The sequence below is a fragment of the Acidaminobacter hydrogenoformans DSM 2784 genome (genome assembly GCF_900103005.1).
Lineage (GTDB): Bacteria > Bacillota > Clostridia > Peptostreptococcales > Acidaminobacteraceae > Acidaminobacter > Acidaminobacter hydrogenoformans.
Genome location: NZ_FMWL01000002.1, coordinates 346,030 through 403,384, shown reverse-complemented (window position 1 = coordinate 403,384; position 57,355 = coordinate 346,030). Strand labels below are relative to the sequence as shown.

General features: G+C 52.7%; 53 protein-coding genes, 2 riboswitches and 1 other annotated feature (1 of these 56 cut by a window edge). Of the genes, 31 read left to right on the top strand and 22 right to left on the bottom strand.

Going from position 1 to position 57,355, the window contains the following annotated elements; translation table 11 throughout:
• Positions 1-90 precede the first annotated feature (90 nt).
• Positions 91-182: riboswitch (cyclic di-GMP riboswitch) on the top strand.
• 74 nt (positions 183-256) lie between these two features.
• Positions 257-1,129 carry a copper amine oxidase N-terminal domain-containing protein gene (locus BLP63_RS03760; RefSeq protein ID WP_170829272.1) on the top strand — a complete coding sequence of 291 codons (873 nt, stop codon included), beginning with the start codon at positions 257-259 and terminating at the stop codon, positions 1,127-1,129.
• Positions 1,130-1,259: 130 nt separating this feature from the next.
• Here BLP63_RS03760 and aroD read toward each other — a convergent pair whose 3' ends face one another.
• From aroD to aroF, 6 genes are all read right to left on the bottom strand, one after another.
• Positions 1,260-2,030: a type I 3-dehydroquinate dehydratase gene (gene aroD / locus BLP63_RS03755; RefSeq protein ID WP_092589532.1), complete on the bottom strand. Its 771-nt coding sequence runs from the start codon at positions 2,028-2,030 to the stop codon at positions 1,260-1,262.
• A gap of 30 nt (positions 2,031-2,060) precedes the next feature.
• A complete protein-coding gene (locus tag BLP63_RS03750; protein ID WP_092589531.1) occupies positions 2,061-2,882 on the bottom strand; it encodes a shikimate kinase in 822 nt (273 codons plus the stop codon).
• A gap of 91 nt (positions 2,883-2,973) precedes the next feature.
• A complete protein-coding gene (locus BLP63_RS03745; RefSeq protein ID WP_170829271.1) occupies positions 2,974-4,092 on the bottom strand; it encodes a bifunctional chorismate mutase/prephenate dehydratase in 1,119 nt (372 codons plus the stop codon).
• Positions 4,093-4,167: 75 nt separating this feature from the next.
• Positions 4,168-5,430 (bottom strand): 3-phosphoshikimate 1-carboxyvinyltransferase, encoded by a 1,263-nt coding sequence (aroA, locus tag BLP63_RS03740; RefSeq protein ID WP_170829270.1) that lies wholly within the window; start codon positions 5,428-5,430, stop codon positions 4,168-4,170.
• A 156-nt stretch (positions 5,431-5,586) separates the two neighbouring features.
• Positions 5,587-6,768, bottom strand: coding sequence for a prephenate dehydrogenase/arogenate dehydrogenase family protein (locus BLP63_RS03735; protein ID WP_092589529.1), 1,182 nt, complete (start codon positions 6,766-6,768; stop codon positions 5,587-5,589).
• A complete protein-coding gene (gene aroF / locus BLP63_RS03730) occupies positions 6,752-7,846 on the bottom strand; it encodes a 3-deoxy-7-phosphoheptulonate synthase (RefSeq protein WP_092589528.1) in 1,095 nt (364 codons plus the stop codon). Before aroF ends, BLP63_RS03735 begins: the two co-directional genes overlap by 17 nt.
• 639 nt (positions 7,847-8,485) lie before the next feature.
• Positions 8,486-8,605, top strand: a riboswitch (FMN riboswitch).
• A gap of 193 nt (positions 8,606-8,798) precedes the next feature.
• Here aroF and ribD point away from each other — a divergent pair.
• From ribD to ribH, 4 genes are all read left to right on the top strand, one after another.
• On the top strand, positions 8,799-9,914 hold the full coding sequence (gene ribD / locus BLP63_RS03720) for a bifunctional diaminohydroxyphosphoribosylaminopyrimidine deaminase/5-amino-6-(5-phosphoribosylamino)uracil reductase RibD (protein WP_092589526.1): 1,116 nt from the start codon (positions 8,799-8,801) through the stop codon (positions 9,912-9,914).
• Positions 9,915-9,919: 5 nt separating this feature from the next.
• A complete protein-coding gene (locus tag BLP63_RS03715) occupies positions 9,920-10,588 on the top strand; it encodes a riboflavin synthase (RefSeq protein ID WP_092589525.1) in 669 nt (222 codons plus the stop codon).
• A gap of 77 nt (positions 10,589-10,665) precedes the next feature.
• Entirely contained in the window at positions 10,666-11,877 is a 1,212-nt protein-coding gene (locus BLP63_RS03710) for a bifunctional 3,4-dihydroxy-2-butanone-4-phosphate synthase/GTP cyclohydrolase II (RefSeq protein ID WP_092589524.1), read from the top strand.
• Positions 11,877-12,341 carry a 6,7-dimethyl-8-ribityllumazine synthase gene (gene ribH, locus BLP63_RS03705; RefSeq protein WP_092589523.1) on the top strand — a complete coding sequence of 155 codons (465 nt, stop codon included), beginning with the start codon at positions 11,877-11,879 and terminating at the stop codon, positions 12,339-12,341. Before BLP63_RS03710 ends, ribH begins: the two co-directional genes overlap by 1 nt.
• Before the next feature lie 227 nt (positions 12,342-12,568).
• Here the strand turns inward: ribH and BLP63_RS03700 are convergent, their stop codons facing one another.
• From BLP63_RS03700 to BLP63_RS03675, 6 genes are all read right to left on the bottom strand, one after another.
• Positions 12,569-12,898, bottom strand: a complete 330-nt coding sequence (locus tag BLP63_RS03700) for a HepT-like ribonuclease domain-containing protein (protein WP_170829269.1) — start codon at positions 12,896-12,898, stop codon at positions 12,569-12,571.
• Between the two features lie 13 nt (positions 12,899-12,911).
• Entirely contained in the window at positions 12,912-13,220 is a 309-nt protein-coding gene (locus BLP63_RS03695) for a nucleotidyltransferase family protein (protein ID WP_092589521.1), read from the bottom strand.
• Positions 13,221-13,342: 122 nt separating this feature from the next.
• Positions 13,343-14,119 carry an ABC transporter permease gene (locus BLP63_RS03690; RefSeq protein WP_092589520.1) on the bottom strand — a complete coding sequence of 259 codons (777 nt, stop codon included), beginning with the start codon at positions 14,117-14,119 and terminating at the stop codon, positions 13,343-13,345.
• Entirely contained in the window at positions 14,106-14,834 is a 729-nt protein-coding gene (locus tag BLP63_RS03685; protein ID WP_242870771.1) for an ABC transporter ATP-binding protein, read from the bottom strand. The genes BLP63_RS03690 and BLP63_RS03685 overlap by 14 nt, the downstream gene beginning before the upstream one ends.
• Positions 14,831-15,817, bottom strand: coding sequence for an ABC transporter substrate-binding protein (locus BLP63_RS03680; RefSeq protein WP_092589519.1), 987 nt, complete (start codon positions 15,815-15,817; stop codon positions 14,831-14,833). Before BLP63_RS03680 ends, BLP63_RS03685 begins: the two co-directional genes overlap by 4 nt.
• Before the next feature lie 231 nt (positions 15,818-16,048).
• The gene (locus BLP63_RS03675; RefSeq protein WP_092589518.1) at positions 16,049-17,722 is read right to left on the bottom strand and encodes a hypothetical protein; all 1,674 of its coding nucleotides are present in this window, start codon (positions 17,720-17,722) and stop codon (positions 16,049-16,051) included.
• Between the two features lie 205 nt (positions 17,723-17,927).
• Between BLP63_RS03675 and BLP63_RS03670 the strand changes: the two genes are divergently transcribed.
• Positions 17,928-18,224 (top strand): hypothetical protein, encoded by a 297-nt coding sequence (locus tag BLP63_RS03670; RefSeq protein WP_092589517.1) that lies wholly within the window; start codon positions 17,928-17,930, stop codon positions 18,222-18,224.
• 31 nt (positions 18,225-18,255) lie between these two features.
• Here BLP63_RS03670 and BLP63_RS03665 read toward each other — a convergent pair whose 3' ends face one another.
• On the bottom strand, positions 18,256-18,777 hold the full coding sequence (locus BLP63_RS03665; protein WP_092589516.1) for a flavin reductase family protein: 522 nt from the start codon (positions 18,775-18,777) through the stop codon (positions 18,256-18,258).
• Between the two features lie 334 nt (positions 18,778-19,111).
• On the opposite strand from BLP63_RS03665, the gene BLP63_RS03660 reads away from it, so the two are divergent.
• The gene (locus tag BLP63_RS03660) at positions 19,112-19,648 is read left to right on the top strand and encodes a 4Fe-4S binding protein (protein WP_207646401.1); all 537 of its coding nucleotides are present in this window, start codon (positions 19,112-19,114) and stop codon (positions 19,646-19,648) included.
• A complete protein-coding gene (locus tag BLP63_RS03655) occupies positions 19,645-21,393 on the top strand; it encodes an aldehyde ferredoxin oxidoreductase N-terminal domain-containing protein (protein WP_092589515.1) in 1,749 nt (582 codons plus the stop codon). Before BLP63_RS03660 ends, BLP63_RS03655 begins: the two co-directional genes overlap by 4 nt.
• Positions 21,394-21,558: 165 nt before the next feature.
• On the opposite strand, the gene glnA is transcribed toward BLP63_RS03655, so the two are convergent.
• Positions 21,559-22,998, bottom strand: coding sequence for a type I glutamate--ammonia ligase (gene glnA, locus BLP63_RS03650; protein WP_092589514.1), 1,440 nt, complete (start codon positions 22,996-22,998; stop codon positions 21,559-21,561).
• Between the two features lie 231 nt (positions 22,999-23,229).
• On the opposite strand from glnA, the gene BLP63_RS03645 reads away from it, so the two are divergent.
• Complete coding sequence (locus BLP63_RS03645) at positions 23,230-24,204, top strand: D-2-hydroxyacid dehydrogenase (RefSeq protein WP_092589513.1); 975 nt, start codon at positions 23,230-23,232, stop codon at positions 24,202-24,204.
• A 143-nt stretch (positions 24,205-24,347) separates the two neighbouring features.
• Here BLP63_RS03645 and BLP63_RS03640 read toward each other — a convergent pair whose 3' ends face one another.
• From BLP63_RS03640 to BLP63_RS03630, 3 genes are all read right to left on the bottom strand, one after another.
• Positions 24,348-24,845, bottom strand: a complete 498-nt coding sequence (locus BLP63_RS03640) for a hypothetical protein (protein WP_092589512.1) — start codon at positions 24,843-24,845, stop codon at positions 24,348-24,350.
• 237 nt (positions 24,846-25,082) lie between these two features.
• The gene (locus BLP63_RS03635) at positions 25,083-25,532 is read right to left on the bottom strand and encodes an amino acid-binding protein (protein WP_092589511.1); all 450 of its coding nucleotides are present in this window, start codon (positions 25,530-25,532) and stop codon (positions 25,083-25,085) included.
• Between the two features lie 51 nt (positions 25,533-25,583).
• Positions 25,584-26,888 (bottom strand): phenylacetate--CoA ligase family protein, encoded by a 1,305-nt coding sequence (locus BLP63_RS03630; RefSeq protein ID WP_092589510.1) that lies wholly within the window; start codon positions 26,886-26,888, stop codon positions 25,584-25,586.
• Between the two features lie 108 nt (positions 26,889-26,996).
• Positions 26,997-27,263: a binding site (T-box leader), on the bottom strand.
• Positions 27,264-27,601: 338 nt separating this feature from the next.
• On the opposite strand from BLP63_RS03630, the gene BLP63_RS03625 reads away from it, so the two are divergent.
• The 4 genes from BLP63_RS03625 (at position 27,602) to BLP63_RS03610 (ending at position 31,714) form a co-directional block, all read left to right on the top strand.
• Positions 27,602-28,033 (top strand): MarR family winged helix-turn-helix transcriptional regulator, encoded by a 432-nt coding sequence (locus BLP63_RS03625; protein WP_092589509.1) that lies wholly within the window; start codon positions 27,602-27,604, stop codon positions 28,031-28,033.
• A 124-nt stretch (positions 28,034-28,157) separates the two neighbouring features.
• Positions 28,158-29,438 carry a kynureninase gene (gene kynU / locus BLP63_RS03620; protein WP_092589508.1) on the top strand — a complete coding sequence of 427 codons (1,281 nt, stop codon included), beginning with the start codon at positions 28,158-28,160 and terminating at the stop codon, positions 29,436-29,438.
• A gap of 263 nt (positions 29,439-29,701) precedes the next feature.
• Positions 29,702-30,499 (top strand): adenosylmethionine decarboxylase, encoded by a 798-nt coding sequence (gene speD / locus BLP63_RS03615; RefSeq protein WP_170829268.1) that lies wholly within the window; start codon positions 29,702-29,704, stop codon positions 30,497-30,499.
• Positions 30,500-30,778: 279 nt separating this feature from the next.
• Positions 30,779-31,714, top strand: a complete 936-nt coding sequence (locus BLP63_RS03610; RefSeq protein WP_092589506.1) for a magnesium transporter CorA family protein — start codon at positions 30,779-30,781, stop codon at positions 31,712-31,714.
• 259 nt (positions 31,715-31,973) lie between these two features.
• Here the strand turns inward: BLP63_RS03610 and BLP63_RS03605 are convergent, their stop codons facing one another.
• A complete protein-coding gene (locus BLP63_RS03605) occupies positions 31,974-32,468 on the bottom strand; it encodes a ferritin family protein (protein WP_170829267.1) in 495 nt (164 codons plus the stop codon).
• A gap of 137 nt (positions 32,469-32,605) precedes the next feature.
• Here BLP63_RS03605 and BLP63_RS03600 point away from each other — a divergent pair, with 137 nt between their 5' ends.
• The 5 genes from BLP63_RS03600 (at position 32,606) to BLP63_RS03580 (ending at position 36,281) form a co-directional block, all read left to right on the top strand.
• The gene (locus tag BLP63_RS03600) at positions 32,606-32,944 is read left to right on the top strand and encodes a Smr/MutS family protein (protein ID WP_092589504.1); all 339 of its coding nucleotides are present in this window, start codon (positions 32,606-32,608) and stop codon (positions 32,942-32,944) included.
• Between the two features lie 101 nt (positions 32,945-33,045).
• Positions 33,046-33,924, top strand: coding sequence for a DMT family transporter (locus tag BLP63_RS03595; RefSeq protein ID WP_092589503.1), 879 nt, complete (start codon positions 33,046-33,048; stop codon positions 33,922-33,924).
• Positions 33,921-34,496 (top strand): dihydrofolate reductase, encoded by a 576-nt coding sequence (locus BLP63_RS03590; RefSeq protein WP_092589502.1) that lies wholly within the window; start codon positions 33,921-33,923, stop codon positions 34,494-34,496. The genes BLP63_RS03595 and BLP63_RS03590 overlap by 4 nt, the downstream gene beginning before the upstream one ends.
• A complete protein-coding gene (locus BLP63_RS03585; protein WP_139159767.1) occupies positions 34,480-35,601 on the top strand; it encodes an alpha/beta fold hydrolase in 1,122 nt (373 codons plus the stop codon). Before BLP63_RS03590 ends, BLP63_RS03585 begins: the two co-directional genes overlap by 17 nt.
• Before the next feature lie 191 nt (positions 35,602-35,792).
• Positions 35,793-36,281, top strand: a complete 489-nt coding sequence (locus tag BLP63_RS03580) for a 4Fe-4S binding protein (RefSeq protein ID WP_092589500.1) — start codon at positions 35,793-35,795, stop codon at positions 36,279-36,281.
• 122 nt (positions 36,282-36,403) lie between these two features.
• Here the strand turns inward: BLP63_RS03580 and BLP63_RS03575 are convergent, their stop codons facing one another.
• Together BLP63_RS03575 and BLP63_RS16790 are read right to left on the bottom strand one after the other, a co-directional pair.
• A complete protein-coding gene (locus tag BLP63_RS03575) occupies positions 36,404-38,797 on the bottom strand; it encodes a beta-propeller domain-containing protein (RefSeq protein WP_092589499.1) in 2,394 nt (797 codons plus the stop codon).
• Between the two features lie 152 nt (positions 38,798-38,949).
• Positions 38,950-39,468, bottom strand: coding sequence for a DUF4362 domain-containing protein (locus BLP63_RS16790; protein WP_170829266.1), 519 nt, complete (start codon positions 39,466-39,468; stop codon positions 38,950-38,952).
• A 295-nt stretch (positions 39,469-39,763) separates the two neighbouring features.
• Here BLP63_RS16790 and BLP63_RS03565 point away from each other — a divergent pair, with 295 nt between their 5' ends.
• The 13 genes from BLP63_RS03565 to guaD all read left to right on the top strand — a co-directional run bounded on the left by BLP63_RS03565 (position 39,764) and on the right by guaD (position 56,052).
• On the top strand, positions 39,764-40,900 hold the full coding sequence (locus BLP63_RS03565; protein WP_092589497.1) for a DEAD/DEAH box helicase: 1,137 nt from the start codon (positions 39,764-39,766) through the stop codon (positions 40,898-40,900).
• A gap of 18 nt (positions 40,901-40,918) precedes the next feature.
• A complete protein-coding gene (locus BLP63_RS03560) occupies positions 40,919-42,370 on the top strand; it encodes a sigma-54 interaction domain-containing protein (protein ID WP_092589496.1) in 1,452 nt (483 codons plus the stop codon).
• Between the two features lie 570 nt (positions 42,371-42,940).
• Positions 42,941-44,656, top strand: a complete 1,716-nt coding sequence (locus BLP63_RS03555) for a urocanate hydratase (protein ID WP_242870770.1) — start codon at positions 42,941-42,943, stop codon at positions 44,654-44,656.
• A gap of 105 nt (positions 44,657-44,761) precedes the next feature.
• Positions 44,762-46,051, top strand: coding sequence for an imidazolonepropionase (gene hutI / locus BLP63_RS03550; protein ID WP_092589494.1), 1,290 nt, complete (start codon positions 44,762-44,764; stop codon positions 46,049-46,051).
• Between the two features lie 7 nt (positions 46,052-46,058).
• Complete coding sequence (locus BLP63_RS03545) at positions 46,059-46,640, top strand: cyclodeaminase/cyclohydrolase family protein (protein WP_092589493.1); 582 nt, start codon at positions 46,059-46,061, stop codon at positions 46,638-46,640.
• 22 nt (positions 46,641-46,662) lie between these two features.
• A complete protein-coding gene (ftcD, locus tag BLP63_RS03540) occupies positions 46,663-47,535 on the top strand; it encodes a glutamate formimidoyltransferase (RefSeq protein ID WP_092589492.1) in 873 nt (290 codons plus the stop codon).
• A 57-nt stretch (positions 47,536-47,592) separates the two neighbouring features.
• On the top strand, positions 47,593-49,125 hold the full coding sequence (hutH, locus tag BLP63_RS03535) for a histidine ammonia-lyase (RefSeq protein WP_092589569.1): 1,533 nt from the start codon (positions 47,593-47,595) through the stop codon (positions 49,123-49,125).
• A 191-nt stretch (positions 49,126-49,316) separates the two neighbouring features.
• Positions 49,317-49,928, top strand: a complete 612-nt coding sequence (locus tag BLP63_RS03530; protein WP_330387080.1) for an ECF transporter S component — start codon at positions 49,317-49,319, stop codon at positions 49,926-49,928.
• Positions 49,929-49,943: 15 nt separating this feature from the next.
• On the top strand, positions 49,944-51,107 hold the full coding sequence (locus tag BLP63_RS03525) for a pyridoxal-phosphate-dependent aminotransferase family protein (protein WP_092589491.1): 1,164 nt from the start codon (positions 49,944-49,946) through the stop codon (positions 51,105-51,107).
• Between the two features lie 167 nt (positions 51,108-51,274).
• Positions 51,275-52,783, top strand: coding sequence for a DUF1846 domain-containing protein (locus tag BLP63_RS03520; RefSeq protein ID WP_092589490.1), 1,509 nt, complete (start codon positions 51,275-51,277; stop codon positions 52,781-52,783).
• 230 nt (positions 52,784-53,013) lie between these two features.
• Positions 53,014-53,649 (top strand): cyclase family protein, encoded by a 636-nt coding sequence (locus tag BLP63_RS03515; RefSeq protein WP_092589489.1) that lies wholly within the window; start codon positions 53,014-53,016, stop codon positions 53,647-53,649.
• A gap of 148 nt (positions 53,650-53,797) precedes the next feature.
• Positions 53,798-54,667, top strand: coding sequence for a pyrroline-5-carboxylate reductase (gene proC / locus BLP63_RS03510; RefSeq protein WP_092589488.1), 870 nt, complete (start codon positions 53,798-53,800; stop codon positions 54,665-54,667).
• 113 nt (positions 54,668-54,780) lie between these two features.
• Complete coding sequence (guaD, locus tag BLP63_RS03505; protein WP_092589487.1) at positions 54,781-56,052, top strand: guanine deaminase; 1,272 nt, start codon at positions 54,781-54,783, stop codon at positions 56,050-56,052.
• A gap of 100 nt (positions 56,053-56,152) precedes the next feature.
• On the opposite strand, the gene greA is transcribed toward guaD, so the two are convergent.
• Both greA and BLP63_RS03495 read right to left on the bottom strand, forming a co-directional pair.
• Positions 56,153-56,620, bottom strand: coding sequence for a transcription elongation factor GreA (greA, locus tag BLP63_RS03500; protein ID WP_092589486.1), 468 nt, complete (start codon positions 56,618-56,620; stop codon positions 56,153-56,155).
• 102 nt (positions 56,621-56,722) lie between these two features.
• Positions 56,723-57,355, bottom strand: the 3' portion of a protein-coding gene (locus BLP63_RS03495) for an ATP-binding cassette domain-containing protein (RefSeq protein WP_092589485.1). Its footprint extends 81 nt past the window's final position; the window shows 633 of its 714 coding nt (coding positions 82-714); the start codon falls outside the window, past its right edge; the stop codon is at positions 56,723-56,725.

Below are 57,355 nucleotides of genomic sequence, written 5' to 3'. Positions count from 1 at the left end.
ACATGATTTTATTACTGCAGCCCTCTTCAACCTGTTGACATAACCTGTGTTTGGCGTATAATGAGACTATACAATTCCATAAGCAGATCATCTCCGAAATGGCAAACCGGCTGAAAGACCGGGACGCAAAGTGACGGACCTAAAGCATCTGAAAAAGATGCCAAGGTGGCCGCACCGCCGAAGGATGACTTCACAGGCACAAGACACGTTCCTGGAGCATGATTCTGCATTTCCAAACCAAAAGGAGGAAAAACAGATGAAACGCAACAGGAGTAAGGGGTTAGTGCTTTTTTTGATGCTCGTTTTAATTATGTCCGCAAGCATTCTGCCATCCGCGGCGGCAAAGCCAGAAAAACTACCAAAGATTAAGCCGATGGTCACCGAACAACCAAAACCGCAAAAGGTCATACGTGACACCGACTGGGAAATCAGGAAGGATGCCGCAGAAACCTTAAAAAATCAGCTGGAATTAGAAAAAGAGACACTCGAGGCTGAGTATGAAGCGCTGCTCGAAGCCGGAGATACTGACAACGCCCTGATCAAAGCGGAGGCCCTTGCCGCTGCTAAAGCGCGCTTTGTCCAGGCCAAGGCAGAGCTCAAAAGTGTCATTCGAAACGGCTATACAACGGAAGAGCTCAGTGCCTTAGAGGCCGCAGGTGAGGCGCTGGAAGCAGCAGATGCTTCAATAGAAGTTCTGCCGGTGGAAAACATTATGGTCAAAGGAAAACATCTGGGTTTCGATACACCACCAGTAATCAAAACCGGGCGGACCTTGGTCCCGGTAAAAGCACTGGTCCAGGCGTTCGGGGCGCAGGTCGCATGGGATCCCGCGCTTCAAAAGGTCACGATTACCAAAGATGATCTGACTATGGTCTTGACTCTTGGGGATACCGAGGTCTTCGTCAATGGTGATTCAGTGCAACTGGATGTCCCTGCGCAGGCTATGAATGGCAGAACCGTAGTGCCCCTCAGGTTCATTGCCGAGAAGATGAATTTTGTCGTTACTTATGAGGATGGCGATATTACGGTGGAAGATGCTGAAGAAGCCGAAGAAGCGGATGCGGAAGACGTGGAAGAGCAAGAAGAAGCCGAAGCCAATGACGAAGCTTCTGTGAATGAAGAAGCATAATAAAAGTCAAAAAACTAAGTGAAATAAACAAGGCGCTTGGCTGGGGACTGTCCCCAACCAAGCGCCTTTTCTGATGAACGACAGCTCTGCTTTCAAGGGAAAAATTACCTTGGAGACAGAGCTTTTATTTTCACTTCAAATGCCGCGCCAGCAGCCCCATTGGCCCCCGCATCTCATCCGCCGGTACCTGACCCGGGGCTGAGACCCCCTTACCGGCACAGAAGGTAATGACGGAGTGGCTGAACGCCGCGGCCAGCCGGGTGATGAGGCCGTCGCCACTCATGGAGATGGTCACAGCATGGGTGGCATCCGGCAGATCATTGTAGCGAACAGACGCCAGCATGAGATTCAGGACATCTTCCCGGGACTGAGGCATGACCGCCAGCTTGACAATGTCAGCCCCCAGCGCCTGAGCTTTGAGTAGACGGTTAAGCATGTCCTCCGGCTCCGGTGTGGCCTTGAAATCGTGGTTAGACAGAATCAGCGCGACACCATGGTTCCGGGTAAGGTCACGGATGGGCTCAATCAGGGACTGAGGGCTGGCGGCCTCAATGTCCACCAGGGAGACCAGGCCGGTCTGCACAACGGCTTCAATGACCGCTTGACGGGTCGTCTCTTCAAGGGCCTGCGCGCCGCCTTCTGACGCGCTGCGCAAGGTAAAGAGGATGGGGATGCCGCCCAGGCTGTCATTTAAAGTATTGAGCCCCTCCAGGGCCTTGGCAGGCTCGCCAATCCCTTCAAAATAATCCGCCCGCCATTCCACCAGGTCCGGCTGGTGCTCCAGAGCGGTCTGGCACTCTTCCTTCAGGGCCTCGAGGGTTTTCCCCACAAAGGGCATGGTGATCAGCGGGGTGCCGCCGCCCAGGACTTTGTCCTTGATCTGGATGGGTGCTTTAGTCATATCTTTTCCCTCCTAAGTGCAATAAGAACGTTATAAGCTGCTGACGTCGCGAAGAGGCAGCGGCCGGTCGATCTCCAGCTGCATGAGTTGGTCGACGATCTCCAGGCAAATTTCCTCTTCCGTCTTGTTATCTGTAATAATAGCAATATCCGCCGCAGATTCATAGAGGGAAACTCTTGGATCCAGCATAGTTCCAATTTTGTCCACGGACATGTTGTCTTTGAGGAGCGGCCGCGTGTCATCGGTGGCAATGCGGCTGTAAATTTGTTCAGGGCTGGCCTTCAGCCAGATGACAATGCCGTTGTTTCGGAGGTTGTTTACGTTGGTCTTGTTCAGGACCACGCCACCGCCGCCGCACAGGATGATGACGTTCTGGTGCTGGCTGAGCTCCTCCACCGTCTTTGACTCCAGCTCCCGGAAGTAAGGCTCGCCGTACTGAGCGAAGATGTCGCTGATTTTCATCCGGGCCCGGGTCTCAATGACCTGGTCCACGTCGATCTGGTCCATGGCCAGCATTTTAGAAAGCGCTTTGCCGATGGTCGTCTTCCCACTCCCCATAAACCCAACCAGCGAAATATGATATGGAAAGAGTAAGCGGGACTGGATCCGCCTGCAGCTTCTAAGCACGTGGGTCTGAATGGTTTTGATCTCTTCCCGGAACGTTGGGTTATTGACGTAGCTTCCCATATTTTGAACGACGGCGCGCTCGCGCTCCTGGCTAAAGATGGGCATGCCCAGGGATTTCTTTTCTTCCATGATTTCGAGGATAATGCTGAGTCGCTCTTCGAGGAGGGCGGCGAGTGCCCGGTCGCAGTGGTCGACTTGGCTTCTGAGCTCCTTGAGACGGTCCATAATGACAGCTCCTTTCAGTAAATAAAATGATCTATGTGATCTTGAAGGAATTTTATAATCGTACAGGCAAGGAAAATGCGAAGTGTTTTTGTCAGATGACGCCGCGTTTATAAGTACCTAAGAATCTAAAATAAGGACAGTGTTTTCTGGCGGAGTCAATGGCGTTTAAGAAGGCGTCGGTGTCTGCGCGGCCCTCGGCGTCGAGGTAAATGAAGTATTCCCATGGACGGTCCGGGACGGGACGGGATTCAATGCGGAAGAGGTTGATTTTCTCCTGGGCGAAGTAGCCAAGGATTTCGTAGAGCGAGCCAGCCTCGTGGCGGGTGGTGAGGACCATGGAGGTACTATCGGCCTCAGGACTGGTTTCTGGGGTCTTGGTGAGAATGACGAAGCGGGTGGTGTTGACCGCGCTGTTCTGGATGGCCTTGCCTATGATTTCGAGGTCATAGAGCTGGGCGGCGCGTTCGCTGCCTATGGCGGCCACGGTGCGGTCGTCCTGCTGGGCCACGTACTGGACGCTGACCGCCGTGTTTTTCATAGGCACCTGCCGGATGTTGAGGGTGTTGAGGAACAGGGTACACTGCTCCAGGCCCTGGGCATGGGAGCGGACCTCCCGGATGTCCTCGAGCTTCGCGCCTTTGTGGCCTATGAGGTGGTGGACTATGGGGATGAGGACTTCTCCAGTGATGAAGAGGTCCTTTTCCCGGATGAGGTCGTAGACCTCGTTGATGGCCCCGGTGGTGGAGTTTTCCGCCGGGAGGACGCCGTAGTCAATCTCCCCGGCCAGGATGGCATCCGCGACCTCGTGGAAGGTGGCGTAGGCCCGGTAGTCCTTGTTGTGACCAAAATATTTGAGGATGGCCGTCTCGCCGTAGGAGCCCGGGATGCCGGCGTAGCCCGCGGTGCGGTGCTCCCCGTGAGGGAAGTGCTGCGGCAGCACGTCTTCCAGGTGGCTGTCCTGCAGAGCCCGGCTGGAAGCCAGGATGGTTTTCATGATGCTGAGGATGCGGGTCTGGTGATCCGGATGCTTGACCTGGGAGGCGAGGCGGGCAAGGAGCTTCTTCTCGCGCTCGGGGTCGTAGACGCGCATGCCTATATCTTTTTTGATGTTGCCAATTTCTTCGACAATGGCCATACGGCGCTCCAGGAGCTCGACCAGTTTGTCGTCGAGCTGATCGATTTCATTTCTGTAGTTGTCTAATAAGTGCATGGAAATGGCTCCCTTCGTTTTGTGGTGATGGGGTGGTGGCGGTGTGACCATCGGCAGAAATTTTTGGCTTTGGTTTTAGGCGTTAGTGACTTTGCCGCCGGTTTTGGTGAGGTCTTCGAAGAAGTGCGGGTAGGATTTTTTGATGGCGCCGCTGCCTTCAATTTCGATGGTGCCGGAGGCTTTCGCGGCGGCTATGGCGAGGCTCATGACGATGCGGTGGTCGTTCCAGCCCTCAACCTTCCCACCGGTGAAGCCCTGGACGCCTTCAATGATGAGGCCTTCCGGTTCTTCGGTGATGTTGGCGCCCAGCTTGTTGAGCTCGGTGCGGATGGCCTCGAGGCGGTCGGATTCTTTGAGGCGGACTCTGGCGGCGTTGATGACGTGGGTCTGACCCTCGCTGACCGCGGCCAGGGTGGCGCAGATTGGAACCAGGTCCGGGCACTGGGAGGCGTCAATGACGGCGCCGTGGGTTTTCGATGGGTGGACGATCAGGTCGCCGTCTTTCCACTCGAGGTTGCCGCCCATGTCCTTGACGATCTGGAGGATGCGCTGGTCGCCCTGCTCGGAGACTTCGGAGAGGTCCTTCAGGACGAGGCCGTCGCCCATGAGGCCGCCGGCGATCCAGAAGGCCGCCTGGGAGTAGTCGCCTTCCACGCGGTAGTTGGCGGGTTTGAAGGCTTGGTTGCCTTTGATTTTGTAGTGCTCCGGAGTGACGGTCTCGACGTCGATGCCAAAGATCTTGAGGATCTGGAGGGTTAACGTGACGTAGTCCCGGGATTCCAGCGGCGAGGTCAGGATGATTTCGGAGTCGCCGTCCAGGAGCGGGAGGACATAGAGTAGACCGGTGACGAACTGGGAGCTGATGTGGCCCGGCATTTCAAAGGTGCCTGGGGTCAGCTTGCCTTTAACGGTCAGCGGCAGCTGGCCGGGATAGTCGTAGTGGATGCCCTGGCGGTCGAAGAGGTCGAAGTATGGGTCCAGGGGGCGGGTGGTCAGCTTGCCTGCGCCGGTGAAGACCACGGGGGCGTCGAAGAGGCCCGCGAAGGGGATCAGGAAGCGCAGGGTGGAGCCGGACTCGTTGCAGTGGAGGGGCTCTGTGGGTGCTTTCAGGGTGCCGCTGCGGCGGATGATGAGCTTGTCGCCCTCCTGAACGGCTTCAACGCCAAGGGCTCTGACGGCTTCTGTAGTAGCGATGATATCTTCAGAGAAGATCAGGTTTTCTATGACGCTTTCGCCCTCGGCAAGGGCGGCGGCGAGGACAGCTCTGTGGCTGAGGCTTTTCGATGGCGGGATCCGTAATGTACCGCTGAGTTTAGAGGGTTCTATATGTCTGATCATGGGTTAAGCTCCTTTGGGTTTTTTGGTGGGGGACAGGGACATGTGGTGCGGGACAGGGACGCGTGGTGCGGGACAGGGACAGACCAGATCCGTGTTTCAGAGAGCGAGCTCTCTGATAGCGTAATGTACAACTCACGCTATCAGACGTGCACCTCGCTAGTCCGAATCTATCACTCCAATCCCTATCCCTGAGGCCTTCAGCAGCGAGGCTGCAATCAGGCGGTCGGCGTTTGAAGCGAAGCTGAGGGTGAAGGCCCCCCGCTGATTTTCTCTGGAGTGGTCGAGGGCGAGATCCTTGATGTCCAGCTGGTGCTCGGCCAGAAGGGTCGTGACCTCTGCCAGGATCCCCGGTCGGTCTTCGAGCTCGAGTCGGAGTGGATAAAGCGACACCTCTTCGCTCGGACGTATGGTGATCAGCCCTGACCTGAGCCGCTGGGCTTCGCCCAGTGTCTCGACTATGGCTTCATCTTCGACATCCTGCAGATTCTTTCTGAACCGCATTAAACCCTCTACCAAGGTGTCGATACTCGAAATGACCTCAGACCGGTTATGAACGAAGATGTCCCGCCAGAGGGCCGGGTCGCCCATGGCAATCCGGGTCGAATCCCTGAAGCCGCCCCCCGCGAACTTCAGCTGATCTGTTGGCAGCGAAGCCGCGAAGACTTCAACCAGAATGGAGGCCGTCAGGTGGGGCAGGTGGCTGAGCCGGGCCGTTAAAGCGTCATGGGCTTTCGGGTCCGTTATGACAGGAAGTCCGCCGATTGTCAGCACCATTTGCTTCAGCAGTTCAACCGCGGGGACGCCTTTCACGGCCTCTTCAAAATGAGGATCTGGCGTCAGAAAGAAGTAAGCATTTTCAAACAGAATAGGGGAGCCGGCATTGAAGCCCCCTTTTTCGGAGCCCGCCATGGGGTGCCCGCCTATAAAAATGGCTCCAGTGCCGGTGAGAACGTTCACTGCCGTGTCGTGGACGGTGCCTTTGACACTGCCCACATCCATCACTACGGTTCCTGGTCCTATCAGAGGCAGCGCGCTGACCAAAGCCTCCCGCAGCTTGCCCAGGGGTACCGCTACAATCACCAGCTCAACAGGCTGAGCGACCGGCCCGCCAGCCGCAGACCCATCAGGGTTAAAACCGCCAGGGGACAAAGCCAGCGCCGTAAACAATCCGGACTGTCTGGCCTGCTCCAGGGTCTGAGGGTTTGGATCGTAACCGTCCAGAGCCCCCTGATAGCCCTTGAGCCTCAGGGCTTTCGCCAACGACCCGCCAATCAGGCCCAGTCCCACAATGCTTATGCTCTTAAAAAAGGGAACTTCTTCACTATCCGATCCGTGCATGTCTCAACCCCACCATTTCTTCAGCGTTTTTATCTTCCTTTTCCTCTTCAACCTCATTGTAAATCTGGTTCTGCAGCCTGCAAAGGTTGTGAAGCTGCCCCAGCTGATGCATCAAAATCTCGAACTCCCGAGGCCGGAGAGACTGCGGCCCGTCCGACAATGCTTTTTCCGGCTCGTGGTGGACTTCGATCATGAGACCATCGGCACCCACCGCGACAGCGGCTTTTGACAGAGGCGCCACCATCTCCCGGCGGCCGGTGGCATGGCTTGGATCAATGATGATAGGCAAGTGGCTCAGGCTCTTGACCGCAGCCACCACCGACAAATCCAACGTATTGCGCATATGAGGCTCGAAAGTCCGGATGCCCCGCTCGCAGAGGATGACATTGGGATTGCCGTTCGCCAGTATGTATTCCGCGCTCATGAGGAGGTCTTCAATGGTCGAGGACATGCCCCGCTTCAGCAGCACCGGCTTCTTCGAGCGGCCCGCCCGCTTCAGCAGAGCGAAGTTCTGCATGTTGCGCGCCCCAATCTGAAGGATATCCGTGTAAGCCTCCACCAAGTCGAAGTCTTCGGTGCACATGACCTCGGTGATCACCGGCATCCCATTCGCCGCGCCGGCGTCCTTCAGGAGCTTAAGCCCCAGCTCTCCGAGTCCCTGGAAGCTGTAAGGGGAAGTCCTTGGCTTGAACGCGCCGCCTCTTAAAATGGTCGCGCCAGCCGAACGAACCGCCTTAGCTATGATATCGATCTGCTCCCGGCTCTCTATTGAACAGGGCCCGGCAATCACGGTGAGGTCCCCGCCGCCAATTCTGAGGCCGCCAACTTCGACCACTGTGTCCTCGGGGTGAAATTCCCGGCTCGCCAGCTTGTAAGGGGTCTTGATGCGCTTGATGTCCTCCACGTGCGGGTGAAGGGAGATCACGGAGAAGTCCAGCTTGTTGACGTCGCCTGTGAGTCGCAGAACGCTTTGCTGCCCCCGCTGGGTCAGCTCAACCTCGAGCCCGTGCTGTCGGATAATGTCCATAATGTGTTCGCATTCCTCGTTCGTGGTGGTCGTTCTGAGCGTTATAATCATAATAATTGCCTCCTATGGGTTCATAATTTTGAGTGCTTTTGCCGATGGTCCCCAGATCCAAACAATAACCATAAAAGCCGTCTTCGCTCATGCCACCACCACCTTTCTTGTAATAAAAAAACAGGGCGCCCCTTTACTTAAAGAGACACCCTGCCATAACCAGGTTTTAGTCACTTACCGGCTTATCAGGCCGCAGCCCTCAGTCCGTTCTTTAAGCAATTTGAGGTTCTTTCCAATTTATCGTACGCCAAAAAGCCGAAGCCATAATAATAAAAGCTCCAGCTAAAGTAACCAAAATATTCGGCTGTCATTTTAAGCGTACGTTTGACTGAATTCATCTCAAACCACCCATTCCTTAATTTGACTGTGGCGCCCGTCTGACATAATAATCTGCGGTCACGCCTTTGAAGAATTTTTCTCAGTGTAAACCCATAAGATTCAAATGTCAACCCGAATTCAGAAAATTCCTTTAAAAAAGCCAAACCTTTCACAAATGCGGGCCACAATGTACTACAAAATTTTATAAAGTATTTTATTCAGAACAATCTGTCGCAGTTTCAGGGAAATGTTCGCAAAGGCATTGAAAGAGAGAAACGTTTGACAATCCTTTAGAATCATATTATCATAAGGTTAATTTCATAACATCTTCAGGGCAGGGTGAAATTCCCGACCGGTGGTAAAGTCCACGAGCCGCTTCACAGCGGTTGATCTGGTGCAATTCCAGAACCGACAGTAAAGTCTGGATGGAAGAAGATCAGTTTTTGTTGGTGGTGCTTATTTTCCCGCACCTTCAAGAGAGAACGTATTGTCAAGCCCTGAAGCCATTGCTTCAGGGCTTTTTAAATGGACAGGAATTGGCTGCGGGCAGCCAATTCCCACTGCTGAAAAAGAGGGGGAGGCAGTAGGGTCCGCAGGACCCCGACTGCCTCTTCCATGAAAAGGAGGGCGTCTCATGAACGTACAATATATGAAACGGGCGCTGGCGCTTGCGAGAATCGGCGCGGGACAGACCAGTCCGAATCCCATGGTGGGTGCGGTCATTGTGAAGGATGGAAGGATTATAGGCGAAGGGTATCATGCCTTTTATGGTGGGCCCCACGCCGAGGTAAACGCCATTGAAAATGCTTTGGAGGACGTGGAAGGCGCGGAAATTTACGTTACCCTGGAGCCTTGCTCTCACTACGGGAAGACGCCGCCCTGCGCGCTGAAGCTGATTGAGAAGCGTTTTTCGAAGGTATACGTGGCTATGGAGGATCCTAACCCGCTGGTGGCGGGCAGAGGGATTCAGATGCTCAGGAAGCAGGGCATTGAGGTGGAGGTAGGGCTCCTTGAAGAAGAGGCCCGGGCCCTCAATGAGGTCTTTTTGAAATATATTACTCAGAAAAAGCCGTTTTGTGTCCTGAAGGCGGCTATGACCCTGGACGGCAAGATTGCCACGGTGACGGGGGAATCAAAGTGGATCACATCCGAGGCCTCACGGGCTTATGTGCACCAGCTCAGACATGAGCTCAGGGCTATTATGGTGGGTATAGGCACGGTGCTGGCAGATGATCCTGCGCTGACGACCAGGCTCGAAGACGGTAATGGCAGGGATCCGGTCAGGGTCATTGTGGATTCCAGGCTCAGGATTCCGCTGGAGGCCAGGGTACTGCGCAATAAGTCCCTGTCCCCGACCATAATTGCCACCACGGACAAGGCGGATCCGGACAAGGCTACGGCGCTGCAGGCTATGGAGAACGTGCAGCTGATTATAACCCCTGAGAAGGATGGGAAGGTGGACCTTGACTACCTCATGTTTGTCCTTGGCGAGCAGGGGATTGACAGCTTGCTTCTGGAGGGAGGCGCGACGCTGAACGCCTCGGCGCTGGAATCTGGGATAGTGGATAAGGTGATGATGTTTATAGCGCCCAAGATCCTTGGCGGTCAGAATGCACCGACGCCGGTTGGCGGAAAGGGTATTGAAGTAATTGAGAAGGCTGTTCAGCTGAAGGCCATGAAGGTGGTTCCTGTAGGGGAGGACATTATGGTGGAAGCGGCGGTTGTGGGACGGCTATTGGCAAAGGAGTAGTGGAGATGTTTACAGGGATCATTGAGGAAATTGGAATCGTGGAGCGCATAGAGCACGCGGGGCCGGCGGCGCAGTTGACAGTTCGGGCGGCGCGGGTGCTGGAGGACGTGAAAAACGGGGACAGCATCTGTACGAACGGGGTGTGTCTCACGGTGGTGCGGTTTACGAAGGAGAGTTTTACGGCGGACGTGATGCCGGAGACGCTGCGGTATTCGAACCTGGGGGGCCTGAAGCAGGGTAGCCCGGTGAACCTGGAGCGGGCCATGAGCGCGCAGGGTCGGTTTGGCGGGCACATGGTTTCCGGGCACATTGACGGTGTGGGCGTGATCCGATCACTGAGGCAGGAGGGCAATGCCACATGGATGACGGTGTCACCGCCGGCAGCACTGATGCGGTATGTGATTCAGAAGGGCTCCATTGCCATGGATGGGACAAGCCTGACGGTGGCGCAGCTGGAGGAGAGCGCTTTTAGTGTGTCCATCATTCCCGTGACGAAGGATGAAACCATTCTTCTGAAGAAGCGGGTCGGGGATCAGGTGAACCTGGAGTGCGATCTGGTGGGGAAATACGTGGAGCGGCTGCTGCAGTTTGGACCGGTTGGGGCTGGGGATTCAGCCTCGGAGAAGCACGGAAGTCTCAATATGGATTTTCTGAAGGAGAACGGGTTTGCGTAGGGACTTGCGTTTGATTTACAGTGAGCAAAGTTGCTTAAATAAGCGGTTTATATATGAAAACGGGAGGTGTCCCAGTTATGGGATTTAATACGGTAGAGGAAGCAATAGAGGCCCTGCGGGCCGGAGAAATGATAGTGGTTGTGGATGATGAGGACAGGGAGAATGAAGGGGATCTGCTGATGGCGGCTGAAATGGCGACGCCGGAGGCCATCAACTTCATGGCGCGGCACGGCCGGGGGCTGATCTGCGTGCCTATGCTCAGAGAGCGGCTGAATGCCCTTGGGATCTACGACATGATTGACCGCAACACGGATCCAAAGCAGACGGCGTTCACCGTGTCGGTGGACTCCATGCGCTGCACCACGGGGATTTCCGCGGCAGAGCGGGCTATGACCATCCAGCATCTGCTGGAGGCTGACGCAAAGCCTGAGGATTTCATGCGGCCGGGGCACATCTTTCCGCTGGTGGCCAAGGAAGGTGGCGTACTGCGCCGTGCGGGCCATACGGAGGCGGCGGTGGACCTTGCCAGGCTGGCGGGCCTGCAGCCTGCAGGCGTCATTTGTGAGATCATGAGTGATGACGGCACCATGGCCCGGGTGCCGGAGCTGCTGGAATATTCGAAGATGCATGGGCTTAAGATGATTACCATTGAATCTTTGATTCGGTATAGAACTGGAAGCGAAAGCCTTGTGGAGCGTGTGGCTGAGTCAGAGATGCCTACGAAGTATGGGGAGTTTAAAATGGTGGGTTACATCAACCGCCTGAACGGGGAGCATCACGTGGCTTTGGTCAAAGGGGATGTGGCGACGGAGGAGCCAGTGCTGGTCCGGGTGCATTCCGAGTGCTTGACGGGGGACGCGTTTGGCTCCCTGCGCTGCGACTGCGGCGAGCAGTACGCGGAGGCCATGAAGCGGATTGAGGCTGAGGGCCGGGGGGTGCTGCTGTACATGCGCCAGGAGGGCAGAGGCATTGGTCTGATCAATAAGATCAGGGCTTACGCGCTGCAGGATCAGGGCTATGACACGGTGGAGGCAAACCGGATGCTGGGCTTCGCGGATGACCTCAGGGACTACGGCATTGGGGCACAGATCCTGATGGACCTTGGGCTGCACAAGATCCGGCTGATGACGAACAATCCCCATAAGATTACGGGGCTGTCTGGCTATGGGCTCGAGATTGTTGAAAGGGTGCATATTCAGCTGAACCATAATGAGCGCAATGAGTTTTATATGAAGACGAAAAAGAAAAAGATGGGCCATGAGCTCAAGTTTGAGGAGGAGAAGAAATAATGAAGGTTTATGAGGGCAAACTGGTATCAGACAAACAGAAGTATGGGATTATTGTAGGGCGGTTCAATGAGTTTATTGGCGGGAAGCTGCTTGGGGGCGCGCTGGACGCGCTGAAGCGCCACGGGGCGTCTGAGGATCAGGTGGAAGTAGCCTGGGTACCAGGGGCGTTTGAGATTCCGCTGATCGCGAAGAAAATGGCGTCCAGCGGCCGCTATGATGCCGTAATTTGCCTTGGGGCGGTTATTCGTGGGTCCACACCACACTTTGACTATGTTTCCAGCGAAGTAACCAAGGGTGTGGCGCACGTTTCTCTGGACACGGGGATTCCGGTTATTTTTGGTGTTCTCACCACGGATACTATTGAACAGGCTATTGAAAGAGCTGGGACGAAGGCCGGGAACAAGGGCTTTGACGCGGCGGTGACGGCTATTGAGATGGTCAATTTGATTGAGGAGATTCAGTAGGCTTCTGGGGTGAATGTGGGTTGTTTGGCAGGCGGGGACTGGGCCCGGCCACGCGGCCCAGTCCCCCACCAAAAACAATTCATGCTGTGAATTTTAAAAAACCCAAAACCCCAAAAAACCAAACAGGCTCGCCCTACCTCATGTCTTCTGAGGGAGGGGCGGGCCTGTTTGGTTTTTGGGTTTCTCTTAAAATTTTTATGAGCGTTTTTCATTCTTTACTTCACTTTTCAGTCTTTTGTAAAAGAATGTTTTTCATATTCGATTAACTTAATAGATATAAATTCATCTAATTTTGGAATTTCGATGGTTACGACGGACCAAATAACATCCAAATTAAGGGTGTGATACTTGTGAGCTGTCACATCCCGTAATCCTGCAATAAGTTTCCAAGGAACTTCCTTATACTTTGCTTTGTAGGATGCGGATAATGATTTTGTCAATTCGCCAATGTTGATCAAAGACATACAAATTGCTTTTCTTGATAATGGATCAGTTGTAAAATGTTTAAAATCTAAGCCAACGGAAAAATTCAGGATATCGTCGATATCTTCTTTCATATGTCTAATAATCTCAATGTCTTTCATAAATCACCGTCGATTCTCTCATGATTTTCTCTCCATCTTTAGAAAGCTTGAGAGAATTCAGTGAAATAAGATCGACTTTTCGTTTGAACAGCTTTTCCAGTCGTTGTTGAAGTTCAATGAAAGCGTATGGTTGATCGGCAAAATCAAAATCAATGAGTATGTCTATATCACTATCAATCTTCATTTCATTTCTCGAATAAGAACCAAAGAGCGCAGCTTTGCGTACACCATACTGATTAAAAAGTTGCTCTGCTTTTGCTGCTATTTCGCTTGGAGTCAAAGTTTTCTGTCTCATAAGACCAACACTCCCTTTTTCGAGAAATAGAATTGTACCCTACACAAATTATATGACAACAAAAGGTAAGTGTCAAAGCCACGAACGATGCCCCTGCTGAGCCTCTTTTTCTTATCCCTAACCTACCCCTTCCCCAGCCGCGTCCACCCGCACCACCGGGCCTCCAGCAGGTCTATGGCCTTAAACAGTAAAAGCCCCATAAGGCTCAAGGCCAGGATGCCGCTGAACATCTCCACGTAATCCGCCATCAGCCAGCTGTTCATGATGAAATAGCCTATGCCGTAGGTGGTGGCATAGTTTTCGCCAAAAAAGAGGATTGAAATACTGATCCCCACACTGATCCGCAGGGCAGTCATGATCTTGGGCAGCGTCGCCGGCAAAATCAGGTGCCGGTAAAGCGCACCCCGGCCAAGGCCTAAGGACAGCACCGAAAAATAGAGCTCTTTTGGAATTTCCCGGACCCCATCCCTGGCCGCCACCAGGATCTGAAAAATAATGATTAAAATGATCAGCATAATCTTGGAGGTCTCACCCAGGCCAAACAGAATCATTAAGACCGGTAGGAATGCGATTTTAGGCAGGGGATAGAGCAGGTACACCACCGGGCTGAGCAGCCGGTCCACACGCTGGCTGGCCCCCATCCAGAGCCCAAGGGCACTTCCCAATACCAGCGAAATGCTGATCGCTATCACAATCCGCCCCAAGCTCACCAGTAAATGCCGGCTCAGGACAACGGGCAGTAAAACGAAAAAGCGGAGTATTGCCGTGTGCGGCGCGGGAATGGCCGCGGAGCCCACAAAAAAATGCATCCCATACCAGAAAACGAGGATGGCCAGCATGCCGTAGACCGTTTGAAGAAAGCCCCGCTGCAAGGTGTTCAGACTTTCAATTCGCTTCATACAAATGCCTCCGGATCCTCTGACGCAGCTCAAAGAAAGACGGGTGGTCCCTGAAATCCGCCTCTCCAAAATGCGGGTTTTCCAGGACGCTCGTGATGCGTCCCTGGGACATAATGAAAATCCGCTGGCCCAGGAACGCCGCTTCCTCAATATTGTGCGTGACGACTACCAGTGTAAACCCCCTGGCCTTATGCGCCTCTAACACAAGGTCCTGAATCCTTTCCTTGGTCAGAGCGTCAAGGGCCGAAGAGGCTTCGTCCATGAGGAGCAGGTCCGGCTCCAGTACCAAGGTTCTCCCTATGGCAACCCGCTGCTTCTGTCCGCCGCTGAGCTCCCCCGGGAGGCGGTGACCGAGGCTTTCGAGCCCGAGGGCCGCCAGCATGGCCCCCACCCGGTCGTTGACTTCAGCACCGGCACCGCCCCGGGCTTTCAAGGGAAACGCCAGGTTATCATAAACTGTCTTCCAGGGCAGCAGCCCGTAGTCCTGAAGGATGAGCCCCGTCCCTTGACGCAGACCGGATAGAGGTGCGCCCGCAATGGCGATTTCCCCCGACTGCGGCCGTACCAGGCCCGCCAGCGCGTAGAGCAGCGTCGTCTTGCCACAGCCGGAAGGACCGATCACCGCGCAGGTGGCGCCTGCCGGAACACTCATATTCAGCTGCTTCAGGGCTATATCCTGCTCGTACGCCACCTCAAGGTCCCGGATCCCGATCACTCCACAAACGCCCTTTCAATTAAGTCCTCGTAATTTAAATCAATTTTCTTGCCCAGCACCCGCTCGTTCCACGCCATTATGGTGCTGACATAGGCCTCATCCGGCACTCGTGCCAGGTGGTACTGCGGCATCAGGATCTTGTCCGTGATTTTCGGCTTCAGCTTCAGAGTCTCAACCAGCACGGCCCGGGCCTCGCTGTCATCTGCCTGAATCTCTGTCACCGCTTTGTTGTAGGCTTCGTGGAAGCGTTTCAGCGCGTCAGCCTTTTCATTGATGGCCGTTCCTGTGAAGACCATGACGTCCGGCGAGAAATCATCCGGATTCTCTATAAGAACCTTTGTCAGCCCGTTCAGCTCACCCATGGACGCCATGGGTTCAGGGATGACTGCCATGTCCAGGTCACCCTTGCCAATCATCTCCATGCGCGCCGGGATCTCGTTGATGTAGATTTTTTCAACGTCGTAGCGGTTTTCCAGCGTTCGGTCAGACAGGTAGTTGACCACGCTGACCTCCATCATGCCCACCTTGACCGGGCCACCTTCTTTCAGGTCGCCCTTGACCAGGAAGGGGAATGCGCCGTCGGTGCTGGTGGTGACTTTGATGTCAAAGCCGTTCTGGACGTTGTTCACTAAAGCGATCATGTCCGTCATGGCCCCGTCCAGCTCGCCGCTTTGCAGGGCGCTCTGCCGGTTCATGGCATTAGTGTAAACTTGCACGTCGACGCTGAGGCCCAGGTCTTCAAAATAGCCCTTCTTTGCCGCAAGGAAGATGGGCGCTGAGTCTACGGCAGGCATGACGCCAATTTTCAGCGAGGCCGGTTCAGCTTCGGTATTCTGACTCACTTCACTGCCTGTTTCTGCCGATTGTCCCTCAGACCCACCGTCTGCCAGAACCTCCGACCCGGGTTTCTGACAACCCGTCAGTGCCGCCGCGATCACAATGACCATAGTCAGTCTTAAGATGTAGTATAATGTGTTCTTCATGTGCTTCACTCCTATGATCTACTTGACGGATTTTCCCGCCAGACTCTATTGTAACCCGCAAGAAAGATTGTTTCAACATTAACAATATGACCGAAAATTTCCTTCAATATTTGGTTGGGCCGCATCTGGACAATTATTTTTCAACAAAACAAAGGAAGCTGATCCCCATGAGCCCAAGAGGCGAAATAGGATCAGCTTCCTTTTGCTGTTGAAAAATCACATTGCCCAATATCACTTTGTCGCCTTGCCAGACGATTTTTTGGAACGCTTCCCACTGACCGCTGAAAGCAAAGACTCCAAGCGCTTTAGAACCGCTTTGCGTTCTGTGCCATTCAGTCGCACTTTGCCGGCGATCATGGCGCTGTAATCCTGAAACGCTGCAGTGAGCCTGCTCTCGTTTATGGCGAAAAGGACATTTGGCACAGTGTCTTTCAGCACAAGGACACCGACGTTCTCCCTGATATAAACTGTACAGCTCGAGGAAAAGGTGTCCTCCAGCAAAATGACGTGATAATTGGGATAGGTTTTCAAGAGGTGAATGGTGCGAGCCAGGTGCGCAGCGAACTCAGCCAGGTTGTAGCAGGCTTCGCCAACGCCTATCATCCCCATGAACTTAAATCTGAAGACCTCTGGAATGTCAGAAGCTGCTGTATTGGTGGAAACTTTCCCGTTTTGTGTTTCAGGGGTGGCGGCAGTCAACGCATGCCCATTGCCCTGGGTCTTTGCCAGCGCGAGCAGTGTTTTACGATCAGGCAGCAGTAAAAGGTCTGTGTGTTCATGTGTCTTCAGGTTCTCTTCATGGCGTTTCTGGCGTTTGAGATGGTAAGACGTCAAGGCCTTGATGGTGTCCGCGTCGAGCTGGGCCCTTTCCATCATTGATTTTGCGGCTTCCGCTGGCAGTGTCGCCACAGGAAGACCCTCCCTGAGGGTGATTACGGCAGCGGGCTCTGAATCGAATTCTTCGACAAGGGACAGGACCCCACCGTTATTTTTAGGGGTCAGAATCTTCATGAGCGGACGGCACAGGCTGAGATAATCCTGAAATTCGTTTTCGTAGTGGCTTACCGTCTTTGGACTGCTGAAGGTATGTATTGCTGGAGCACCTTTGGAACGGCTGACGCTGCGGCTGATGAGCGCCATTTTTCCTTCGAGGATGAAAAGGGTGTGCTTGTAAATATCATCCCGGGTTCTTGGGTAATAATAAGGCTCAATGGCACCTGTCATATAAAGCGGCAGCCATTCCCGGATGGCGGACAGCATTTCATCCAGGCCCCGGTTGACAGTGTGGATGATTATGATTCGGTGTCCCTTTTGGATCACTTTCATCATCAGCATGGCCCACTGGTTTGTGAACTTTTTCTCTGCTATAAGCCAGTCCATGGGCTCGTCACTGTAGAGGAAAAGCGGCTCGGTTTTCTCGCTGGTCAGCGCCGTTGCCAGAAGCGTTACCACTGCGTCCCGCTTACCGCTGATCCCGTGGAAGGTGTTCGTTTCCCGGCTGCTCAAATTTCCCAGAAGGGATGCCAAATCAAAGACAGCACTGGAGCTTGGGAAGGTGAAATGCGAGACCTGGTCGAGGAGCTCTCCTATGTTTTCGCTGTCAAGGGCCTTTTGGTCGTTGAGCCAGCTCAGGATCATGGCAGCGGCGGGCTCGGGGTCAATAGGCATTTGGGACGGCGGGGTCTGGAGGGCGTGACAGATGCCGGACCTGAAGGCGTCCACGGCCATGAATTTTGAGAAATACTGGCTGATGGCCGGCAGGTAATTTTCATTTTTTGAAGGCGTGCGGTTTCCACGCCTGAGGCGGCTGACATAAGATGCGTCGAGGTTGATATGTCTTGCCAGCGCGCTGTTGCTGGTGCCGGACAGGTTCATCAGCAAGTCGAGTTTATCTGAAAATAACATGGACACCATCCTCCTGACAATGCGGCAGAAAAGATCACATTGCGTGTTGTGCTTAAAATTGTGGTCTGCGTGGTTAATGATACCCAAACCATCGGCAAAATTTCACCTTTGACACGATTTGTGACAAATAATTTGTCATTGACAGATGGAGGAAAGGGGGTAGAAAACGTTTTTTTTGTGTATCATTAAGTTAGAGGTGAGCGCTATGGCATGGAATGTAAAGCTGAAGGAAGGTTTTTTCAGGACGGTGGACTGCGAATTGACGCTCAAGGGGGACGTTTTGACTCTGATCCCTCGTCAGAAAAAGCGGCATCCAAGTTTAAAGCTGAAGTTTCAGGACATTGACAACGTCAGCCTGAACAGAAAAAATCAGCCCTATCCGGAGCTGGAGGTTAGGACCCTTGACAGGGTTCTGGTGGCTCAGCTTACAGATACGGCCAATGAAGAAATGCTGATTTTGGAATTTAACGCGGCTTTTCAGTCGCGGTTTGTGGTGCTGTGAGCAAGTGCTTGTACCTGCCTGTTGCAGGGTGTTACGCTCTGACCAGGACGTCTGTAATTTCCGCGACGTACATAGTGTGGAAGTCTTTTTCTGGATAGACTTTCTCGATCAGGGCGGTATCAATGAAGCTTTCTGGCTTGAGGTCCTGGGCGAAGAGCTTCCTGCAGCGCATGACCACTCGCGCTTCATCAAAATATGGGGTCCCGTCGATGTGCTTCAGCGTCAGACCGGACCCTTTAATTTTGTCCTCATCTTTGCCGGAGACGCTGCCCATGTAGTTGAGGGCTTTGCGGTGGCCTTCGTCGTAGAAGGTCAGGGTGAAGGTCTCCGCCTGGTCCACAAAGTTTTTGGTGTGGCGCTGCGGCCGGATGAAGACGTAGGCGACGTTTTTGTTCCACAGGACGCCCAGGCCGCCCCAGCTGGCTGTCATGCTGTTGCATTTACCGTCTGCTTCCGCGGTGACCAGCATCCAGTCCTTACCAATCATTTCGAACGCGTTTTGCTGGATGGACTCAGGTTTAACGGGTTTAAATTCGGATTTAAATGAAGTCATGGTTCGACACTCCTTTTTCGTTTTGAATTCCAAAGGCTTCAGGTATTTTGTTTGCCGCTTGGGTGCTCGAGGCCGCAAAGCGTTACAATGCCTATGCATAGTGTAGCATTTTTGAGTGGACGTTAACAAGCTTTGACGGTTTTGGAGGTGTGAGGTGGCTTAGGACTTGGGGCTTGGGGCGGGGGTTCAGGCGGGGACAGGGACGGACCGGATCTCCGGTCCGTCCCTGTCCCCGCCTGAACCCCCGCCTGAAGCGCTCCCAAAGTTTTCTGTTGTCCCAGGCCCTCCCTGGGGTAAAAACATCATGTGCAAAAAAAGAAAGGTGGGATCCAACTTGGCTAAACGCCTTCGTTACAACATGAACGCCTGTATTGGGTGTCAGACCTGCTCACTTGTGTGCTCAACGCTGCTCGGCCAGCATTCCCTGAGCGAGAGCGCTATTTATATCAAGACCAAGGGCGGACTTCAGAGCCCTTATGTCTGCGTGGTCTGCGCTGCCTGTACGGAAAATATCGCGTGCCTCGAAGCCTGCAGGACGGGTGCCCTCAGGGCCAGGCCCGGCGGCGGGGTGATCTTTGATAAGAACAAATGTATAAGCTGTAAACGCTGTGTCAGCGCCTGCGCCATTGGCGCTGTGCAATACAGCGAAAAGCTGGACCAGCCGGTGATCTGCCGGCACTGCGGCACCTGCACCAGGTACTGCCCGCACCACTGCCTCTGGATGGAAGAAGTGGACGAACCTGAGACTGACACGCCTGTATCAACTGAGCCTAAGACCACCGCGCCTGAAGCCACTGCGCCCCGGGAAAACAAACCCGAAGCTGATGGTCCTGAAACCAACACCAAAAAGGAAGGGGAGGGTCAAGCATGATCTACCAGGATTACATAAAAGTGCTCACCATTGACCTGACCGAAGAGACCTACGTGGTCAGCCAGCGCAAAGACCTCAAAGCCTACCTGGGCGGTGTGGGCATTGCCTCAAAGCTTCTGGAAGAACACCTCCAGGAGGACAAGGCCCCGCTGGACCCAGAGCAGTGCGTCGTCTTTGCTATAGGCGCCCTTTCGACCATTTTTCCTATAGTCACAAAAACCGTGGCCATGTTCTGGTCACCTCTGACAGGGGAGCTGGGAGAAAGCTACGCAGGCGGCCGCATGGCACTGACCATGTTCATGGCCCGCTATGATGCCATAATCATCAAAGGGAGGGCTAAGAAGCCCATCTACCTCTCCATCAGCAGCCACAGCGTGGAGTTCAAGGATGCCGCGGCCATGTGGGGCCTGGAGTCAGACGAAGTGGGCCGCATTATCCGTGAGCGGGAGCCGGGGGCTGGCAAGCGCAGCATCCTCAGAATAGGCCCTGCAGGAGAAAATCTGGTCCACTATGCCAGTGTCTGCGTGGATACCTACCGCCACTTTGGCCGGCTTGGCCTCGGTGCTGTCCTGGGCAGCAAGAACCTGAAGGCCATCTGCATTTACGGCAAAGGCGGCCAGGAGATTAAGGACCGCAAAGCCTACTTCAAGACCTTCACGGACATCCACCAGAAAGCCCTGAATACAGACCTCATGAAAAAATACCATGACCTGGGCACCCCAATAGGCGTCTCAGGCATGAACGAATTCAAGGGTATTCCGACCCTCAATCTCCAAACCACCTTCTCCGAGGATATTGAGCCCCTCACCGGTGAGGCCTTTGCCCAGCGCAACCTCATAAGAAAAACCGCCTGCGCCGGCTGTCCGGTGGGCTGTATCCACATAGGCCAGTTCCGCCGGGAATTCGGGCCGGGTTATGAATACGAAGCCGTCAGCGTCAGCTACGACTACGAGCTGATCTTCAGCCTTGGGACCTTCCTTGGCATCAAGACCAGCGACGAGGTGCTGGAAATGATAGAAGCGGTGGAAACCTACGGTCTGGATGCCATCTCCGCCGGAGTGGTCCTGGGCTGGGCAACGGAAGCCTTCCAGAAGGGCCTCGTGGACGAGAGCCAAACCTTGGTGCCCCTCACCTTTGGCAACCAGAAAAATTATCTCAAAGCCTTGAAGCATATCTCTGACCGGACGAACGACTTCTACAGAGCCCTGGGTGACGGCAGCGCCGCAGCTGCGAAGCTTTACGGCGGCGAGGACTTCGCCATGCAGCTGGCAGGCAATGAAATGGCCGGCTACCATACGGGCTACGGCTCCGTCCTGGGTGCCGCGGTGGGCGCCCGCCATTCCCATCTGTGCAACGGGGGCTACGGCTTTGACCAGGCGGAGGATTTCAGTCTGGACACTCTGGTGGACAAAGTCTTTGAGGAAGAGCTCCACCGCTGCCTGCTCAATTCCATGATTGCCTGCCTCTTTGGCCGCAGGCTTTACGACCGCGGGACTATAGTGAATGCACTTGCCTCCATAGGCGAAACCCACACGGAAGAATCGCTGAAGGCCGCCGCTGTTGAGATCTACAAGACCAAGCTGAGGCTCAAGTCACGCTTTGGCTTCGATCAGCTGAACCTCCAGCTTCCAAAGCGATTTTTCGAGACCCCGGGAGGTTCAACCAAGCTTGAACCGGAGGTCCTGGCGGGATTGATGCGGGATTATGCCGCAAAATGTGACGCGCTTTTCACCTCTAAGGACTAAGGCAAGGCTCTGCCGATGGTCCCTGTCCAACAACCCACCAAGCAAAAAGACCCTCGCGCCCGTCAAGTTGCAACGGGCGCAGGGTCTTCTTAATCCTTGTCTTAATTCCATGTCTATTGTTTTGAACGACTTAAATCAAAGCCTGATTTAACCTAAACTTAAACCCTAAAGCTCATAGTACAATCTGAATTCCTCCGGATGCGGCAACGCGCTGATCTGATAATGCTCCTTGGTCAGCCGCTCAATCTGATTGCGGATCAGAACCTCGGAAAAGACGCCGCCCTTCATGAGAAAGTCTTTGTCCGCCTCCAAGGCCTGGCAGGCTTCCAGGAGCGTGGCCGGGAGTCCCTTGACCTTGCCCCGTTCCTCCTCAGGGAGCTTATAGAGGTTGACATCAAAAGGACCAAAGCCCGCCGCCACTGGATCAATTTTGTTTTCAATCCCATCAATGGCAGCCATCAGCATAGCGGTAAAGGCCAGATAGGGATTTGACGTGGCGTCCGGGGAGCGGAGCTCAAAGCGCTTGTTATGGGGCTCAGTGGCATAGCCCGGAATCCGTATGACGGCGCTGCGGTTGGCGGTGCCGTAGCAGATGCTGACCGGTGCTTCGTAGCCTGGCACCAGGCGCTTATAGGAATTGGTGCTCGGATTGGTGAACGGCATCAGCGCTGCAGCGTGCTTCAGAATGCCGCCTATGGCGTAGAGGGCGGTATCGCTGAGCTGGCTGTAGCCGTCAGGGTCAAAGAAGAGGGGTCTGTCACCATCAAAGAAGTGCATATGAATGTGCATGCCGCTGCCCGCCTCGTTCCAGAAAGGCTTAGGCATGAAGGTGGTCGTCAGCCCAAACAGGTGGGCGTTGTTTTTGAGTAGGTATTTCAGCTTCATGGTGCGGTCCGCCATTTCCCTCAGCGTCGCAAACTCTACTTCAATTTCCACCTGACCCGGCCCGCCATTTTCAGAGTGGTGGTATTTCACAGGTACACCGTGGGTTTCGAGAAGTCTGACGGTGTTGCTGCGGAAGTTGTAGCTGGAATCCATGGGTAAATCTACGTGGTAGCCGCCATGGGGCGGGACCTTCGCTCCGAGGTTGCGGTAAGTCGTGTCACCGGTGTTCCAGTCCGCCTGGTCGGCGTCGATTCGAACCTCCATGTGGTGGGTATCAGTGCGGTAGGAAATGTGGTTGAGCACGTAGAATTCGAATTCCGGGCCAAAGAGGGCGCGGTCGCAGATGCCCTGGGCTTTCAGATAGGTCTCGGCTTTTTCCGCCAGGAAGCGCGGGTCGTCCTCAAAGCGGAGGCGCTGGCCGTCCTTTAAGCGGAAAATGTTGGCGAGGAACACCAGGGTTTTTTCATCCGTGAAGGGGTCCACAAAAGCGGTGCTCAGATCCGGAATGAAGACCATGTCAGATTTTTCAACGGTCAGAAAGCCGTAGCTGGAGCCGTCGAAGCCTATGCCTGAGGTGAGGACGCTGGGGCCAAAGCGCTCGCTGGGAATGGAGAGGTGGTGCCATCTGCCTTTCATGTCAATAACCTTGAAGTCGACAATCTGGATGTCCGCCTCTGAAATGTAGGCCAGGACGTCCTCTGCGGTTTGGAATGGTCTCATGATGCTGTTGCCCTCCTTAAAGCTTTCGAGTTTTTAGTAGGGTTGTCATGAATTAATAAAGCGCATTCCTATAGTTATACTAACCTTTATAATTCTATTCTAAACTTCGTTAGAAAAGAGTCAAGGTGCTTAGCTGTAAAACCGTGGAAATAATTTCGCGGATCGGAGCGTTGTTCTGAAAATAAAAAAGGGGGTGGCAGTCCCTGCGGCCACTCATTAGGAGGACTCAAAATGTCACAACATCCTTTAAACATTGTCATCCTGGACGGCTATACGCTAAACCCTGGCGATCTGAGCTGGGACGGCTTTGCCAGGCTTGGCAAGCTCATCGTCCATGACAGGACGGCGCCTGAGGAGATCCTCAGGCGGATCCGGGGCGCCCAGATCGTCATCACCAACAAGACGCCTCTGACCGCTGAGACACTAAGTGCCCCCGAAGCTGCGGACGTCCGCTATATTGGCGTCCTGGCCACGGGATACAATGTTGTGGATGTCAAGGCGGCAAGGCAGCGTGGCATTCCCGTCACCAATATCCCCACCTACAGCACAGACTCCGTGGCCCAGCTCGTTTTTGCCCACCTGCTGGAGATCTGCCACCACGTGGGCGCCCATGACGCCGCCGTGCGCAAGGGGGAATGGGTAAATTCGAAGGATTTCTGCTTCTGGCATTATCCTATGGTGGAGCTTGTGGGCAAGAAGCTGGGGATTATAGGCTTTGGCAGCATAGGCAGCCGCGTGGCGCAGATTGGCCACGCCTTTGGCATGGAGATACTGGTGCTCGACCGCAAGGGCAAGGGCCCGCGGGAGGGCCTGCCATACCGTTTTGTGCCACTGGAGGTGCTCTTTGCAGAGTCTGACGTCATCACCCTGCACTGCCCACAGACCCCGGAAACCGAGGGCCTTATTTGCGCTGAGAGCATAGCTCAGATGAAGGACGGCGTCATCATACTCAACATGTCCCGTGGGGGCCTCGTCAAAGAAGAGGACCTTGCCATTGGTCTCCGCGCCCGCAAAGTCGCCGCCGCCGGTGTAGACGTCTTATCTACCGAACCGCCAAAGCCGGACAACCCGCTGCTGGGCGCGCCAAACCTGTTTATCACGCCTCACATTGCCTGGGCACCATGGGAGGCCAGGGCCAGGCTGATGGAGATTGCCGTTGAGAATTTGGAAGGGTTTTTAAATGGCGAACCGGTAAATGTGGTGTAATTCGGAGGTGGGAAGTATTTGGTTGGGGACTGTCCCCAACCAAATATGTCCCCAACCAAATGTCCACCTCCAAAAAACAAAAAAACTCCAGGAAATTGGCGTCAGCCAAATTCCTGGAGTTTTCACGTTTACTGATCTTTTAACTATCCTTTAAAATCTTCTTTAACCAGCTTGCCATTTTCGTCCCAAGTCATGCGGGTAATTTTTGTAAGGAACTTGACGTCGTTTTCTTTAGCGCATTCGAGGATTTGGAAGACCTTGCTTTGATCAATGCCGGCCTTTTTGACGTCACCGAAAATTTTCATGATGGAGTATGGGTGATCTGGGTCCTTCAGGCAGATCATGCCAGTGTCAGGAATCATCATAGCGTCAGAGATCAGCTTTGCATAATCAATGTCTTTGAGGTCCGCGATAACATAATACTGTGTGTCGCCGCCGAGGTCGTCAAAGGATTTTACTTGCTTGATGCTGAAGTTAGCCTTCGCGACAGCGCTCATAGTTGCGAACAGCGGCAGGATGCCCCAGCCCTTGTGGCCGGAAACGATCATGGATTCCTTGCGGTTCATAGCCTCTTCGAGGTACTGCCCCTGTGCTTCATTCATGAAGCCTTGGTCAACGAGTTTTTTAAGCATGGCATTCATTGAACATTCTCCTTTTATAATTAAATTAGGCCGTCTGATGTCTTTCCCGCCAGAGCGGCGTTTGCATTGAAACCTATAAGTTGCCTCATTAATCATACCATTTTGCTGGAAAAACATAAAGGTCTTAAACCATAAAATTGTTTCGAAAAATTCAATTATTTTATAAATAATTTTCATGAGATGAAAAAACCGCTCACAAGGAGCGGCTTTTTTGAATGCGCACAAAAGTAAACGTGTTTACCAATAAACGTGGATGAGCTCGTCTATGTCCTCTTCAGTGCTGAATAGCCGGACATTTTTGGATTTCAACAAATCAATGGCTTCATCTGCCTTGTTGACCCTGAAGATCATGAGCGCTTTGCGCGGCTTGGTGCCCGCAAAGGCGTACATATATTCAATATTGATGCCGCCATCTTCTAAAATGTCGAGGATGGTGGTCAGACCGCCTGGGGTGTCCTCCATTTCTACTACGAGGACCTCCGTCATTTTCGCGGCAAAATTGTTCTTCCTGAGGATGGCCATGGCCTCCTCCGGCTTGTCCACTATGACCCGCAGGACGCCAAAATCTGAAGTGTCTGCCAGGGTAAGGGCGCGCATGTTGATGCCGGCTTCAGAAAGGACCTTGGTGGCTGCGTTGAGTCGTCCAGGTGAGTTATCCAAAAAGACGGACAATTGTTGGATCAGCATAGAGAAATCCCCCTTCTATCTACATAGAGTTTTCTTGACATTATTATCTCACTAAAGCTTCCGATTGTCGATAACCCGCTTCGCTTTACCTTCACTGCGAGGCAGAGTCTTAGGCTCCACAAGGCGCACCTTCACGGAGATGCCTAACAGGCTTTCGATTCTTGAGCGGATGTTGCTGGCCGTTTCCTCCAGTGCCCGAACTTCGTCGAAGAGGAAGGTCTCAGACACCTCCACATGGACCTCAAGCTGGTCGAGCTGACCTACGCGGTCTACGATCAGTTGGTAGTGCGGCTGGACGTCGCCCATTTGCAGCAGGACGTGCTCAATTTGGGAAGGGAAGACATTGACGCCGCGGATAATGAGCATGTCATCCGTTCTGCCCTGAATGCGGCCAATCCGTCTGAGGGTTCTGCCGCAGGCGCAAGGCTCAGGAATGATGTGGGAAATGTCACCGGTGCGGTAGCGGATGATGGGGAGCGCTTCCTTGGTGAGTGACGTGAACACCAGCTCTCCTTTTTCGCCATCAGGAAGTACTTCGCCTGTGACGGGGTCAATCACCTCGACAATAAAGTGGTCCTCCATGACGTGCAGCCCCTTTTGTTCGAGGCACTCCACTGCGACGCCAGGTCCAATAATCTCACTTAAGCCATAGATATCCAGCGCTTTGATTTTCAATCTGGATTCTATTTCGCGGCGCATATTTTCTGACCAAGGCTCGGCACCAAAGATGCCCACCTTTAGTTTCAGCTCTTCGGGCTTTATACCCATGTCTTCAAGGGACTCCGCAAGAAACAGCGCGTAAGAAGGTGTGCAGGTGAGGACTGTGCTGCCGTAGTCCTTCATGATCATGACCTGGCGGTCGGTGTTGCCGCCGCTGATTGGGATAATGGAAGCGCCTATTTTCTCACCGCCGTAGTGGAAGCCAAGGCCGCCGGTAAAGAGGCCGTAGCCATAGGCGTTTTGGATGACATCATGTCTGTTGGCGCCACCGCTGGTCAGGGATCTGGCCATGAGCTCCGACCAGGTGTTCAGATCCCGGCGGGTGTAGCCAACCACGGTAGGCTTGCCTGTCGTGCCGGAGGAGGAGTGAATGCGGACGACCTCAGAAAGGCTGACCGCGAACATATCATAGGGGTAGTTGTCCCGCAGGTCCGTCTTGTAGGTAAATGGCAGCTTGGCGAGGTCTGACAGGCTCTGGACGTCTTCCGGGTCTATGCCGTACTTCTGGAATACACGCCTGTAATGGGGGACGTTGTGATAGGCCCTGGAAAGCGAGTCCTGGAGGCGTTCGAGCTGCAGCAGATCTTTTTCTTCTTTAGACATACATTCTTTTGCTTCGTTCCAGTATTTTGACATGGGTTCAACCTCCTGTAATCCTTGGCCCGTGAGGGCGCGACGTTGTTAGCGGTGAAATGGCAATGAAATTATGTAAGCTTAGCACAAAAAAAATAAACCCTCATCCTGAAAAGGGACGAAAGGTTTGCTCCGCGGTACCACCCTGATAGGCCAAAGGCCCACTTTGTAAAGACGAGAAAGCGGCTATGGGTTCGGGCAGCTTCCGTATCTTTTTGTCCGGTAACGGGGACAGCCGTTCAGGCCTACAGCGCTGGGGTTCAGCCTGAATGCTCGGGAGAGAACTTCGCCGCGCGGGATCCTGGGAACACTTACAGTCTGGGGGTTCCCTCCCTGAAAGGCCTTGGCGCGATTACTTTTCTCCGTCGACGCAGTTACTTGGAAATAAACTCGTTGACGTGATTATAGGCTTGTCTTTTTCGTGTGTCAAGGTGAATGGAAGAAAAATAGAAATAATTTTAAAAATTTTATAAAAAATAAAAAAAATATAGAAGTCTATTGTGGGGTGGGGTGCAGTTCGAAGGTGCGTCAGGCAGGAATTTTACATGTGGATGTCGAATAGGCGTCGAGTAAGGCGATTTGCTTTGGGTACGAAGGATGTAGAGATAGGTGAAAATTGGAGGGATTGGGGATGGGGGACCATCGGCAAAAACAAGGTTTTTAGGGGTTTGCTTGTGGGCTTCTGAATCCTTTGCCTTAGAAAGTGAGTGGTTAGGATGGAACAGGGCTATGATCATTTGATGGGGTTCAATCTCATTGAAATCGCGAGGAAAATTCAGGTGGCGGTGAGCAAGCGGATGGAGCCGCTGGGGATCACCTTTGCGCAGTACAGGGTGGTATCGCGGCTCTGGCTTGAGGAAGAGATGACGCAAAAGGCGCTCGGAGACGTGCTGACGCTGACCGCGGCGACCCTGACGCCAATGCTGCAGCTGATGGAGCGAAAGGGCTGGATTGAGCGGACTACAGATGAGCGGGACACGCGGTCGAAGAAGATCCGGCTGACGGCAATAGGGACTGAGATTCGGAGACAGGCTTTTGAGGTGGTGCTGGCTTATGAGCAGGAAGAGCTGCGCGTGCTGCCAGAGGAGGAGGTGCAGCTGATGCTGAAGTGGCTGAGGCTGTACAACGCGCATTTAACAGGGGATTGATTCTGGAGGGTGGAATTTTCGAAAATACTTCGGACACGAAATTAAAATATAAAAAAAGATTGAAAAATAGATTAAATAATGTAATATATAGTTAGGGTACGAATTAAAATAAGGAGTGTGAACTATGAGCTTGTATGAAAAAGGTGTCAGCTACGCGGCGGAGCTCGACGGCAAGGATCCGCTCAGAATGGTGCGGAATGAATTTTTCATCAACGACGACGTCATTTACATGGACGGCAATTCACTGGGGCTGTTTCCAAAGGCGGCAGAGGCGTCGCTGCTCAGGGTGCTGGAAGACTACAAGCGCATGGGGATCGACTGCTGGACGAAGACGGAGCCACAGCTGTTTCTGTACCAGGATTACTTGGGGGCCATGATGGCGGGGCTCGTGGGGGCGGCGCCTGAGGAAGTGACGGTGATGTCGAACACAACGCTGAACCTGCATTCCATGATCGCGACGTTTTATGAGCCTACGGATCAGCGTTACAAGATCCTGGTGGATGATCTGACTTTTCCTACGAGCCGTTATGCCATTGAAAGCCAGCTGAGGCTCAAGGGGCTTTCGCCTGAGGCGGGTCTGAAGGAGGTCAAGAGCCTGGATGGGCGGACCCTGGACGAGGACTTTTTGATCGAGGCTATGACGGAGGATGTGGCCATGGCGGTGTTTCCTTCCGTGCTCTATAGAAGCGGTCAGCTGCTGGATGTGGCGCGGCTGACAAAGGCGGCCCATGAGCGTGGGATTATTATAGGATTTGACTGCTGCCACGGTGTGGGGGCGGTGCCTCATGAATTTTCGAAGTGGGACGTGGATTTTGCCGTCTGGTGTACGTATAAATATTTGAATGGGGGTCCGGGGGCGAATGCGGCGCTGTTTTTAAATAAGCGTCATTTTGGCCGGCACCCGGGGCTTGCGGGCTGGCAGGGGTATGTCAAGGATAAGCAGTTTGATCTTTTAAATACCTTTGAGCCGCTCAGGAATGCCGGGGGTTGGCAGTCAGGGACGCAGAACATTTTCAGTATGGCGCCTTTGGAGGGGTCTTTGGAGATTTTTAACAGACTGGGCATGGATCAGGTTCGTGAAAAATCCTTGAAGCTGACAGATTATCTGATGGCCTTGATTGATGATAAGCTTACCGGCTATGGCTTCAGTGTGGGAAATCCTCGTGAGCCTGAGCGCAGGGGCGGCCACGTGGCCCTGGAGCATGATGACGCAGTTCGGATCAATCAGGCCCTCAAGGACAATGGGGTCATGCCGGACTTCAGGGCGCCAAATGTGATCCGCCTGGCGCCAATTGCTCTCTACACCTCGTTCACAGAGGTTTTCAGGGTGGTTGAGACCCTTGTAAAGATTATGGAGGAAAAGCTGTTTGAGAATTACTCGTCAAAGCGGGGGACAGTGGCTTAGCGGTGGGACTGCAGTCAGGGAAAAATGCGGGGGAGAAGTGCATGGGAACAGCGTTTGAACCTTTTCCTCCTGCGGGGGAAGTTACGACAGACTTCTTTTTTTTAGTCGGCTCCTTTGCCTTAAGTCCAAATAGATCAAGGGGATACCTTCATACAGGATTCCCTTGATCTTTTTTTCGCAAGGTTTAACAAATAATTTGATCTTTGTTGCTTTTTATGATGTAATATTAGATTGTAAGAGGTTCACAGAAGGGGGTCGAATCGTTGGATGATAAACTCAAACTGTATGGGTTCAACAATCTGACAAAGACGTTAAGCTTTAACATCTTTGATATTTGTTACACCAGCAGCAGGGATGACCAAAAAAAATACATCGATTATATCGATGAACAATACAATGCCAAGCGTCTTACGAATATTTTGACGGAGGTCACCGAGATGATTGGGGCCTGCATTCTGAATATCGCGAAGCAGGACTATGATCCGGAGGGGGCAAGCGTCACCATTCTGATTTCGGAAACACCAATCAGAGCCAGCGAGATTGACGCCTCCTGCAACATGGGGCAGCTTGCTTACAGGGACGCCATAGTAGGGCATTTGGACAAGAGCCACATTACCGTGCACACCTACCCGGAGAGTCACCCTCAAGACGGCATTTCGACCTTCAGGGTGGACATTGATGTCTCGACCTGTGGTGAGATTTCCCCGCTGAAGGCCCTCAACCACTTGATTGAGTCCTTTGATTCGGACATCATCAACCTGGACTATAGAGTACGTGGCTTTACCAGGGACACGAACGGCCAGAAATTTTACATTGACCACAAGATTACGTCCATTCAGGATTACATTTCACCGGACGTGCTCGACCGTTACAACGCCATTGATACTAATGTTTACCAGGAGAACATTTTCCATACGAAAATGCTGCTCAGAAAGTTTGACCTGGATAACTATCTGTTTTCGACGGAGAAGGTGGACCTCAGCGCAGAGGAGCGAAGAAATATTACGAAGCGCCTGCGCTATGAAATGGAAGAGATTTATTACAGGAAGAACTACCTGTAGAAATTATTAAACTGGGGGGAAGAGGGTGCGTGTCATCAGCTTCCTCCCACTTTTCCTGCTGTTTTAAGGGCTTCGCTGTATTGTGCTGAATAGCTGAAAAGGAGTGTGAAGCGTCATGGACGCTGGACCGAGTAGAATGCTGAAAATTAAAAATGAAGAGGCAGTTTTGCAAGGGGACAAGTCCAGGAGGACGTAGACGCTGATCCGGTTCATCCGTTTTCGCTGCGCGTTTGGCCTGCATCTTGACCTCTTGCGGGCTGCCAATAAGGAGCGAATGCGATGAAACAGATTTTCAAGACCATCGGCGAAAAGCTGGAAAGCGTGGAACAAAACGGGGACGGCTGCTGGATCCACATGACGGCGCCCACGGAGGCGGAGCTGCAGGGGATTTTGCGGGATTTTCCGGACATGGACCCAACGCATCTGCGGGCAGCGCTGGACGAAGAGGAGCGGGCGCGGATCGAGATTGAGCCGGGCTCGACGCTGATTCTGGTGGACGTGCCCATGATTGAGCCGTCGGAGAACAACAAATATTACAATACACTGCCGCTGGGCATTATCCTGGCGGGGGACTCCATTATTACAGTCTGCACCCAGGATGTGCCTCTGATCCGGGACTTTGCAGGGGGGAGCATCCGCAGCTTTTATACCTTTAAAAAGACGCGGTTTATCCTGCAGATCCTGTATAAAAATGCGTCTTATTACCTGATGTTCCTGAAGCAGATTGACCGCCGCAGCAGCCAGATTGAGCGGGAGCTGCACAAATCCCTGAAGAACAAGGAGCTGATCCAGCTGCTGGAGCTGGAGAAGAGCCTGGTGTACTTCTCGACGTCCCTGAGGGCCAACGAGGTGGTGCTGGAGCGGATGCTGCGGCTGGAAGCCATCAAGAAGTACCCGGAGGATGAGGACCTGCTGGAGGATGTCATCATTGAGAACAAGCAGGCTATTGAGATGGCCACCATTTACAGCAATATTCTCAGCGGGACCATGGACGCGTTTGCGTCGGTGATTTCGAACAATCTCAATATTGTCATGAAACTGCTGACCTCGATCACCATAGTTATGGCGATACCGACCATTGTCGCCAGCTTCTTTGGCATGAACGTGCCGGTGCCTCTCGCGGGGCATACGTGGGCGTTTGTGATGATTATTCTCATCACCATAGGCCTGGCGGTGCTGTCGACTTTTGTGATGTGGAAGAAGAAGCTGTTTTAGAGCTTTGTGACATTGCGTTTGGAATTGAATTAAGTGAAAATATACACAAGAAAGCCGCTGCGGCTTCGCGTCCTGAGGGACGTGAGGGGACAGCGGCTTTTGCTTTTTTGGGATTTTAAGGGGCTGAAGCAAGTTTCTTCATGAGCGGGCATAAAGGGTAAGGTCAAAGTCAAGGCCAAGGTCAAAGTCAAGGCCAAGGCCAAGGTTATGCCGATGGTCAATTTCCCCACAGTCTGCTGCCTTCGCACCCGCACCGGCGTTAGAGCATCAGCACGTCTGCCGCAAAATCCATCTTGGCCTGCAGCACGGATTTAAGGTGCTTGCGCTCCTCTGCCAGCACAACTTTGATTTCATCCGGCGCCACATCCGGATAGAGGCGCATGAGCTCGCTCACAAAGATCAGGCCATCGCGCTCGATCTTCTCCGCAATGGTCAGGGCGTCGTCCTTGGCGTATTTACCTCTGACTTTGGCGACGGTGTCCTCAGCGTCATCAAACATATTGTCCTGGATCAAGGCGTTCATGTACTCGGCATCTTCGTCGTCGAGGTCGAGTTCGCCATCATTTGGAAGCTTGTCGAGGAGGGCGGCATAGATCTTTTCATGCCGGAGCTCTTCTTTCGCCATGCGCTCAAAGAGCTTGCGGCCTTTGCCTTCCTTCATTTCGCCGGCAAGAGTCGTGTAAAACTCCGCGACTTTGGCTTCGTTGAGGACGAGGGTTTTAAAGAGACGTTTGCCATCAAATTTGACTGCCACATGAACCATCCTTTCTCTCTTTGAAATAATTTTGGAAAATTTGGGTTTTACGGTGCAAGTTTTACGGTGTAAGATAGAGGTGATTACGGTGTGTTATTACCCAATTCACATATTGATAAACGGATGGTGACAATATAATGCAGAAGGTGACGGAGCTGAATTTGGAACGGGGCATGCCAGATGCGGCGACCGCGGTGCGGCGACTGAAAGATGGCCTCATGACAGCGAAACGTCAGGGTGCGAAAGCCGTGGTTGTGATCCATGGCTATGGATCCACTGGCGTGGGAGGCACAATTCGCGTGGCGGTTCAAAAGACACTGGATGAGGATCAGCTGCGGGGGCTGGTGCGGTTTTGGTTTGGCGGGACGAGCTGGTCCTGGAGAAAAAAAGAGGCGCTGTCAGTCTGCAAGGATTTGGAGCGTTATGAAAGACGGATTAACGGGAATGAAGGCGTTACGGTTGTAATTTTGAAATAGGCTTTTGTTTGCTTGTTTGTTTGAGCACTTTTATAAGCGCATGTCTAAGCGCTTATTTATGTATTTTAGGCACTTTGGGCTGCCAAGGGAGTGATGACATAATGGCGTTGACGGTTCAGAGAAAAGCGGATTTAGCCCTGATCATGGTGGTCATGTTCTGGGGAACTTCCAATTTGCTGACTAAAGTGGGCCTGGGAGATTTAAATGAATTCAATCTAATAGCGCTCAGGTTCGTCATTGCGTTTATTCTGACTTCGGTGATTTTCAGAAAACGGCTGATGGCGGTGGATTTTGGGACGGTGAAGCGGGCTGCGGTGCTGTCGCTGATTCTGTTTTGCGTCTTTATTTTCGCGACTTTTGGGGTCAGGCACACCACCGTGTCGAATGCGGGCTTTCTGACCTGTCTCTCAGGGATTATTGTGCCTATGATCAACTTTGCGTTTTTCCGGATTAAGCAGGACAGGCTGACGGTCATCAGCATTGCAATGGCTATTGTGGGTGTCTGGCTTCTGATAGCTGGGACGTCCATTACCTTTAACTTGGGAGATATCCTGTGTATTTTGTGCTCGGTCGCGTTTGCGGTCCATATTCTGGTGACGGAGCGCCTGACCCGGCAGGTGGATTCAGTGGCCCTCGGGGTGATCCAGTTGGGCTTTGTAGGTGTTTACGCGACGACCTTCAGTTTTGTGCTCGAAACGCCCACGCTGCCGGTGTCCTTCTCAAACTGGATGGTGGTGCTGGGCCTCAGCGTCTTTTCCACGGCCATTGCCTTTGTGACCCAAACCGTGGCCCAGAAGTATACAACGGCGACGCACACCGGCATCATTTTTACCTTTGAACCCCTGTTTTCTGTTATAGTCGCTTATATTTTTCTTGGCGAAGTTCTGTCTTTCAGGGGTTACGTGGGTGCGATCCTGATGCTGGCCAGCCTGATGCTGATTGAACTCAAGTCCCAGTTCGGAAAGGTGGTGTCCAGATGACGCCTTGGACTATGATTTTTGCTGTAGATAGTAATTGGAATATTGGGTATGACGGCGACATGCTGTTCAAGATCCATGCGGACCTAAGGCGCTTCAGGCGTATGACGAAATCCAACATCATCATTATGGGGCGAAAGACCTTTGAGTCCCTCCCGGATCAAAAGCCCCTGCCAAACCGGATTAACATTGTTGTGACGCGGGACAGGGACTTCCTGCGGCAAGGTGTCACGGTGGTTCATGGTCTGGAGGCTTTGAAGACGCTGGTGGAAGGCTTGGTCATGGAGAGCGGCGGCGCGCTGAGGCCGTTTCTGATAGGCGGCGGGCAGCTTGCCAGGCAGTGCTTGTCTTGGTGTGACCATGCGCTGATCACAAAAGTGTTTCGTTCTTTTGATCAATCGGATACGCTGATTCCGAATCTGGACGAGGATCCTGACTGGGTCCCGGTGTGGAATTCGAGGCGTTACAGTCAGGACGACCTGATTTATCAGTATGTCAATTATGAGCGGGCCCAGTCCCGCGTGGTGCGGCCCAGTCCCGCACTGAAAGGAGAGCTTGATGATGGAAAAAGATGAGGTGTGGAAGGGCGCGGTGGTGCCTGGTGGGGTGTACCGGCATTTCAAGGGAAATCGCTATAAAGTCCTTGACGTAGTCCGCCACTCAGAAACAGGTTTGCCGATGGTTTTATATCAGCCCCTTTACGGTGAAGGCGGCCTCTGGGTCAGGCCCCTGGAGATGTTTACAGAAGAGGTCAACGTAGACGGTGCAAAAGTGAAGCGGTTTGAGCTGCAGGAAAATGAAGCTGAGACTGTGGCCGAAAAGACGGATGAGGCGATCTTCCGGAGGCTTATGACAGATCCGGATGAAGGGTTATCGCCTGCACCTGATCTGTACCAGCTCATTTTGGAACAGGGTGGCGAGCGACGCTTTGGGGTCATGCTGACACCTGGGGGATCCGAAAAAGCGGGCGGACTGTATGGCGCAAAGCCCACGCTTCTGCTGCTTCACGGCTTTCCGGGCAATGAGCGCAACTTTGATCTGGCCCATGCCGTCCGGCGACTGGGTTGGAACGTCATGATTTTCCATTATAGGGGTACTTGGGGCAGCGATGGGACGTTTACCTTTGAAAACGCGCTGGAGGATATCCGCGTGGCACTGGCTTATCTGCGTTCGGAGGCGGCGGTGGATGAGTTCGGCGTTGATCCGGAGCGGCTTTTTATAGCAGGCAACAGTTTTGGGGGCTTCGCGGCCATGCTGACGGCTCAGGAGGATCCAGGGATTAGAGGGTGTGTTGCGTTATCTGTTTACGATCTTGGACGGATGGCGAAACTGATCGAGATAGATTCTGAGGCTGAAGCCCAAATGAAGGGTATGTTTGAAAGTCTTGTCAAGCTCACCGTTGGGGGCGACGTCGAGGCCTTGACCCAGGAGATCCGTGATCATGCAGAGGCGTGGGATATTTCCGGGAAAGCGGGTCTGATGAAGGGGCGGCCCGTGTTGCTGCTGGCGGGGTCGCGAGATCTGGATGGCCCGGCAGAAGTTCATTATGAGCCGCTGAGGCAGGCTCTTGAAGCCTCTGGGGCGCTGCTGGAGGCGCATCTGCTGGACAGCGACCACGGGTTTCAGAACAAGCGGGTTGAAGTGGCTTGTAAGATTGGGCGATTTCTTGAGAAGTGGTAAAGAGAAAAGAAAGGAAAATAATAGGAGGGTGTGTGCTGGCAGCTGCCTTGGGGGGCGGCGGACCATCGGCGCCCCTCCCATTATTTTCCTTTTTGTTTTGTGTTGTTTTCCCTTCGCAGTAGTGGTATGCTACAAGGGAATAGCCCAGCCCCCTTGGGGAGGGGCAATTATCCGTTTGGAGGGAGTTACATATGATTTCTAATCTAACGAAGCACAGAAAATCGATCCAGCTCGTCTTTGGACTGGCAACTTACCTGGCAATCTTCGTCCTGCAGGTCAGCCTCTGGGTGGTGCTGGGTGTCGCGGTGGTGCTTGGGGCCGTTTTTGGAAAGACGTTCTGCAAATGGATGTGCCCTATGGGCTTTATTATGGAAAAAATGACGTCGAAGCTTAGCGAGGATGACTCCAAGCGGCAAATGTACAATTATTACAAGCTTGGGTGCCCTGTTTCCTGGGTGCAGGGGCTGCTGAACAAGGTCAGCCTTTACAAGCTGAAGACGCAGCAGGAGACGTGCACGTCTTGCGGGATCTGTGACAAAGCGTGCTATGTGACGAGCCTTAATTCGGAGTTCAGCTTTTTCAAGAAGGATAAGAAAGCACCGGGGGCGGCGTTCAACTGCTCGAAGTGCCTGAAGTGCGTGGAGGCTTGTCCAACGAAGAGTATACAGGTTAGGGTGTAAAAAAAGAGGGGCCGGATTCAAAGATGAACTTTGAATCCGGCCCCCTCCGTTTTTGGTTGGGGACAGGGACTGCTGGCAGGGGACTGGGCCGAATCAAAAATCTGGCAGGGGACTGGGCCGCCCTAATAAATTGAAATTGTGGTCAGTGGTGCCAGGGTCTCTTTGTCAAAGGCGCGGATTCGGCCGTCCTGGACGTAGTAGAGGGTGTCGCCAATGTAGCAGAGGCGGCGGACCCAGGAATAGTAGTAGCCGTCCTGAGGATAGGTCATCGCTGGAAGGCTCTCGAGTCTACCTTTGACGTCGAAGCCGTCCTGAGCATCATAATTCATGATGACGGCGCCGTTGAAGTAGTTGACGCGGTTCTTTTCGCCTTCATATTCATCTGAAATAGTGCCGTCGAAGGCGAACATCTGGTTCTCGAGGTCGAACAGGATGGCTTTATGGTTGTATAGCATTTCGGCATAGCTGCCTGAACCCCCAAGGGTCAGCGTCTGGATCTCTTTTGGCTTACCCATGTCAGACACGTCGAAGAGCGAGAACTTGATGCCTGCGGTGCGGGTGCCTATGACGACTTCTTCGCCGTCCTGATTCCTGGTGTAGATGTCCTGTGTTCCTTGCCCAATGCCCAGGATCAGATCTTCCTCCACAGGGTGCAGATAGTTGGAGAAGCCTGGAACTTTAAGCTCCCCAGTGATGCGTGGGGCTTTAGGGTTTGACAGGTCAAGGACAAAGAGCGGGTCGATCTGTCTGAAAGTGACGACATAACCCTTGTCGCCCATGAAGCGGGCGGAATAAATTGTTTCGCCTGGGGCCATGTTTTCCACTTTGCCTACTACGTTAAGCTGACTGTCGAGAACGTACACTGCGCTTGTGGTTTCGCCGGCCCAGCGGGTGGTGGCGAGGCGCAGGTGCCCTTCGTACTCGTCCATGGAGAATTGGTTGAGCAGGGTGCCCTTGACTTTGCCGCCGCCGGCGAAGCCAATCTTCAGTCCGTCAATGCTGAACTTGGAAAGGCTGGTGGTGGTTCCGGACGGATCGCTGTAATCCTGGCGGGCAATATACAGGGCGTGGTCGTTCATATAGATCTGGGTGCCACTGCCAAGAATGGCTTCCACGGTGGACGGCGTTTCCTTGTCGCGGATGTCAATGGCGGCGACCATCAGGTATTCAGGCGTGGTGTTGCCCGGATAGTACATGACCTGGCTCACGGAGAGTGCCTTGTAGTCGTCGCTTTTAGCGCTGTCGCGAAGCATTGGGAGGACGTCCTCCATGATATAGTAGTAATTGTATTTGTTGACGGCAAGGTAAACGGTGTCGTCTTTTTTGCGGCTTGAGAGCAGGTTGCCCTCGAGTTCGAACTCTTTCAGCAGCTCGGCTTTCCCTGCGTCAGTGATCGTGTAGACGCCGGTGTAGACGAAGCTCTTGCTGTAGTAAGGCGGCATGATGCCAATCCTTAAGTCGTTTTCCGCGTCAACCGTGACCGGTTCAGCGGGTGCAGGCTCTGAAACTGCGTCGTCCATGGTGGCTGGCAGGTCTACTGGTCTTGGCTGCGGCTGGTTCTTGGAGCCAAGGATGATTAAGCGGCCGCTGTCGATATAGAGCTCGGAGATGTGGATCCCCTGGCCGGTTTTGGTATCGACAGGCATGCGGATGGTGTCGGTGAGGGTCATGTCGCGACCATCGGCCTTCACAACGCTGACGACGTTGCCTGAGGCCACATAGATGAACTTGCCGTCCGTCTTGACGAGGTCTGCCTCTTCAATCCCCGCCACTTGTTCGTTGGTGGTGGAGTAGTCGCGGCCCGCGCCCGCTGCAGAATCCTCTGCTGCCGATGGTGACGGCGCCTCCGCTGCTGGTGCCTCTGCGGACGTCTCTGGCACGGCTTCCTTCAGGCCGCCGTACGCGCCATATTGATTGATGCTGTTCGAAAGAAGTGTCTTCAGCTGCCAGAGGGAGGAGACCTTCACAGCCTGGCCAATCTTGGCACGGATGCTTTCGCGCAGCGTCTGGTTTGCCGCAAGATCCACGAGTTTGTCGCCAATGACAATGACGTTGCTGTCATAGCTTACGGCTTTGCCGAGGACATCCTCGCAGATGACCCGCAGCGGCAGCATAGCGCGATTCTCAATGACTAAGGCCTCGGTGTCAAAGGTGACCCGTTTGGCGGGCTGATCCGTCTGGATGAGGTCATAGTAGTTTTTGTTGAAATAGAAGATAAACTGCTTGCCGCCAAATTCGATGACAGCAGCTTGCTTTTGTGCGTCGTAGCTGACTTCTGCGCCAAAATGCTCCGCCACCGCCCGGGCCGGCACAAGGGTCCGGTCTTTGTGAACTATGGCGGCCACGTTAGGATTGTCTGGATCCAGCGGCTTGATGACGCCCGCGGACAACGTCAGCGGACTGCCTATATACAGCGCGATTGAACCGTCTCCGGCAGCCGTTGTCTCGGCCATGGCCGGCAGAGCCGCGGTGATGGCCAGAACGGCCAGCATCAGGATCGATAAAATTTTTTTCACTTGGCTCACATCCTTTATGGTTTATTTGAGTAATGGTAATCAACTGGGGGGGAATTAGATGCCTGAAATTAATCTCAATTGTTATTTACCCGTTTCCTGGCGTCAGGTGACAAATACAAACGGCGTTAACTAATAAGCCTGTTGAATGTCCCCTACATCCCTAAAGGGAGGACCACCTCCTGCGGTGCTTCTGTGCCGGGGATAGGCTGCGTGGCAGCGGCGCTGTGGAGTCTGATCCGGCCGTCTTCCAGCAGCTCAAAGCCTTCATAGGTATAGCTCATGACTTTGTCAATGCCGCCTGCAAAGGCGTCGCGGCTGACGTCATGAGTGACTTGGAACAAAGTGCCGTCAAAATTGACATCCATGAGGATGGGATCGCCTTCAATGGTGTAGGCGACGAAGCGCATGAAGGTGGGCTCGCTTTTTTCTATGGTGCCCTTAAATTTTTCATAAGCTTCCATGTTGCTCAGCTCGCCGTGCAGGTTGACCACGTCGCCGCGCTGGGTGGCTTCTTCGAATGGGTAGTCCGCTGGGACTTCAGCAAGTGGCACAAAGCCATTTATGGTCTCAGAAGGCTGGATCGTTTGTGACGCGCATCCGTTGAACAACAGGGCTGTCAGGATTACAATGACCGCCACAGCCGTTAAATTGTAAAGCTTTTTCTTGAGCATAACCTTCACCTCCGGTTGAATCTGATCGTTGTTGAGAGTACATTCTTTAGACGAAGTGGGGTGCGCTATGGTTCCATTCCGGGTGGGGGTTTGGTCGGGCCCAGTCCCCAACCGCACAGTCCAGTCCCAAGTCGAAGTGTGGTATGTCCCTGTCCCCGACCAGAACTCTGACGCGGCCCAGTCCCCAACCAGAATTCCGGTCAGTCCCTGTCCCCAACCAAATTTCAAGTAGCTTTCAAACGCCAGCTGTGTTAAAGTGTGTATAATCTTTATACACTCAGCAGGAGGATCCATCATGAAAACATTCAAAGAACTCGGTATTTCAGAAGCCCTGATCGCGGGCCTCTCCAAAGCCAGTATAGCCACCCCTACGGAAGTTCAGGAGGCGGTTATCCCATATGCCCTCGCGCGTCAGGATGTGATCGCCCAATCCGTGACAGGCTCCGGAAAAACTCTGGCGTATCTGCTGCCTGTTTTCGAAAGCATTGACCCAAGCTCGAAAGCCCTGCAAGCGGTCGTCATCAGCCCCACCCATGAGCTCAGTGTCCAGATTGGCAATGAGGTCAAGAAGCTGGCCCAAAACGCTGGTGTGGCGGTCCAGTGCCAGGTACTGATAGGCGAAACCAGCCTGAAGCGCCAGGTGGAGGCCCTTAAAAGCAAGCCGCAGATCGTCGTGGGATCCCCGGGCCGGATGACGGAGCTCATCGCCATGAAAAAGCTCAAGATGCACGAGGTCAAGACCATAGTGCTGGACGAGGCGGATAAGCTCATGGATGACACGAAGCTTGCGGACTGCCGCGCCGTTATCAAAACGACACTTCGCGACCGCCAGCTCATGGCGTTCTCCGCTTCCATCACCCCTCAGGCGGAAACCATCCTGACAGAAATCATGAAGACGCCCCAGGTCATCCGTCTCGAAAGCAACCTGGTCAACCCAAATATCACCCACCTCTACGTTCAGTGTGACCTCCGGGACAAGCCGGACGCGGTCAGAAAAATTGCCCACGCCCTGAATACGGAAAAAATTCTGGTCTTTCTCAATAAGAACGAGCATATCCAGAATATGGAGAAATATCTGCGCCATCACAAGGTCAGCGCCAAAGCCATTTTTGGCGCCTCCGAGCGGCAGGACCGCAAGGATGCCATGGAGGGCTTCCGCTCCGGCCGGTATCAGGTGCTCATTGCTTCCGACCTGGCGGCCAGGGGCCTGGACATTGCCGGCCTCAACGTCGTCGTCAGCGCCGACGTGCCAAAGAAAGTCGAGGAGTACGTCCACCGTGTGGGCCGAACCGCCCGCTATACCGGCGAAGGCTACGCCATCGTCCTGGCTACAGCTCAGGAGGAATCCTTCCTGAAGGAAATCGAAACATCCCTGTCCGTCACCTTCCACGAAAAGGTTTTAAAATACGGCAGAATAGAAGATCCCAGATAGAAAGGAGGTCCTGCGCACATGGCTGTTTATGCCAAGGCAGATCCAGAGATGCTGCTCTTTGCGCTTCAAAAAATCATAGAGTCAATTTCCGATGGTGTCGTCATGAGCGACGCACAGGGCCGGCTCATCATCTACAACCAGGCACAGGAGAGGCTCGAGGAATTGCGGGGCACCGAAATCATAGGCAAACCCCTGTGGGAGGCCTACGGCTATGATCCTGAAAACGAGTCTGAGCACCGTCAGGTCCTGACCAGCGGAAAAGCGGTGGAAAACCGCTACGAAGCCCACGCCATCAACAACGGCATCCCAAAATACGTCTCTTACAGCACCTATCCCATCATTAAAAACGGTGAGGCGGTAGGCGTCTTTTCCATCAGCAAGAACGAAACCAAGCTTCACTCCCTCCTTGAGGAAGCCATTGAGCTCAAGCGACGCTTCCTCAGCCTGGATCCTGAAATGCAGGAGCCGGTGGAGGACCCGGGCAACGGTACCCGCTACAGCTTCTCCAACATCATAGGCGACAGCGAGGCGACCCGGCAGCTCATCAAAGAAGCCCAGAAGATCGCCTGGCTGGACAATAACATTCTCATTGTAGGGGAAACCGGCACGGGCAAGGAGGTCTACGCCCAGAGCATTCACAACCACGGGAAAAAGCACAAGGAGCCCTTCATAGGCATCAACTGCGCCGCCATCCCGGAAAATCTCCTGGAGGGCATCCTCTTTGGCACCGTGAAAGGCGCCTACACCGGGGCACTGGACCGAAGCGGTCTCTTCGAGGACGCCCGTGGCGGGACCCTGTTCCTGGATGAGTTGAATTCCATGCCTGTGTCCATGCAGACCAAGCTCTTAAGAGTTCTTCAGGAGCGCAAGGTCAACCGGGTGGGCGGCTCCGAGTTCGTACCAGTGAAATGCCGGGTCGTCTGCGCCATGAACGAGGATCCCCTCAAGCTGATTGGCGAAGGCAAGCTCCGCCAGGATCTCTATTACAGAATTGGCGGCCTCAGCCTTTATATTTTACCTCTCAGGCAGCGGCCCGAGGATATCCGGTGCCTGACCCGCTTTTTCATCCAGAAATACAATCACATGCTGAACACCCATGTCGAACAGCTTTCCGAAACCCTGGAACGCGCCTTCGAAAACTACGGCTGGCCAGGCAATATCCGGGAGCTTGAGCACGTCATAGAAAACCTGATGGTCCACAATGATGACCAAACCCGCGTCCTTGAAGGCACTCACCTCCCCGCGTATCTGAAAGCCTCCCTGAACCTGGGGACAGACAGCGAGCGGCCAAAGCCCCAAAGGAAAGAGCCCCTCAACGACCGGGTGGACAGCTTCGAACGGGAAATTATCCTGGACGCCCTCTGCCGCAACAGCTACAATATCTCCTCGACCTCCAGGGAGCTGGGCATTATCCGGCAAAGCCTGCTTTATAAAATGAAGCGCCTGGGAATTGAAAAACCCACCTCGTAAGCTTCTGTATAGAATTTATACAGATTGTAAAATATTTTGCATCCCGATTCCAACGTCTGATGACAGCGATGTGTATGAAAATTATACACCTCGCTGTTTTTTGTTTTTGATAAATTGTGAGCGAAACTGAAGCACCAGAAAAATATTGTGCATTTTCAAGGCTTACAGTGATTTTTTGCCGATGGTTCCCATAATTGGCACGCTCCTTGCTTTATACATTGGCAAGTCAAACAACAATAAAATCAATAAAAGGGGAGATGCTCTGGCGACAAATCTGAATTTCCTTGCTCAGTTAAGACGGCAGCGCAACGATTGTTAACGACAATGTATAAAAACTATACTTTGGTGTAAAATATTTTACATTCAAAATGAACGTTATTACCTTAAAAGTGTACAGTTTTTATACAAAAATAAGAAATGCAGTTTAAAGAAATTTTAAGTGAATTTCTAAAAGACAGTAGTTGCAACATGTTCAGAAAAATAGAAACACCTGATCAAACTTGGCATACCTTTTGCTTATATAAACGGCATAGGTCAAAAAACTTTTCAAATTATAAGGAGGACATTCAAGTGGCAAATGCAGAGATTTTATACTCGGTCAAGGCGCAGCGCGGCGACACACTTCGTTGTAAAGGCTGGAAACAGGAAACCATTCTCAGAATGCTTGAGAACAATATGGAGAATGCTGAGATTCCTGAGCTTCTCGTCATTTACGGCGGAAACGGCAAGTGCGCGAGAAACTGGGAATCCTACCACGCTATTGTCAAGTCACTGAAAGAGCTTGAGGACAACGAAACCCTCGTCATCCAGTCCGGTATGCCGGTGGCGATCTTCAAAACCCACAAGCTTGCCCCACGCGTCGTCATGGCGACTACAAACATCATGAAGGCAACCTGGGAAGTCTTCTATGACCTGCAGGATAAAAACCTCACCATGTTCGCCCAATATACGGCGGCACCTTGGGAATACATTGGCACACAAGGCGTTATCCAGGGCACGTTTGAAACCTTGTCCGCAATAGCCATCAAGCGCTTTGACAATGACCTCAGCGGCAAGATTTACTTGACTGCCGGCGCAGGCGGCATGGGCGGCAACCAAAGCTGGGCCATGAAGATGCACGGCGGCGTCGCGATTATTGTCGACGCGGACGAGCGCGTCCTCCAGCGCAGAATTGAAAAGAACTATCTGGACATGTTTGTCCATTCCTTTGATGAAGCGAGAAAAATTGCGGAAGAGCATGCAGCGGCCAAGAAGCCTGTTTCTATCGGTATTGTAGGCAACGCTGCGGACGTCTATTGGGAAGCGTACGAAAAAGGCTTCCAGCCTGACATTGTCAGTGAAATGTGCCCATGCCATGACCCAATTTCCTACATTCCATCCGGCTACACTGGCGAGCAGGCAGACGAGTACCGTGCCCGTGACAGAAAAGCTTATCTTAAAGATGCCCAGGACACTATGATCCGTCAGCTGCGCGCTATGATCGCGTTCTCCAGGAAGGGCGCTGAAGTCTTCGAATATGGCACAAGCATCCGTAAAGAGTGTATGGATGCCGGCATGCCAAAAGAAGAAGCGAAGCAAATCCCTGGCTTTGTCGCAGCGTACATCAGACCGCTCTTCTGCGAAGGCCGCGGACCTTTCCGCTGGACTTGCATCTCCGGCGAAGCCTCTGACCTTGCGAGACTCGACGACCTTGCCCTCGAAATCTGCGCAGGCGACCCACTTGTCGAGCGCTGGATCAAGCTGGCCAGAAAGCATCTCCCTATTGAGGCGCTTCCAGCAAGAATCTGCTATATGGGCTTTGGTCAGCGTAAACGCTTTGGCCTTGCGGTCAACGACCTGATCAAGAAGGGCGAAATCAAGGGTCCTGTAGCGTTCTCCCGCGATAACCTCGACAGCGGCTCCATAGTGAACCCTACCTTTGAATCTGAGGATATGAAGGACGGCGGTGACCTGATCTCCGACTGGCCTTACCTCAACGGCCTCCTCAACGCTTCTGCGGGCTGTGACCTCATTGCAATCCAGGCGAACTACTCCATGGGTGAAGCGGTTCACACAGGCGTCACCATGATTGCGGACGGTACAGAAGAAGCAGACCTTCGCCTCGAGGCGTCCCTGACGGTTGACTCCGGCATTGGTGTTATCCGCCATGCTCAGGCAGGCTATGAGACGGCGAAAGATGTCGCCAACGGCAAAGGCAAGCTGACGACTGACAGCATCAAAGTGCCGCTCTGGTGGGAGCCTGCGGACAAAGTGACCTTTGGCCCAACTGGCATGCCGCCAAGATAGGCTTAAATATAATTTTTATAGAAGTTGAACCAAATTCAGCGGTTCATTGACCACGACCGGCGATGTGCGACGCATCGCCGGTTTACTTGTGAAGGAGTGTGTGAAGTGAACAATGACAGCAAGGCACCCAAAAAGGCTGACTTAATCCTGAAAAACGCCTCTCAGCTGCTGACCTGTGCCGGAACAGACCCCTGCCAACTCGAAGTTCTGACCAATGGCTGGGCAGTCCTGGCGGGGGACCGTATTGTCGGTGTAGGTGGGGACAGGGACGCCCTGGAAGCCTTCAAAAAAAATGGCGGCTTTGACTGCAGCAATGCTGAAGAACATGATCTTAGCGGAAAAGTTCTGGCTCCTGGCTTTGTGGACTGTCATACGCACCTCGTCTTTGGCGGTTCCAGAATGGATGAATATGTGGCTAAGCTTCCCAGAGGAGATATGGAGGCGCTGGTGCGGCGGGGCATTCCAACAGGCCTGGCAGCCTCTATGGCCATGACCAGGGAAGCTTCGGAGGAAGCACTTACTGAAAGCGCCGGCAAGCGCCTCGAGAATCTCATGGCCTCCGGCATTACGACAGTGGAAATCAAGAGCGGCTATGGCTTTACGACAGAGCACGAGCTGAAGCAGCTGCGCGTTATAGAAAATTTGAGAAAAAAGCTGCCTCTTGACCTGCACGCTACCTTCCTGGGGGCCCACGGCTGGCCGCCAAACATGAAAAAAGAAGACTATATGGACCTCCTCCTGATGGAGATGATTCCTGAAATTGGACGTTCGGGCCTCGCCACCGCCTGTGATGTCTGGTGCGACGACGGCTATTACACGGCAGCGGAGTCAGAAAAGATCCTGAGCAGGGCGCTGGACTTTGGTATGAAGCCCAAGATCCACACGGATGCCTACTCGCTGATTGGGGGGTCTGAGCTTGCGGTCGAAATGGGCATGCTCTCCGCGGATCACTTGAATTACACGTCTTACGCGATCATGGAAAAAATGGCGACGGCGGGCATTCCAGGGGTGCTGCTCCCCGGTACGGACTTCAACGTGAACCATCCGGTACTGACGCAGCCGGGGCTTATGCTGAAGGCGGGGATGACCCTGGCCCTCGCGACGAACCTTAATCCTGGGAATTATGTGGAGTCCATGGCTTTTGTTCTGGTGCTGGCCTGCAGACGACATGGCATGACGCCGGGTGAGGCGGTTCGTGCCGCGACCATCGGCGGGGCAGTGGCACTTGGGCTGCAGGAGGACCGGGGAAGCATTGAGGTAAATAAGCGCGCAGACCTTCAGATCTGGGACACGCCGCGCTATGAAAATATCATTTACCGTCAGGGGGCGAGCCTCGTGGAGACGGTGATTAAAAACGGGCAGATTGTCTTTGGCCGTCTGACCCCAGAAAGGTGATATGAAGATGACTCAGAATCCTAAATATTCTTATAAAGCTTTGGAGCTGATCCTCGATTCCCGGGATGTCACGGTGGGCGGGGGATCGGCATCCGCTGTCTCGGCGGCCATGGCGGCCGGATTAATAGGTATGGTGGCCAGGCTGTCCACAAAAAAAGACTACGGCTTGAGCGCGGCGGCCCACGAGGAAGTCGCAGCGCGCTGTGACGTGCTGGCGCCTGAACTCATGCAGGGCTCTCTCGACGACATGGCGGCCTTTGCCATGATCAAGGCGGCCTTTGGCCTGCCAAAGGAAAGTGATGAGGAAAAACAGGCCCGCGCCAAAGCGATCAATGACGCGGCGGTTCAGGCGGCGCTGACCCCTTACGAAAATGCAAGGCGCGCCATGGAAGTCCTCGAGCTGGGCAGGAAGATCAAAAATGTGTCCAATCCTGCCGCGGGCTCGGATCTTCTCATAGGTCTGCACCTTTCTGAAATTGGCGTCAAAGGCTGTATAATGAACATGGAGGCGAATATGCCGCTGATCAAGGACGCGGAAAAGATTGAGCTTTTAAAAGGCTACATCATTCAGTTGAACAGTAAACTATAAAGCCTGCTTGGAGGGTTGAAACGTGAAAGTATTGTTAGCAGAGGTTAATGTCAGCGAAGGCAGAAATCTGGAGAATATTGAGGTCATGAGGGCCGCGCTTATGGAGGGCGCGGTGCTGCGCCTCCTTGAAGTCAACTCGGATAAAGATCACAACAGAACGGTGTTTACCTACAGCGGTGAACCGGAAGAGGTGCTTGAAGGAACGAAGCGGCTGGCAAAGAAGGCGGTGGAGCTGATTGATATGACGCATCACAGTGGCGCGCATCCAAGGATGGGCGCGGTGGACGTCGTGCCTTTTATTCCTGCGCGGGATGTGACCCAGGAAGAAGCTCTCGAAGTCGCCCGGGCTTTTGGCGCGTTTCTTGGAAGCCTTGGTGTGCCAGTGTACTACTATGAAGAAGCTGCGACGAAGCCGGAGCGCAAGAGCCTTGTGGACATCCGCAGGGGAGAGTATGAGTCTTTTGCGGAGAAGATGAAGCAAGAAGAGTGGCGTCCGGATGAAGGGCCATTTGAGTTTGTGCCAAAGAGCGGGGCGACGGTCACTGGCGTGAGATTTCCGCTGGTAGCCTTCAACGTTAACCTCAGGACGGATGATTTGGCGGCGGGCAAGCAGATTGTCAAAGCGGTCCGGGCTGCCACGGGTGGGTACCAGAACGTCCGGGCTATTGCCCTTGAGATCCCGGACAAGAAGATGGTTCAGATTTCCATGAACTTGACGCAATATCAAAAGACGCCTATCCACAGGGTCTTCGAAACTATTAAATCTGAAACAGAGAGCAGAGGCATTCTCATTGCGGATACCGAGCTTGTAGGACCGGTGCCGGTCATGGCTCTTGAGGATATGATGAAATTTTATCTCAGGTGCTACAGCTTCAACATGGAGCAGCTTTATTAATTCGTTGGATGAGCAGTTCGCTTAGGTGAACGTCAAATGGGAAAGGCAGGAATGAGTATGTCAGAATATATTTTACTGGATGGCAACACCGTCAGCATAGAGGATGTTGTCGAGATCGCGCGTTTTGGGAAGCTGGCTGCGCTGGAAGACGAAGCTAAGTCCAGAATTGTCAAATCCCGTGAATGTGTTGAGAAGTTTATTGCCGAGGGTAAGGCCATATATGGGCTCAATACTGGCTTTGGTAAATTCAGTGATATTGCCATAACGGCAGATCAGCTTGACGAGCTTCAGCGAAACCTGATTTACGCGGATGCTGTTGGGATTGGGCGGCCGTTTGATACAGAAATTGTGCGGGCCATTATGGTCCTGCGGGCCAACGCGTTAGCCAAGGGATTTTCGGGTATTAGGCTGTCCACAGTAGAGACTTTGGTTGAAATGGTGAATAAACGCGTCCATCCTATCATCAGGGAAAAGGGCTCTGTGGGCTCCAGTGGCGACCTCTGTCCTTTGGCGCATTTGGTTCTGGTCATGATGGGCGAGGGTGAAGCGGAATATAATGGCGTAGTAATGCCGGGGGCTGAGGCTATGGCGAAAGCGGGTATTGAGCCGGTCGTCTTAAAAGCCAAGGAGGGCCTGGCACTCATCAATGGCACTTGTGCCATGATGGGGGTTTCCGTCCTCACGGTTTACGATGCGCTCAATCTCCTCAAAACCGCGGACATTGTGGCAACGCTTACTGTCGAAGCCCTCGAAGGCATCCGGGACGCGTTTGATCCGCGGGTGCATAAAGCCCGCAACCAGAGGTGGCAGGAGGCTGTCGCGCGAAACCTCCTGAGGCTCTCGGAGGGCAGCCAGCTGACGACGGCTCAGGGCGAGCAGCGCATGCAGGATGGGTATACCCTTCGCTGCGTGCCTCAAATTCATGGCGCCAGCAGACCGGCTTATGAGTATGTGCGGGAGGTCATTGAAAACGAAATCAATGCAGCGACTGATAATCCGCTGATCTTCCCTGATGGAGAAATGGCCGTTATTTCAGGCGGCAACTTCCACGGTCAGCCTGTGGCGATCGCTATGGATACGCTGGGCATTGCCGTGGCGGAGCTCGGAAACGTTTCTGAACGACGCATTGAAAGACTGGTCAATCCGACCTTGAGTGGACTTCCGGCATTCCTGGTTAAAAATGGCGGCTTGAACTGCGGCTTCATGGTGCCGCAATACGCGGCAGCGGCAGTCGTCTCAGAGAATAAAATCCTGGCGCATCCGGCCAGTGTGGACTCCATCCCTACGTCTGCCAACCAGGAGGACCATGTCAGCATGGGGACCATAGCAGCGAGAAAAGCCAGGGAAATCCTTGGACACGTGGAGTATGTTCTGGGCATTGAGTGGCTCTGCGCGGCTCAGGCAGTGGATTTTAAAGATAAGGGACTGCTCGGTAAAGGCAGTCGTATGGCTTACAATACGTTGAGGGGGGCGGTGACCTTTATGGAAAGCGACCGGATCATCTACCCGGATATGGATCAGGCGTCAACGCTTATTCATAGCGGGGCTTTGGTCAACGCTGTTGAAGCGGTTGTGGGAGATCTGGAATAAAGTTGGTTGGAGCCTGGCACTTTTTCTTTTGGGAAAGCGCCAGGCTTCTTTTTTTTATTCAAAAAGGGGAGAAACAGTTGAAATTGTATGCATACACTATTGTGAAAAGTGAAATTGTATCTAAAAACACCTGGATTGTGCTTTACAAGTATGTATAATGAATTCAAGACTAAATTAAAGAGGTGGCTGAAATGACAGAATTGAATGTAAAGAGACCATCGGCAAAAACAGAAGCAGCAGTAGGCACAGTTGAAGAGAACAGCAGATCAATGACTCAGGTGGCAGCTGAAAAGCCCAGATCTGTTGCCAGAGAGGTCACTTTGAATGGCCTCTTGATCGCCCTGGTCTTCGTAAGCACTTACCTGATCCAGATCCGGCTTCCCGTGTCAATGAACGGCGGGTTGATCCATATGGGCAACGTGGCGCTGTTTACGGTGGCCCTTGTCTTTGGGAAACGAAAAGGTGCTATGGCAGGCGCTTTTGGCATGGGGCTGTTCGACTTGGTTTCAGGCTGGGTGGCCTGGGCGCCGTTCACCTTTGTTGTGAGAGGGGTTATGGGCTATCTGATTGGCCGTTTTTCAGAGGGCTTTGAGCGGGCATGGTGGAAAGCGCCTGCCGCGGTCGTTTTGGGCGGCCTATGGATGCTGGCTGGTTATTACGCTACAGAGGGGATTTTGTACGGCAACTGGATCGCGCCAGTGACTTCGATTCCCGGAAACTTGACTCAGCTCGCCCTTGGAGCCGTTGTCGCGATACCTTTTTCCGGTATGCTTAAGAGTAATGCTATAAAATTCATGAAATAGGGGAAGGTGAGGGGTATGACCTTTAAAGAAAAGCCATATTTGATTATGACGCCTGGACCAACTCAGCTGCATCCTGAAGTCCTTGGCGCGCTATCGCAATTTGAAACAAATCCTGATTTGGACCTGGATTTCCTGGAGGTTTATAAAGGTTTGTGCCATAGGATTTCGGTAAAAATGAATGCATCAGGGCCAACCATTATTTTGGCTGGCGAAGGCATCCTGGGCCTGGAAGCGGCATGCGCGTCTCTGATTGAACCTGGAGACCGGGTTCTGACCATTTCAAACGGCATCTTTGGAAGGGGGTTTGACGACTTTTCAACGATGTATGGAGGGGCGTCCGTGCTTTATGAAGGCGATTTGAGGCGAGGTCTTGATCCAGACAAACTGGAGGCTTTCATAGCCGAAAATGGCCCGTTTAAAGTGGCTACGGTTGTCCAGTGCGAAACCCCTTCAGGGATAACGAATGACCTTGAGGCCGTTGGGAAAATTCTGAACCGGCACGGCATTCTCTCCATTGTGGACGCGGTATCTTCTTTTGGCGGTGAGCGCCTTGAAGTGGACGCCTGGGGGCTGGACGTTGTGCTCAGCGGCTCGCAGAAAGTCCTTTCCGCGCCTGCTGGACTCAGTACAGTCACGCTTAGTGAGCGGGCCGTCAAGGCCATCAAAGACAGAAAGACAAAAGTTGCATCCTATTACGCGAATTTGTCAATTTGGCTGGATTTTTACGAAAGAAAGTCGTTTCCATATACCCAGCCGGTTCAGATGCTGATGGCGTTCGACATGGCGGTGGATCGCCTTGAACCTCGCGCTTCAATTGAACAGCATAGAGTCTATGCGGCGGCTGTGCGAGAGACGTTCAGGAAAACAGGCTTTGAATTGTACGCGCTGGATCACGAATCCAATACTGTGACGTCGGTACTCTTGCCAGTTGGAATCGATTTCAAGACCCTTTTCAGTAAAATGAAGGAAAATCATGGTGTCCTGATTGGTGGCGGCTTTAATTTCTTAGAAAATAAAATTTTCCGGATTGGCCATATGGGTGAGAATCTGGCGGCTGAAAAGCTCGCCGTGACACTGGATGCCCTTCAGGCATGTTTTGAAGACTTGGGGGTCAAGACATATAAAGGGCGTTATTCAGAAGTTTTTCTGACGCTGTTGAACGAGACCCGCTTCCTGTAATTCACGGCGAACCGATCATCAGCAGGGTACATTGTATGGACAAAAATAATTCGTGACAGTGCTCTTAAAGCTGACAAGCCCCTTTACATTACGCAGGCGCTGTGTGATAATAATGCTTTGATGAAAGCGTCAACAGCACGGCAAACGGAAAATGGGAGGGTTTTGTCTTGAAAATCGGGTTCGATCACAACAAGTACATCGAAGAACAATCGAAGTATATTCTGGAGCGGGTCAACAATTACGACAAGCTGTATCTGGAATTTGGGGGCAAGCTCCTGGGTGACTTTCACGCCAAACGTGTCCTGCCTGGCTTCGACGAAAATGCGAAAGTCAAACTTATGCACCACCTCAGAGATAAGATCGAGGTCGTCATCTGCGTCTATTCCGGAGACATTGAGCGCAATAAAATTCGCGGCGATTTTGGCATCACCTACGACATGGACGTCCTGAGACTGATCGACGACCTCCGAACGTATGAACTTGATGTGAACAGCGTCGTCATTACCCGCTATGACAATCAGCCGGCCACCACCGTTTTCATTAACCGCCTGGAGCGGCGCGGCATTAAGGTTTACAAGCACTTTGCCACTAAAGGCTATCCTACGGATGTAGACGCCATTGTCAGCGACGAGGGCTATGGGAAGAACCCATACATTGTCACTACCAAGCCCATTGTACTGGTCACTGGGCCGGGACCTGGCAGCGGGAAACTGGCGACCTGCCTGAATCAGCTTTATCACGAGCACAAGCTTGGCCGCGCAGCCGGCTATTCCAAATACGAAACCTTCCCAATCTGGAACGTGCCGCTGAAGCATCCTGTCAACATTGCCTATGAAGCAGCTACGGCGGACCTGAAAGATGTCAATATGATTGACTCCTTCCATTTTGATGCGTATAACGAGGTCACGGTCAACTACAACAGGGACATTGAAATGTTTCCGGTGCTTAGGAGAATCATAGAAAAGATCACTGGCGAAGCCGCGGTCTACAAGTCTCCTACGGATATGGGCGTCAATCGCGTAGGCTTTGGGATCATTGATGATGAAGTGGTCAAGGAAGCCTCCCGCCAGGAAATTATCCGCAGATATTTCAAAACGAGCAACGAATACAAAAAAGGCTTTGTCGAGAAAGATGTGTCTGACCGGGTGAAGCTGATCATGGAGGAGCTCAACCTCAAAGAGGAAGACCGCAAGGTCGTTATGCCTGCTCGAGCGTACTCCGCCAAGCTCAGAAAGCAGTCCAACAAGAACGAGCTTTCACCAGTGGTCGCGCTTGAGCTGCCGGATGGCGTCATTGTCACCGGAAGAACTTCCACACTTATGGATGGATCCGCGGCAGCACTGCTCAACGGGATCAAGCATTTGGCGAACATTTCAGATGAAATTCACCTTATTTCCCCAGTGATTCTTGAGCCCATTGTCGACTTAAAAGCAAACAAGCTCGGCAGCCGCAACACTTTGCTCGACTGCGAAGAAATCCTGATCGCCCTGAGTATTTCCGCGGCGACAAACCCAACGGCCCAAGTTGCCCTTGACAAAATCTCTATGCTTAAAGGCTGCCAAGCTCATTCGACGACTATTCTCAGCATGAATGATGAGCAGACTTTCAGAAAAATTGGGATTGATTTAACTTGTGATCCGGAGTATCCATCTGAAAGTCTTTACTACAATAATTAAATATACTGTTTAGCCGGTCAAGAAAAGCGCCTGGCCACACCACTTCACTTTGGAAATGGTGTGGCTTTTTTCATTTAAGCATTCTCAAGGGGCGTCGAAAGTGATATTATGAAAAATAATGTGTATGTATACTTTTGACAGAAGCCGCTGATGCTGCAGGGGTGACATTTTATGTTTGTCATCCGCTGGCTTTATAGTTGCTCTTATATAGCAGATTTAGGGGGATGCTCATGAAAATTATTGATCTGACGCATTTAATCAAAGAGAATATGCCCGTGTTTCCCGGAACAGAACCCCCGGTCCTCGAGGCGGCAAATACGCTGGAAAGAGATGGCTTCCGGGAGAAAAAGCTTCATATGTATTCACATACTGGCACGCATATGGATGCGCCGGCACATATGATCAATAAAGGTTGGACCCTTGACCAAGTTGGGATTGAGGCGTTTTTTGGGCCAGCGGTCAAAATTGACGCAAGAGGCCTCAAGAGGATTGAAAAAATACACCTTGAACCTCTGACAGACTCTGGTGCTGAGTTCTTAGTACTCTGGACGGGCTGGGATCAGTATTGGGGGACAGAAAAGTACTTTGGGGCGTTTCCTGCACTGAGTCTTGAAGCTGCGGCGTGGCTCACGGGCCTCTCTCTAAAAGGGATTGGTGTGGATGCCATTTCCATTGATCCTATGGATTCTGAGGATTTTGCCGTTCATCTTGAACTGCTTTCAAATGACATGGTTTTGATTGAAAATTTACGTGGTCTTGAGCAGCTGCCGGAGCAGTTTATTTTCAGTGCAATGCCTCTGAAGCTGGAGGACGCGGATGGATCGCCAGTACGCGCGTACGCATTGCTTGAGGCGGACAAGCTCTAATATACAGGATTGTGACATGCTTACAAAAAATAGTCATGGTTCTTTCAAAAGGCATTTTTAATGGCATTTTAAAGTATTTTTATCTGAAGGACAGAAGGGAGGAAGGGACACGGATACCCTTGACCAAAGTCAAGGGAGATGGATTCCAATGCGGTTTCACTACAGCGCAGCGGCTTACATGCAGATTGGTGTCTCGCCATATATGAAACTTGCAATGATTGGATGCGGCAACATGGGTAAGATTTTGCTTCAGAGCGTGCTTAAAGCGGGGAAGCTTACGCCCTCCGAATTTTCAGTCTATGACAGAAATCCTGACAGAAGAAAAGCTCTGGGAGAGCAGTATCCAGGCCTGGATTTGCCGGATAATCCCTATGAGTGCGTTTACGAAGCAGATTATCTGTTGCTTGCTATCAAACCTTATCAATACGCAGCCATGCTTGCAGAGGTAAGGGACTCGATTTCCAAGGAAACGGTGATCATCTCCATTGCGGCGGGCATAGGTACCGAGCACCTCAAGCGCTGGATTGACCCAGAGGTCAAAGCGGTCATTACAATGCCAAATACACCGGCACTGGTCAACAAAGGCCTGACGGCGGTGTCCTATGGTGAAGGCCTCAGCGAAGAAGAGAAGACTTTCGCCCGGGAGCTCTTTAACTGTGTAGGTGAAGTCGTGGAGATTGAAGAAAAACTGATGTATGTTGTACCTGCAATCAGTGCTTCTGCGCCAGCCTATATTTATGTGCTGATAGAAGCTATGGCGGATGGCGGCGTCATGCAAGGCCTCCCAAGGGATCTGGCGTATAAGATGGCCGCCCTGACGGTGGAGGGTTCAGCCCGCATGGTACTTGATACCGGCAAGCATCCTGGTGAGTTGAAGGACCTGGTAACTTCGCCAGGGGGCACCACCATTGTAGCGCTAAAGAGCCTTGAAAATGACAAATTCAGGGCAGCCATTATCAACGCCATGGAGGCTGGCACGAAGCGCGTTGAACAGATGATGAAAGGGCAACAACCGTAATTTGTAGATAAGTAACAAAACAATATGTGGAAAACCGCAGAAAATTTTGAGCTCTTTGCAACTTTCTGTTACAATGTTCGTGTAACTAAACGAAGGTTAAGGAGCGTTGTGAAATGGCGATAGCTTATCAAGGACACATCCTTTTTACCAAACAACCGGATCGGTTTGAAATTCATGAAAATGGCGTCGTGATTGTGGACGAAGGCAAAATTTTGGAGGTGCTTGAGGCACTGCCGGAAAACAGGGAGGGTCTGGAAATCTTCAATATGGGAGATCGCTTGATCGTTCCGGGCTTTGTCGACCTTCATTTCCATGCGCCTCAGTTTCCAAATCTGGGTCTTGGTCTTGACAAAGAGCTGCTCCCATGGCTTGAGGATTACACCTTCCCTGAGGAAGCCAAATACTCAGATATGGAATATGCCGAATCGGTTTTTACACGAGTGGCCAGAGAGATTTGGCGTCAGGGCACCACTCGGGTCGTCCTGTTCAGCAGCGTGCATAAAGAAAGCACCGAGCTGCTCATGTCAATTTTTGACAGAGCTGGACTGGGCGCTTATGTAGGCAAGGTCAATATGGACCGGAACTGTCCGGACTTCCTGGTAGAAAACACGGAGGCCTCCATAGAGGCGACCCGTGCATGGCTCGAGTCGACCAAAGACAAATACCCTCGAGTCAAACCTCTGATTACGCCGCGGTTTGTGCCTACCTGCACTTCAGAGCTGATGCGGGCACTGGGGGATCTGGCTGAAGCCTATGATGTTCCGGTTCAAACTCATATCTCGGAAAATCAGGCAGAGGTCGAATGGGTCAAAGAGCTTCATCCTGAAAGCGCGGACTATACTTCCGTTTATGAAGATCATGGCTTATTGGGAGATCGGACCGTTCTGGCGCACTGCGTCTTCAACACGGAGGCGGAGATCGCTAAAATGGCAGCGCTTGGTGTCTTTGCGGCCCATTGTCCAAATGCCAACTATAATCTTGCCAGTGGTATTATGCCCGTGAGGCAGTTCTTGAATGCCGGCGTTAAGGTGGGCTTGGGAACGGATGTAGGGGCTGGGCATAAAGTGTCCATTGCCAGTGTCATGAGCACGGCGATCCAGGCATCCAAAATTGCCTGGCTGAATTCAGACAGAACCTTGGCCCCACTCACCACGTCAGAAGCGTTCTATCTGGGCACCAAAGGCGGCGGCGCCTACTTTGGCAAAGTTGGCAGCTTTGAGCCTGGATATGAGTTTGACGCCTTGGTGATTGATGATCACCGGCTCGGCGTCACTGAGGGAAGAACACTCGAAGAAAGGCTTCAGAGATTCCTCTATATAGGGGATGACCGTGACATTGTGACAAGATTTGTCTCAGGGGACGAGATTTTGGAGCCCTCCATGTAAGCTGAACGCGCAATTTATTAAAACCAAAAATAAAAAAAGGGAAGTCGGTGTCAAACAGTCAGTTTCAACTGACCATAGACATACGCTTCCCTTTTTTGTTTTAGTTCTTGACGGATACAACCTTCAAGGAGACACTGCCTCCAGGCGTGAAAATATTCACGACATCCCCAGCTTTGCGTCCTATGATCGCTGAGCCAATGGGGGATTCATTCGAGATTTTCCCTTCAAAGGGATCTGCTTCAATTTTTGTGACGAGCGTAAAGTCATCCTGGTCGCCACTTTCGATGTAAAGAACCTCGACTTCTGACCCAAGCCTGACCTGATCCTCAGTGTAATCACTGACATCCTCCAGCTCGTAGCTTTCAAGCATTTCTTTTACCTTTAAAATTTCTGTCTCGTTTAAAGACTGCGCTTCCCGTGCGGCATGGTATTCCGCATTCTCTGAAAGATCGCCGAAGCCGCGGGCTTTTTTGATTTCTTCAGAAATTTCTTTTCGCTTTCCAATCAGCAAGTCGAGCTCGCGCTCTAACTTTCCTACTGCTTCCTCGGTTAAAATGAGTTTCTTCAAGTGATCACTCCTTCGATACAAAGACCATCATACCAGAAAGTGAGATCAAAATTAAGCGTTTTTTAATATTTTTTTAATTGTTGTCTTATTATTTGTCATTTCTTATAAGTTGTCAGCCTGCTGTTTCAAACTTACAGCCCTGCCCATGTGGATCTCAAGGTGGTCCCCTGGAAAGGCTTCAGCCTCCTCCGGGTGATGGGTCACGAGGATCATGGCCTTCCCGTAATGTGCCTGAACGGACAAAAGAAGTCTGATGGCGTTGTCCCGGTTGGTCCGGTCAAGAGCAGCGAAGGGCTCATCCATAAGAAGAATGTCCGCTTCAGAGGACAGCGCCCGTGCGATCGCTACGCGCTGACGCTCGCCGCCGGACAAATCAGCAGGATACTTTGATGCCAAGTGGGCAATCCTTAGAAAATCCAGTTGCTCGTGAACTTTCAGCTCAGAGTCTGAAAGGCACTTGGCGTTAGCGAGGCGTCTGGTGCCTATGAGACGCCCATAGCGCTTAGGCCGTTCACGAACGCCAAATATGACATTTTCAAGTACAGTCATGTGCGGAAACAGCGCCAGGGATTGAAAGATATAACCGATTCTCCGGTCTCTTGGTGGCAGAGATACGCCGCTTCTGTTATTGTAGAGCTCCCTGCCGTTTAGCCTCAGATAGCCGCCGTCTGGCTCTGCGAGTCCGCAGATCAGGTTGAGCAGCGTTGTCTTCCCTGAACCGGAGGGCCCCATAAG

Excerpts from the sequence above, each read along its gene's own strand:
- BLP63_RS03710 (WP_092589524.1), top strand. The coding sequence starts at position 10,666 with ATGGGATTTAATACGGTAGAGGAAGCAATAGAGGCCCTGCGGGCCGGA.
- BLP63_RS03635 (WP_092589511.1), bottom strand. The coding sequence starts at position 25,532 with ATGCTGATCCAACAATTGTCCGTCTTTTTGGATAACTCACCTGGACGA.
- BLP63_RS03590 (WP_092589502.1), top strand. The coding sequence starts at position 33,921 with ATGACGCCTTGGACTATGATTTTTGCTGTAGATAGTAATTGGAATATT.
- BLP63_RS03655 (WP_092589515.1), top strand. The coding sequence starts at position 19,645 with ATGATCTACCAGGATTACATAAAAGTGCTCACCATTGACCTGACCGAA.
- BLP63_RS03670 (WP_092589517.1), top strand. The coding sequence starts at position 17,928 with ATGGCATGGAATGTAAAGCTGAAGGAAGGTTTTTTCAGGACGGTGGAC.
- BLP63_RS03515 (WP_092589489.1), top strand. The coding sequence starts at position 53,014 with ATGAAAATTATTGATCTGACGCATTTAATCAAAGAGAATATGCCCGTG.
- BLP63_RS03530 (WP_330387080.1), top strand. The coding sequence starts at position 49,317 with ATGACAGAATTGAATGTAAAGAGACCATCGGCAAAAACAGAAGCAGCA.
- BLP63_RS03735 (WP_092589529.1), bottom strand. The coding sequence starts at position 6,768 with ATGCACGGATCGGATAGTGAAGAAGTTCCCTTTTTTAAGAGCATAAGC.
- BLP63_RS03600 (WP_092589504.1), top strand. The coding sequence starts at position 32,606 with ATGCAGAAGGTGACGGAGCTGAATTTGGAACGGGGCATGCCAGATGCG.
- BLP63_RS03525 (WP_092589491.1), top strand. The coding sequence starts at position 49,944 with ATGACCTTTAAAGAAAAGCCATATTTGATTATGACGCCTGGACCAACT.
- BLP63_RS16790 (WP_170829266.1), bottom strand. The coding sequence starts at position 39,468 with ATGCTCAAGAAAAAGCTTTACAATTTAACGGCTGTGGCGGTCATTGTA.
- BLP63_RS03595 (WP_092589503.1), top strand. The coding sequence starts at position 33,046 with ATGGCGTTGACGGTTCAGAGAAAAGCGGATTTAGCCCTGATCATGGTG.
- BLP63_RS03625 (WP_092589509.1), top strand. The coding sequence starts at position 27,602 with ATGGAACAGGGCTATGATCATTTGATGGGGTTCAATCTCATTGAAATC.
- BLP63_RS03760 (WP_170829272.1), top strand. The coding sequence starts at position 257 with ATGAAACGCAACAGGAGTAAGGGGTTAGTGCTTTTTTTGATGCTCGTT.
- proC (WP_092589488.1), top strand. The coding sequence starts at position 53,798 with ATGCGGTTTCACTACAGCGCAGCGGCTTACATGCAGATTGGTGTCTCG.
- hutH (WP_092589569.1), top strand. The coding sequence starts at position 47,593 with ATGTCAGAATATATTTTACTGGATGGCAACACCGTCAGCATAGAGGAT.
- BLP63_RS03585 (WP_139159767.1), top strand. The coding sequence starts at position 34,480 with ATGATGGAAAAAGATGAGGTGTGGAAGGGCGCGGTGGTGCCTGGTGGG.
- BLP63_RS03610 (WP_092589506.1), top strand. The coding sequence starts at position 30,779 with ATGAAACAGATTTTCAAGACCATCGGCGAAAAGCTGGAAAGCGTGGAA.
- guaD (WP_092589487.1), top strand. The coding sequence starts at position 54,781 with ATGGCGATAGCTTATCAAGGACACATCCTTTTTACCAAACAACCGGAT.
- ribH (WP_092589523.1), top strand. The coding sequence starts at position 11,877 with ATGAAGGTTTATGAGGGCAAACTGGTATCAGACAAACAGAAGTATGGG.
- BLP63_RS03695 (WP_092589521.1), bottom strand. The coding sequence starts at position 13,220 with ATGAGACAGAAAACTTTGACTCCAAGCGAAATAGCAGCAAAAGCAGAG.
- BLP63_RS03645 (WP_092589513.1), top strand. The coding sequence starts at position 23,230 with ATGTCACAACATCCTTTAAACATTGTCATCCTGGACGGCTATACGCTA.
- BLP63_RS03700 (WP_170829269.1), bottom strand. The coding sequence starts at position 12,898 with ATGAAAGAAGATATCGACGATATCCTGAATTTTTCCGTTGGCTTAGAT.
- BLP63_RS03640 (WP_092589512.1), bottom strand. The coding sequence starts at position 24,845 with ATGAATGCCATGCTTAAAAAACTCGTTGACCAAGGCTTCATGAATGAA.
- BLP63_RS03630 (WP_092589510.1), bottom strand. The coding sequence starts at position 26,888 with ATGTCAAAATACTGGAACGAAGCAAAAGAATGTATGTCTAAAGAAGAA.
- ribD (WP_092589526.1), top strand. The coding sequence starts at position 8,799 with ATGAACGTACAATATATGAAACGGGCGCTGGCGCTTGCGAGAATCGGC.
- kynU (WP_092589508.1), top strand. The coding sequence starts at position 28,158 with ATGAGCTTGTATGAAAAAGGTGTCAGCTACGCGGCGGAGCTCGACGGC.
- BLP63_RS03675 (WP_092589518.1), bottom strand. The coding sequence starts at position 17,722 with ATGTTATTTTCAGATAAACTCGACTTGCTGATGAACCTGTCCGGCACC.
- BLP63_RS03680 (WP_092589519.1), bottom strand. The coding sequence starts at position 15,817 with ATGAAGAACACATTATACTACATCTTAAGACTGACTATGGTCATTGTG.
- glnA (WP_092589514.1), bottom strand. The coding sequence starts at position 22,998 with ATGAGACCATTCCAAACCGCAGAGGACGTCCTGGCCTACATTTCAGAG.
- BLP63_RS03750 (WP_092589531.1), bottom strand. The coding sequence starts at position 2,882 with ATGGACCGTCTCAAGGAGCTCAGAAGCCAAGTCGACCACTGCGACCGG.
- BLP63_RS03560 (WP_092589496.1), top strand. The coding sequence starts at position 40,919 with ATGGCTGTTTATGCCAAGGCAGATCCAGAGATGCTGCTCTTTGCGCTT.
- BLP63_RS03665 (WP_092589516.1), bottom strand. The coding sequence starts at position 18,777 with ATGACTTCATTTAAATCCGAATTTAAACCCGTTAAACCTGAGTCCATC.
- aroD (WP_092589532.1), bottom strand. The coding sequence starts at position 2,030 with ATGACTAAAGCACCCATCCAGATCAAGGACAAAGTCCTGGGCGGCGGC.
- BLP63_RS03580 (WP_092589500.1), top strand. The coding sequence starts at position 35,793 with ATGATTTCTAATCTAACGAAGCACAGAAAATCGATCCAGCTCGTCTTT.
- aroF (WP_092589528.1), bottom strand. The coding sequence starts at position 7,846 with ATGATTATAACGCTCAGAACGACCACCACGAACGAGGAATGCGAACAC.
- BLP63_RS03745 (WP_170829271.1), bottom strand. The coding sequence starts at position 4,092 with ATGCACTTATTAGACAACTACAGAAATGAAATCGATCAGCTCGACGAC.
- BLP63_RS03715 (WP_092589525.1), top strand. The coding sequence starts at position 9,920 with ATGTTTACAGGGATCATTGAGGAAATTGGAATCGTGGAGCGCATAGAG.
- BLP63_RS03545 (WP_092589493.1), top strand. The coding sequence starts at position 46,059 with ATGACTCAGAATCCTAAATATTCTTATAAAGCTTTGGAGCTGATCCTC.
- BLP63_RS03690 (WP_092589520.1), bottom strand. The coding sequence starts at position 14,119 with ATGAAGCGAATTGAAAGTCTGAACACCTTGCAGCGGGGCTTTCTTCAA.
- BLP63_RS03565 (WP_092589497.1), top strand. The coding sequence starts at position 39,764 with ATGAAAACATTCAAAGAACTCGGTATTTCAGAAGCCCTGATCGCGGGC.
- aroA (WP_170829270.1), bottom strand. The coding sequence starts at position 5,430 with ATGATCAGACATATAGAACCCTCTAAACTCAGCGGTACATTACGGATC.